The sequence below is a fragment of the Candidatus Acetatifactor stercoripullorum genome, from assembly GCF_944382095.1.
GTDB lineage: Bacteria > Bacillota > Clostridia > Lachnospirales > Lachnospiraceae > Acetatifactor > Acetatifactor stercoripullorum.
Genome location: NZ_CALWMU010000015.1, coordinates 1 through 56,918 on the forward strand (window position 1 = coordinate 1; position 56,918 = coordinate 56,918).

Annotated in this window: 55 protein-coding genes, 1 tRNA gene and 2 pseudogenes (1 of these 58 running past the window's edge); 6 read left to right on the plus strand and 52 right to left on the minus strand. The window is 49.8% G+C overall.

The window, feature by feature from the left end:
* Positions 1-229: 229 nt before the first annotated feature.
* From SHK35_RS06065 to mtaB, 20 genes are all read right to left on the minus strand, one after another.
* Positions 230-1,549: a S41 family peptidase gene (locus SHK35_RS06065; protein WP_318709083.1), complete on the minus strand. Its 1,320-nt coding sequence runs from the start codon at positions 1,547-1,549 to the stop codon at positions 230-232.
* 42 nt (positions 1,550-1,591) lie between these two features.
* On the minus strand, positions 1,592-2,821 hold the full coding sequence (locus tag SHK35_RS06070) for a murein hydrolase activator EnvC family protein (protein ID WP_318709084.1): 1,230 nt from the start codon (positions 2,819-2,821) through the stop codon (positions 1,592-1,594).
* A gap of 16 nt (positions 2,822-2,837) precedes the next feature.
* The gene (gene ftsX, locus SHK35_RS06075) at positions 2,838-3,773 is read right to left on the minus strand and encodes a permease-like cell division protein FtsX (RefSeq protein ID WP_318709085.1); all 936 of its coding nucleotides are present in this window, start codon (positions 3,771-3,773) and stop codon (positions 2,838-2,840) included.
* On the minus strand, positions 3,763-4,449 hold the full coding sequence (gene ftsE, locus SHK35_RS06080; RefSeq protein WP_318702834.1) for a cell division ATP-binding protein FtsE: 687 nt from the start codon (positions 4,447-4,449) through the stop codon (positions 3,763-3,765). Before ftsE ends, ftsX begins: the two co-directional genes overlap by 11 nt.
* A gap of 101 nt (positions 4,450-4,550) precedes the next feature.
* Positions 4,551-5,636: a PucR family transcriptional regulator gene (locus SHK35_RS06085; RefSeq protein WP_318709087.1), complete on the minus strand. Its 1,086-nt coding sequence runs from the start codon at positions 5,634-5,636 to the stop codon at positions 4,551-4,553.
* A gap of 150 nt (positions 5,637-5,786) precedes the next feature.
* A complete protein-coding gene (locus SHK35_RS06090) occupies positions 5,787-5,978 on the minus strand; it encodes a YjfB family protein (RefSeq protein ID WP_318702740.1) in 192 nt (63 codons plus the stop codon).
* Between the two features lie 70 nt (positions 5,979-6,048).
* Positions 6,049-6,885 (minus strand): CvfB family protein, encoded by an 837-nt coding sequence (locus SHK35_RS06095; protein ID WP_318702739.1) that lies wholly within the window; start codon positions 6,883-6,885, stop codon positions 6,049-6,051.
* A complete protein-coding gene (locus tag SHK35_RS06100) occupies positions 6,879-7,607 on the minus strand; it encodes an acyl-[acyl-carrier-protein] thioesterase (protein ID WP_318709089.1) in 729 nt (242 codons plus the stop codon). Before SHK35_RS06100 ends, SHK35_RS06095 begins: the two co-directional genes overlap by 7 nt.
* A 16-nt stretch (positions 7,608-7,623) precedes the next feature.
* Entirely contained in the window at positions 7,624-8,616 is a 993-nt protein-coding gene (locus SHK35_RS06105; protein WP_318702737.1) for a CPBP family intramembrane glutamic endopeptidase, read from the minus strand.
* A 131-nt stretch (positions 8,617-8,747) separates the two neighbouring features.
* A tRNA-Gln gene (locus SHK35_RS06110) sits at positions 8,748-8,819 on the minus strand.
* A 187-nt stretch (positions 8,820-9,006) separates the two neighbouring features.
* Positions 9,007-11,127 (minus strand): glutamine synthetase III family protein, encoded by a 2,121-nt coding sequence (locus tag SHK35_RS06115; protein ID WP_318709091.1) that lies wholly within the window; start codon positions 11,125-11,127, stop codon positions 9,007-9,009.
* Positions 11,128-11,416: 289 nt separating this feature from the next.
* Positions 11,417-12,661: a peptidase U32 family protein gene (locus SHK35_RS06120; protein WP_318702735.1), complete on the minus strand. Its 1,245-nt coding sequence runs from the start codon at positions 12,659-12,661 to the stop codon at positions 11,417-11,419.
* Positions 12,662-12,700: 39 nt separating this feature from the next.
* On the minus strand, positions 12,701-13,342 hold the full coding sequence (locus SHK35_RS06125) for an O-methyltransferase (RefSeq protein WP_318709093.1): 642 nt from the start codon (positions 13,340-13,342) through the stop codon (positions 12,701-12,703).
* Between the two features lie 9 nt (positions 13,343-13,351).
* The gene (locus SHK35_RS06130; protein ID WP_318702733.1) at positions 13,352-13,735 is read right to left on the minus strand and encodes an endolytic transglycosylase MltG; all 384 of its coding nucleotides are present in this window, start codon (positions 13,733-13,735) and stop codon (positions 13,352-13,354) included.
* A gap of 20 nt (positions 13,736-13,755) precedes the next feature.
* Positions 13,756-14,076 (minus strand): YlbF family regulator, encoded by a 321-nt coding sequence (locus tag SHK35_RS06135; RefSeq protein ID WP_318709094.1) that lies wholly within the window; start codon positions 14,074-14,076, stop codon positions 13,756-13,758.
* A 36-nt stretch (positions 14,077-14,112) separates the two neighbouring features.
* Positions 14,113-15,789 carry a ribonuclease J gene (locus tag SHK35_RS06140; protein WP_318702731.1) on the minus strand — a complete coding sequence of 559 codons (1,677 nt, stop codon included), beginning with the start codon at positions 15,787-15,789 and terminating at the stop codon, positions 14,113-14,115.
* Positions 15,790-16,045: 256 nt separating this feature from the next.
* Entirely contained in the window at positions 16,046-16,315 is a 270-nt protein-coding gene (locus tag SHK35_RS06145; protein ID WP_330628646.1) for a DUF1292 domain-containing protein, read from the minus strand.
* 2 nt (positions 16,316-16,317) lie between these two features.
* The gene (ruvX, locus tag SHK35_RS06150; protein ID WP_318702730.1) at positions 16,318-16,773 is read right to left on the minus strand and encodes a Holliday junction resolvase RuvX; all 456 of its coding nucleotides are present in this window, start codon (positions 16,771-16,773) and stop codon (positions 16,318-16,320) included.
* 11 nt (positions 16,774-16,784) lie between these two features.
* On the minus strand, positions 16,785-17,048 hold the full coding sequence (locus tag SHK35_RS06155; protein ID WP_318702729.1) for an IreB family regulatory phosphoprotein: 264 nt from the start codon (positions 17,046-17,048) through the stop codon (positions 16,785-16,787).
* Positions 17,049-17,161: 113 nt separating this feature from the next.
* Entirely contained in the window at positions 17,162-18,550 is a 1,389-nt protein-coding gene (mtaB, locus tag SHK35_RS06160) for a tRNA (N(6)-L-threonylcarbamoyladenosine(37)-C(2))-methylthiotransferase MtaB (RefSeq protein WP_318709096.1), read from the minus strand.
* 102 nt (positions 18,551-18,652) lie between these two features.
* Between mtaB and SHK35_RS06165 the strand changes: the two genes are divergently transcribed.
* Positions 18,653-18,883: an HPr family phosphocarrier protein gene (locus SHK35_RS06165; RefSeq protein ID WP_318702727.1), complete on the plus strand. Its 231-nt coding sequence runs from the start codon at positions 18,653-18,655 to the stop codon at positions 18,881-18,883.
* 344 nt (positions 18,884-19,227) lie between these two features.
* On the opposite strand, the gene thiI is transcribed toward SHK35_RS06165, so the two are convergent.
* The 12 genes from thiI to SHK35_RS06225 all read right to left on the minus strand — a co-directional run bounded on the left by thiI (position 19,228) and on the right by SHK35_RS06225 (position 32,948).
* Positions 19,228-20,406, minus strand: coding sequence for a tRNA uracil 4-sulfurtransferase ThiI (thiI, locus tag SHK35_RS06170; RefSeq protein WP_318709098.1), 1,179 nt, complete (start codon positions 20,404-20,406; stop codon positions 19,228-19,230).
* 44 nt (positions 20,407-20,450) lie between these two features.
* Positions 20,451-21,620, minus strand: a complete 1,170-nt coding sequence (locus tag SHK35_RS06175) for a cysteine desulfurase family protein (protein ID WP_318702725.1) — start codon at positions 21,618-21,620, stop codon at positions 20,451-20,453.
* A 76-nt stretch (positions 21,621-21,696) separates the two neighbouring features.
* Positions 21,697-22,440 carry a 16S rRNA (uracil(1498)-N(3))-methyltransferase gene (locus tag SHK35_RS06180; RefSeq protein ID WP_318709099.1) on the minus strand — a complete coding sequence of 248 codons (744 nt, stop codon included), beginning with the start codon at positions 22,438-22,440 and terminating at the stop codon, positions 21,697-21,699.
* 42 nt (positions 22,441-22,482) lie between these two features.
* On the minus strand, positions 22,483-23,469 hold the full coding sequence (prmA, locus tag SHK35_RS06185; RefSeq protein ID WP_318702723.1) for a 50S ribosomal protein L11 methyltransferase: 987 nt from the start codon (positions 23,467-23,469) through the stop codon (positions 22,483-22,485).
* Complete coding sequence (locus tag SHK35_RS06190; RefSeq protein ID WP_318709101.1) at positions 23,456-24,145, minus strand: hypothetical protein; 690 nt, start codon at positions 24,143-24,145, stop codon at positions 23,456-23,458. The genes prmA and SHK35_RS06190 overlap by 14 nt, the downstream gene beginning before the upstream one ends.
* Positions 24,142-25,608 carry a hypothetical protein gene (locus tag SHK35_RS06195; protein ID WP_318709102.1) on the minus strand — a complete coding sequence of 489 codons (1,467 nt, stop codon included), beginning with the start codon at positions 25,606-25,608 and terminating at the stop codon, positions 24,142-24,144. The genes SHK35_RS06190 and SHK35_RS06195 overlap by 4 nt, the downstream gene beginning before the upstream one ends.
* Before the next feature lie 61 nt (positions 25,609-25,669).
* Positions 25,670-27,154 (minus strand): O-antigen ligase family protein, encoded by a 1,485-nt coding sequence (locus tag SHK35_RS06200; RefSeq protein WP_318709103.1) that lies wholly within the window; start codon positions 27,152-27,154, stop codon positions 25,670-25,672.
* Between the two features lie 55 nt (positions 27,155-27,209).
* Positions 27,210-28,379: a molecular chaperone DnaJ gene (gene dnaJ, locus SHK35_RS06205; protein ID WP_318702719.1), complete on the minus strand. Its 1,170-nt coding sequence runs from the start codon at positions 28,377-28,379 to the stop codon at positions 27,210-27,212.
* Positions 28,380-28,549: 170 nt separating this feature from the next.
* Positions 28,550-30,421: a molecular chaperone DnaK gene (dnaK, locus tag SHK35_RS06210; protein ID WP_318709105.1), complete on the minus strand. Its 1,872-nt coding sequence runs from the start codon at positions 30,419-30,421 to the stop codon at positions 28,550-28,552.
* Between the two features lie 38 nt (positions 30,422-30,459).
* Entirely contained in the window at positions 30,460-31,179 is a 720-nt protein-coding gene (grpE, locus tag SHK35_RS06215) for a nucleotide exchange factor GrpE (protein WP_318709107.1), read from the minus strand.
* 38 nt (positions 31,180-31,217) lie between these two features.
* Positions 31,218-32,243, minus strand: a complete 1,026-nt coding sequence (hrcA, locus tag SHK35_RS06220) for a heat-inducible transcriptional repressor HrcA (protein ID WP_318709108.1) — start codon at positions 32,241-32,243, stop codon at positions 31,218-31,220.
* 252 nt (positions 32,244-32,495) lie between these two features.
* Complete coding sequence (locus SHK35_RS06225) at positions 32,496-32,948, minus strand: DUF6465 family protein (protein ID WP_318709109.1); 453 nt, start codon at positions 32,946-32,948, stop codon at positions 32,496-32,498.
* Between the two features lie 431 nt (positions 32,949-33,379).
* On the opposite strand from SHK35_RS06225, the gene SHK35_RS06230 reads away from it, so the two are divergent.
* Positions 33,380-33,628 carry a hypothetical protein gene (locus SHK35_RS06230; protein ID WP_318702713.1) on the plus strand — a complete coding sequence of 83 codons (249 nt, stop codon included), beginning with the start codon at positions 33,380-33,382 and terminating at the stop codon, positions 33,626-33,628.
* Positions 33,629-33,643: 15 nt separating this feature from the next.
* Complete coding sequence (locus SHK35_RS06235) at positions 33,644-34,450, plus strand: prolipoprotein diacylglyceryl transferase (protein ID WP_318709110.1); 807 nt, start codon at positions 33,644-33,646, stop codon at positions 34,448-34,450.
* Here the strand turns inward: SHK35_RS06235 and SHK35_RS06240 are convergent.
* The 15 genes and pseudogenes from SHK35_RS06240 to SHK35_RS06310 form a co-directional block, all read right to left on the minus strand.
* Positions 34,377-35,231 (minus strand): undecaprenyl-diphosphate phosphatase, encoded by an 855-nt coding sequence (locus SHK35_RS06240; protein ID WP_318709112.1) that lies wholly within the window; start codon positions 35,229-35,231, stop codon positions 34,377-34,379. The two genes, SHK35_RS06235 and SHK35_RS06240, sit on opposite strands and share 74 nt — an antisense overlap.
* A gap of 39 nt (positions 35,232-35,270) precedes the next feature.
* Entirely contained in the window at positions 35,271-36,119 is an 849-nt protein-coding gene (locus SHK35_RS06245; protein ID WP_318702710.1) for a patatin-like phospholipase family protein, read from the minus strand.
* Between the two features lie 17 nt (positions 36,120-36,136).
* Positions 36,137-37,339, minus strand: coding sequence for a pyridoxal phosphate-dependent aminotransferase (locus tag SHK35_RS06250; protein ID WP_318709114.1), 1,203 nt, complete (start codon positions 37,337-37,339; stop codon positions 36,137-36,139).
* Positions 37,340-37,380: 41 nt separating this feature from the next.
* Complete coding sequence (gene glpK, locus SHK35_RS06255; RefSeq protein ID WP_318709116.1) at positions 37,381-38,880, minus strand: glycerol kinase GlpK; 1,500 nt, start codon at positions 38,878-38,880, stop codon at positions 37,381-37,383.
* A gap of 21 nt (positions 38,881-38,901) precedes the next feature.
* Entirely contained in the window at positions 38,902-39,294 is a 393-nt protein-coding gene (locus SHK35_RS06260; RefSeq protein ID WP_318709118.1) for a DUF1667 domain-containing protein, read from the minus strand.
* A 29-nt stretch (positions 39,295-39,323) separates the two neighbouring features.
* Positions 39,324-40,307: pseudogene (locus SHK35_RS06265) on the minus strand (NAD(P)/FAD-dependent oxidoreductase); the annotation flags it as partial.
* Positions 40,304-41,815 carry an NAD(P)/FAD-dependent oxidoreductase gene (locus tag SHK35_RS06270; protein WP_318702706.1) on the minus strand — a complete coding sequence of 504 codons (1,512 nt, stop codon included), beginning with the start codon at positions 41,813-41,815 and terminating at the stop codon, positions 40,304-40,306. The gene SHK35_RS06270 and the pseudogene SHK35_RS06265, both read right to left, overlap by 4 nt.
* Before the next feature lie 102 nt (positions 41,816-41,917).
* Positions 41,918-42,733, minus strand: a complete 816-nt coding sequence (locus SHK35_RS06275; RefSeq protein ID WP_330628644.1) for a polysaccharide deacetylase family protein — start codon at positions 42,731-42,733, stop codon at positions 41,918-41,920.
* A gap of 229 nt (positions 42,734-42,962) precedes the next feature.
* Complete coding sequence (locus SHK35_RS06280; RefSeq protein WP_318709134.1) at positions 42,963-43,343, minus strand: type II toxin-antitoxin system HicB family antitoxin; 381 nt, start codon at positions 43,341-43,343, stop codon at positions 42,963-42,965.
* Positions 43,327-43,512: pseudogene (locus tag SHK35_RS14180) on the minus strand (toxin HicA); the annotation flags it as partial. The pseudogene SHK35_RS14180 and the gene SHK35_RS06280, both read right to left, overlap by 17 nt.
* 467 nt (positions 43,513-43,979) lie before the next feature.
* The gene (locus SHK35_RS06290; protein WP_318702705.1) at positions 43,980-44,810 is read right to left on the minus strand and encodes a MurR/RpiR family transcriptional regulator; all 831 of its coding nucleotides are present in this window, start codon (positions 44,808-44,810) and stop codon (positions 43,980-43,982) included.
* A 46-nt stretch (positions 44,811-44,856) separates the two neighbouring features.
* Positions 44,857-45,726 carry a PHP-associated domain-containing protein gene (locus tag SHK35_RS06295; protein WP_318702704.1) on the minus strand — a complete coding sequence of 290 codons (870 nt, stop codon included), beginning with the start codon at positions 45,724-45,726 and terminating at the stop codon, positions 44,857-44,859.
* A 34-nt stretch (positions 45,727-45,760) separates the two neighbouring features.
* A complete protein-coding gene (locus SHK35_RS06300; RefSeq protein WP_318702703.1) occupies positions 45,761-46,597 on the minus strand; it encodes an energy-coupling factor transporter transmembrane component T family protein in 837 nt (278 codons plus the stop codon).
* A gap of 38 nt (positions 46,598-46,635) precedes the next feature.
* A complete protein-coding gene (locus SHK35_RS06305; protein WP_318709119.1) occupies positions 46,636-48,366 on the minus strand; it encodes an ABC transporter ATP-binding protein in 1,731 nt (576 codons plus the stop codon).
* 4 nt (positions 48,367-48,370) lie between these two features.
* Positions 48,371-49,213 (minus strand): cell division protein FtsQ, encoded by an 843-nt coding sequence (locus SHK35_RS06310; protein ID WP_318702700.1) that lies wholly within the window; start codon positions 49,211-49,213, stop codon positions 48,371-48,373.
* 233 nt (positions 49,214-49,446) lie between these two features.
* On the opposite strand from SHK35_RS06310, the gene hflK reads away from it, so the two are divergent.
* On the plus strand, positions 49,447-50,517 hold the full coding sequence (gene hflK / locus SHK35_RS06315) for an FtsH protease activity modulator HflK (RefSeq protein WP_318702699.1): 1,071 nt from the start codon (positions 49,447-49,449) through the stop codon (positions 50,515-50,517).
* A gap of 16 nt (positions 50,518-50,533) precedes the next feature.
* Positions 50,534-51,412, plus strand: coding sequence for a protease modulator HflC (hflC, locus tag SHK35_RS06320; protein WP_318702698.1), 879 nt, complete (start codon positions 50,534-50,536; stop codon positions 51,410-51,412).
* Positions 51,413-51,415: 3 nt separating this feature from the next.
* On the opposite strand, the gene SHK35_RS06325 is transcribed toward hflC, so the two are convergent.
* From SHK35_RS06325 to SHK35_RS06335, 3 genes are all read right to left on the minus strand, one after another.
* Entirely contained in the window at positions 51,416-52,405 is a 990-nt protein-coding gene (locus tag SHK35_RS06325; RefSeq protein ID WP_318709121.1) for an aldo/keto reductase, read from the minus strand.
* Between the two features lie 34 nt (positions 52,406-52,439).
* A complete protein-coding gene (locus tag SHK35_RS06330; protein WP_318709122.1) occupies positions 52,440-53,828 on the minus strand; it encodes an MATE family efflux transporter in 1,389 nt (462 codons plus the stop codon).
* A gap of 79 nt (positions 53,829-53,907) precedes the next feature.
* Complete coding sequence (locus SHK35_RS06335) at positions 53,908-54,783, minus strand: GNAT family N-acetyltransferase (RefSeq protein WP_318709124.1); 876 nt, start codon at positions 54,781-54,783, stop codon at positions 53,908-53,910.
* A 251-nt stretch (positions 54,784-55,034) separates the two neighbouring features.
* Here SHK35_RS06335 and SHK35_RS06340 point away from each other — a divergent pair, with 251 nt between their 5' ends.
* Positions 55,035-55,562, plus strand: coding sequence for a peptidylprolyl isomerase (locus SHK35_RS06340; protein ID WP_318704960.1), 528 nt, complete (start codon positions 55,035-55,037; stop codon positions 55,560-55,562).
* Positions 55,563-55,761: 199 nt separating this feature from the next.
* On the opposite strand, the gene fba is transcribed toward SHK35_RS06340, so the two are convergent.
* Both fba and SHK35_RS06350 read right to left on the minus strand, forming a co-directional pair.
* The gene (gene fba / locus SHK35_RS06345) at positions 55,762-56,625 is read right to left on the minus strand and encodes a class II fructose-1,6-bisphosphate aldolase (protein WP_318709126.1); all 864 of its coding nucleotides are present in this window, start codon (positions 56,623-56,625) and stop codon (positions 55,762-55,764) included.
* 88 nt (positions 56,626-56,713) lie between these two features.
* Positions 56,714-56,918, minus strand: partial view of a hypothetical protein gene (locus SHK35_RS06350; protein ID WP_318709127.1) — the 3' end only. 239 nt of this gene lie beyond the right edge of the window; only the last 205 of its 444 coding nucleotides appear in the window; the start codon falls outside the window, past its right edge — the gene reads right to left on this strand; the stop codon is at positions 56,714-56,716.

The window sequence follows — 56,918 nt, forward strand, 5'->3', positions numbered from 1 at the left end:
ACTCGCATATTTACTGAAAAAATTGGAGCCTGTATGGCTCCATTTTTCATTTACAAGTGGCAAACTCGGGTTATAGCATATGTCCATAGCTTTTACAAACATTTGTTCTGTTTTCCTGAAAATAGTTTTCCAAAGCCACCCTCCGGGCTTAGAAACGTGCGCCGCCAGGCGCACGCGCAAAAAAGCGGAAAATCTGCCTGTCAGACCTTCCGCTTTTTGTGCCGTCCTGTCATCCTATCTTTTCCTTCAGCACTTCCCTGGCTCTCTCCAGCTGGTTGTCATAGGGATTTTCCGTATTGTAGTAGGCTTCTGCGTCAAATTCGCACTGAATATCCGGTTCAATTCCAATGCCATGGATATTGTTGCCATTTGGTGTAAAATAGCTGCTTATAGTAAGCTTCACCGCAGAGCCGTCGGAAAAAGGAATAATCTGCTGAACGATTCCCTTGCCAAAGGTGGTGGTTCCCACCAGGGTGCCAATGCCATAGTCCTTTATGGCCCCCGCCAGAATCTCTGCCGCGCTGGCAGAATTCATATCCACCAGCACCACAAGAGGAACCTCCAGCTGTCTGGTTCCGTCGCAGGTGTACTCCTCTCTTTCCCCGTATTTATCTTCAGTGTACACAATCAGTCCCTCCGGAAGCAGCATACGCGCCACCTCCACCACAGCGTTGAGGCTCCCCCCCGGATTGGCCCGAAGATCCAAAATCAGTCCCTTCATCCCGGAACCTTTGGCTGTGGCCAAAGCGTCCGCAAACTGGTCTATGGTCACATCGTCAAACTCCACAATCTGAATGTAGGCCGTCTCCTCATCCAGCATCTCAAATTCCACAGTGGGAGATTCCACCCGGCGGCGTGTCACCATAAGCTCCACATAGTCGTCCTCTCCCTCGCGGATAATGGTGAGGGTCACCTGCGTGCCCTCCTCTCCCTTTATCATAGCCACCGCCTCGTCCAGGGACAGCCCATAGGTGGAGACCCCATCCACCTGGTAAATCAGGTCGTTTGCCCGAAGATCAGCCTCCTGGGCAGGGGTTCCCTCAATCACTCCGCTGATCTTCGGCAGAGAGGTGAGTGTGTCCAAAGAAACATAGGCTCCAATGCCATAATAAATTCCTTCCGTCTGCTCCATAATCTGGGCCAGCTCTTCTGCAGAATAATATTCCGAATAAGGGTCGTCCAGCGCTTCCAGCATTCCCCGGTACATCCCTTCCTCCAGGGCATCGTCCTCCACCTCTGACAGATAAAAATACTTCTTCACTGTATCCCCAATGGTCTGCAGCTTGGAGATGGTCTGCTCATCCACAAAGGAGTCTCCGGAAAGGAGCTGTGCCAGCATGGAAGCGCCGTCAGAATCTCTCCCCGCGCCGGCCAGCTGCTGCAGTCTGGTGCCAAGGTAAATTACGCTGAGAATCAAAAGTGCACCAGCCAGTCCTGCAATAACGCCGCTGACAAAAGACCCCTTTTTCCCATTGCCGTCCTCTGGTTTAATACTTCTGTTGTTCATAGAATCCAAGTCATAGTAATTATTGTCTCTGTTATTGTCCATATTTCCGTCGCTTTTTCAGCGCTCCTTCCATACCCGCTTTCTCTACTCACTCAGGTAATTCCACGGCGACACATAGGACCCGTTCAGACGGACGCTGAAATGAAGATGATTGCCCGTAGAACGCCCTGTGCTTCCCACCGCCGCAATGGTTTCCCCTCTCACAACCACATCTCCCTTTGTCACATACAGCGCCGAGGCGTGCATATAAATGGTGTAGAGTCCATCGCCATGGTCTATCATCACATAATTCCCCATGGTGGAGCTGTAGGTAGCTGCCACCACCTGTCCGTCATAAGCTGCATAGATAGCGGTTCCCTTGGGGGACGCAAAATCCACTCCATTATGGAATTGTTCCACGCCCAGCGTAGGGTGGATTCTCATTCCGTAATCGTCCGAAATTCTGGTATAGGAGGCCAGCGGAAACTTAAACATACCGCCGTCATAGCTTAACACAGTGCCGCTGCTTGCCAGAATCTGCTTCTTCTCCTCGGCAATTGCCGCTTCCAGCGCTTCTATTTCCGCATTCTGGGCGGCAAGTTCCGCCTCGTATTCCTTTATGGCCTGCTCCTTATTGGAGATATCGGACTCGTACTCCGTGATGTCCTGATTCTTCTGTGCAATCAGCTCCTCCAGATTAGCCTGTTCCGTCTCCACATTTGTTTTGGCCTGCTCCAGTATCTGCCTATCCAGCTCCAGCTCCTGTTTGCAAAGCTCAATCAGCTGGCGGTTCTCCTTGTACTCCTCCCACATCTGCTTATCATAGGCCACTGTCTTTTCCACATAATCCGCTTTGTTTAAAAAATCTCCAAAGCTCTCTGAGCCGGCCAGAAGCTCCACCACCTGGGGCTGGCCCTTCTCATATATACATCTTATGCGGGCAATCATGGATTCTTTCTGGTTTTCTTCCTTTTCCAGGGCAGCGTCCAGCTCCGCCTGGGTGAGCGTGATCTCCTCCTCCTTGGCGCTGATCTGCTGCCGCAATTCCGTAATGTTATCCTCGATATCGCTTAGGTTTCTGTCCAGTTCCGCCACATAATTTGTCAGATTGGTCTTTTCCGTCTCCAGATTCTCTTTAATCTCCTTCAGGTCACTTAGATTACTCTGAAGGGTTTCCTTTTCCTTCTCAGCCTGCTCAATCTGCTCCTGCTTTTCCTTTATGCTGTCCGAGGTGATGGAGGACATGCTGGTAGCTGATGCCAGCAGCCCGGGCCGGATCGTCAGACCCAAAAGCAATGCAGCCGCCAGACAGAGCAAAATACTTTTTTTCTTCATAGGCGCCTCATATCATTTATACATGAAGATGCTTTCTGACAGTAGTAATACTTCCCAAAAAGCCGATCCCCACGCCCACTCCAAGAGATACCGGCGTCAGAACATGGAAAACCTGCTCCACTGTCAAAAAGTTTAAGAATTGACTCAAAACCGAAAAACGCTCCACCACATAAGACAAGACATAGTTATATAGGCTGTGAATGATCCAAAGAGGCACCGCAGCCCCCACGAGACCAATCAGCATACCCTCCAGCACAAAGGGCGCCCTTACAAAGAAATCCGTAGCCCCGATGTATTTCATAATATTAATCTCCTCCTTGCGGACAGAAATTCCGATGGCTACCGTATTGCTGATCAGGAAAATACTGACTCCCAGCAAAATTATAATAATTCCCACTGACACATAAGCGATCAGCAGATTGACGCCGCTTAGGGTATTGGCGGTGAGCTCGGAATAATTGACCTTTCGTACCTCCGGTATGGATTCCAGCCAGGTCACAAGAGCACTCTGCATGGACACATCACTTAAATACACCTCATAGTTATCCTCACCCTCCAGCGGATTCTCAGGAAAGCCTGCGGAATAATCATCCCCGTAATAATCCGCCGCAAAGGTTTCCCACGCCTCATCGTCGGACACAAACTTTACATCCGACACCTCCATGCGGGCCGCAATCTGCTGCCCGATTTCCTCAATACGCTGATCCGTGGGAAGCTGGTCCTCCGTATGACTTTCGCACTCATCACTCTCGCTGTGGAAAAACACAGTTACGGAAACCCCTTCCTCCGCTGTTCTCAAAATGTTTTGAAAATTTGCCACAATGGCGTAAAACAGGCCAAACAGGAACAGACACGCCGAAATGGTGGCAATGGATGCCAGAGAAAACCATTTGTTTCGGAAAATATTGACAAATCCCTGCTTGATGGTATAAAACAATGTGCTAATCTTCATCAATATAACCGCCCTTCTCCTGATCGCTGACAATAATGCCCTTTTTCATAGTAACCACACGCTTCTGCATGGCATTCACAATCTCTCTGTTGTGGGTGACCACCACCACTGTAGTGCCGCTTTCATTGATTTCCTCCAAAAGCCGCATAATCTCCCAGGAATTTTTAGGGTCCAGATTGCCCGTAGGCTCGTCCGCCAGCAAAATGGAAGGACTGTTCACCAGGGCTCTGGCCAGAGCCACTCTCTGCTGTTCTCCACCGGACAGCTGCCTGGTCTTTGCCTTGTACTTGCCCGCCAGACCTACCGTTGCCAGTATAGCCGGCACATTCCTTCTGATCTCATTCACCGGCGTCTCTATGATTCTCTGTGCAAAGGCCACGTTCTCATAGACGTTTCTGTCGTTTAAAAGACGGAAATCCTGGAACACAATGCCCAGATTCCTTCTGAATTTGGGTATCTGTCTGTGCTTAAGCCTTGCCAGATCATTCCCCATAACATAAACACTGCCGCTGGTTGCAGTAAGCTCCCGCAGCAGAAGTCTGATCAGCGTGGATTTCCCAGAGCCGCTGTCTCCGACTACAAAAACAAACTCTCCCCTTCCAATGCTCAGGGTGATTCCGTTTAACGCCGGGGAGCCCGTAGAATAGGATTTGCTCACATTATCCAAATAAATAATGCCCTTTTCCTCTATCATCTGCTCCCTTTTTCTTCGTAAATATTCCTTATTTGCCATTGGTATGCCGCCTATCTTATGTTTTCTTACAGTATACAACGAAATTAGTATTCAAAGGTTTCCATATATTTCATATATTTTACTACCATCAGGGCGATCTTGAAGGTAATGGCGTCCTCAAACACACGCAGATCCAGGCCGGTGCTTTTCTGCAGCTTATCCAGACGGTACACCAATGTGTTCCGGTGGATGAAAAGCTGTCTGGAGGTCTCCGACACATTCAGGCTGTTTTCAAAAAATTTGTGAATGGTAGTCAGTGTCTCCTCATCAAACTCATCGGGACTCTTCCCCCCGAAAATCTCTCGGATAAACATTTTGCACAGAGGAATGGGAAGCTGGTAAATCAACCGACCGATTCCAAGCTCGCTGTAGGCAATGATGTCCCTCTCATCAAAAAAGATTTTTCCAACGTCCAGCGCCATCTTTGCCTCCTTATAGGAACGGCTTACCTCCTTAATTTCATGAACCACCGTGCCATAGGCGATGCGGATGTCCTTTATGCCCTCCTTCTGCAGGCAGTTTTCCAGCCCTCTGGCCGCTTTTTCAATCTCCCGGCCAAGGTCTCCCTCTGACAGCTCCTTCACCACAATGACATTATTCTCATCCACAGCGGTGACAAAATCTCTGCTGTTTACCCCGAAATAACCCCTGGAAAGCTCCAAAGCATTATTGTCTTTGCCATTTGCAGACTCCACAATCATGACCACCCGGGGAACATCCGCCTGAATGTGCAGCTTCTTAGAACGGCTGTAGATATCCACAAGGAGCAGGTTGTCAAGCAGCAGGTTTTTGATAAAATTATCCTTATCAAAACGCTCCTTATAAGCCACCAGAAGATTCTGTATCTGAAACGCCACCATTTTGCCGATGGTATAAACATCCTCTCCCGTGCCTGCTATCACCAGCACATACTCCAGCTGCTGCTCGTCAAAAATCTTGAAATACTGATATCCCTGTATCTCCTGGGAATCCGCCGGGGATACCGCAAATTCCACCGCAGCCTTGGAGCAGCTGCTCATATCTATGGTAGATGCAACGTCTTTTCCGTCCACATCCATAACGCAAAAATCTACCCGGGCTATGGCCTTGAGTCCGTCGATGGTGTTCTGCAAAATCTGATTTGATATCATAATCCCACTCCTTATTGATTTTGAACGTATAATACAAATGTACAAAAAAATCACCAAAAAAGCAATAGGATTTTATGTAAATTCACAAAAAGGCCAGCCGCATCTGTCTCATGCGGCCAGCCCCTCACAATCATTCCTTTTCGGCAGCGCTCAGATTCTCATGTCTATGTTGGCTCCCAGCTCAGGATACACACTGCGCTCCATTGCTGCAGCGTCAATCATCTCTACAAGCCCGGCGCCCAAAGCCTCGCTGGTATCCATAGCCTTCCCCAGCACCGCCGTACCCACCTTAGCCTGCAGGGAGGTAACTGCCATCTGTGTAGATAAACCTGCAATATCCATACTAACTCCTCACCTTTCCCGCCGTCTGCGGACAATCCGCACAGCAAAACGATTCTGCTCCTTTAGCATATCATATCATAAGAATGGCGTTTTCTGCAATCTCTATTTTTCCCGCCTTCAGCAGATTGCCCACAGCCCGCTTAAACTCGTTTTTGCTCATGCCCGTATTCTGACGGATTATCTCCGGCGAGCTCTTGTCATTGAAGGGAAGCCTTCCTCCCTTTTGCTCCAAAAGGCTTAACAGCTCCTGAGCATCCTTTTCCATTTGAATGTAGGCCTTCTCCCGGATACTCAGCTCCAGCTTGCCATCCTCGTGCACCTTCACCACCCGGGCCTCCACATCCTCGCCCAGCTCCACTCTGCCGTAAAGCTCCTTTTTGGGAATCAGGCCCGAATATTGATTGTCCACCGCCACAAATGCTCCGAAATTGCCGCTGATCTCGTAAACCCGTCCCCTTACTCTGTCATCCTTTTGGTACGGGCTATCCGTGCGCAGATTGGGATATACGTTCATAGTGGCGCAGAGCCGCTTGCTTTTGTCAATATAAAGGGAAACCAGCACCTTATCCCCGGTGTTCACCTTCTTTTTCTGTTCTTTAAAGGGGAGCAGCAGGTCCTTTTCCAATCCCCAGTCCAAAAAGGCGCCTATCCTTCCCGTCTGCACAACCGTAAGCTCCGCCGTCTGCCCCAGCACCAGAGCCGGCTGCCTTGTGGTGGCAATGAGCCTGTCCTGGGAATCCCTGTACAGAAATACCTCAAGGATGTCTCCCACCCTGCTGCCTTCCGGAACCTGCTTTGCAGGCAGAAGCACACGCTCCTCCTGTCCCATTCCTTCTTCGGCCAGATAAACGCCGAAATCCACTTTCTTTACAATCTCAAGCTGCTGCTTTTCTCCCAGTCTCAACATCTGTGTCCCACGGACTCCTTTCTCTGAAACTCCACACAAACATAGGGTCTGTCATCTGCGTCTGCCAGAACCACCACTATTTTGTTCTCTTCACCGGCCACATAGGGATAAAAAATATCGTCTAAAAACGCCTGCTTTTTATATTCTGCCCGAAGCTGGCCCACCGTAAAATCCTCCGGCAGATATTCCATGGCTATGTCCACATACTGCCCGTTGTTCACATGATGATTGGTATCCAGGTTGTGCTTTTTCACCACAATAGGCTCCTTGTGGACGCTCTCCCCCGGAATCTGAATTTTACGGGGCGCATAGTCCATGTCAAGCTTTTCCTCCAAGGCATACGCCTCTATCATTTCCTTAGGCGGCATGGCCGGTTTTTCCGTATCTGTGCACAATAAAGTCCATAGCGAATTGGCACGGGCCAGGTAAGCGCCCTCCGAATCTGTCATGGTAAAATTACGATAGCCCAGAAAACCTTTGAAGGCATAAGGAAAGGTTCCCGTCTGCACCTTCTCACACAATCCCGGATACCGGTCTACCACAATCTGCCAAGAGGACAGCACCCATACCAGATGCCTTTCCCGCAGATAAGATATTCCCATTCCCAGTTCCTCCGACTGAAAGGTGGAACAATCCTGAAAATAGTTTAGGAGGGAAGATAACGTCAGCTTTCCCTCGCTGTCCGTCTCACTGTAGCGGACTCTGCTGTCAAAAGTATACATTTATGCCTCCTGCTTTTTACTGAAACAGCTGCAATAAAATCATGGCAAGCCAGAACAGACAGTAAACTGCCATGCCCGGATTGAGAATCACGGTAGAAAAGCCTTTGCCCCTGGGAATCACCCGTTCATTTCCAGGCAGGGTAAACCGTTTGCGGAACACGATCAGCAAAACCACTCCCGTGATTACGGCGGCAAGAATCAAAATCGCATACACGCCGTAAACCGCCCATCCTGCCAAATGGCTGCTGTAATACTCCATCAGAACCTGGGTGTCCCCGCTTGCAAGCGCCTCCGTAAGTCCCTGCATATCGATGAGCTGCAAGATCAGCACCCCGACGATGCCGCCCAAAAAGTTTATGATCATATGCAGCGCTATGGTAATCTTTAAACTGCCCGTCCTCACATATAAAAACGCCAAAAACAGCCCCAGTCCGAAGGCGTAGACAAATTGATTCAAGTTGCCGTGAAACAGGCCGAACATCAGCCCCGACAACAGAATGGCAACGCCCTGTCCGTACCGCATGGTGCTGTCAATAATCAGCTTGCGGAAAATATATTCCTCAAAAACAGGCGCGCAGATCACCATGTACACAAAGGTAATCACCATATTGCTGGAGGTGGCCACATCCAATATGGTATTCTGCACGGCTCCTCCCTTAAGAAGGCCAATCACCATGGTGACAATATTCCCCAGCAGATTACAGCAAAACATGATAGCATAGCACATGAGAAATGACACCCCAAACTGTCCCGCCGACATGGCGTGGCGCTGAGGAGTCTGCGCCGGAAGCTTCTTTAAAAGCCAGATCAAAAACGGCATTCCCAGCACATACATAGGTATAATTGTCACGAGCAGCGCGATGTCCCCGTTGTTCATCCACTCAGGCTTTACTATTTGAAGGATAAAAGCCGGCAAAAGCTGCACCGCAAAAATTACCAGTGTGCCCAGCATAAAAAATCCTCCAAGCTTTGAAAAGCTTCCCCTGGCCTGCTTAATTGTATCTTCCATAACCCCATTTCTCCCTTCGCATTCTGTCAAATTCACTTTACCAGAACACACTCCCAAGCGCAAGACAATTATGGTTGAAATGCTGCCAGAAATGAAAAACCTCAGCAAGTTTCTCTGCTGAGGTTTTTAAACAGGGCTACAAGGATTCGAACCTTGAAATGACGGAGTCAGAGTCCGTTGCCTTACCGTTTGGCGATAGCCCTATTTTGCGCTACTTGATGTATTATACACGAAGTGTTTTGGTTTTGCAATACCCAATTTAAATTTTTTTAATTTCAGCCATAAGCTGCATAACAAGCAAATCATGCCTGCATGAAGCTGCTTGTTGTGCAGCTTATGAGCAGAGCGTCCTGCAGGCTTCTTTCAGCCTGCAGGACGCTTCCCATAATATTAAACCTCAAAGATCAAATCTCCATAGGTAGGCATGGGCCATACCTTTTTGTCCACCAGCATTTCCAGCTCATCCACGGGTGCCCTCAAGGCGTCCATGGCTGCCCTCACCTGGTCCTTAAAGAAGAACGCAAGCTCCTTCTGGCTCTCAATGCCGCCTGCCGCTGTCACTTTATTCTCCAGCTCCTGCAAAGCCGTCTTAGCCTCTGCCAGCTTCATAGATACCTCGTTTAGCAGCTGTGCCTGAACAGACGCATCCGCTCCCGCCTCCTTTACAGCAATCACAGTATCCGCAAGAGATTTGGTATAACCGATCACCGCAGGAAGAATCTGCTTCTTTGCCATATCGATCATGGTCAGCGCCTCTATGTTTATGGTCTTGGAATAGGTCTCATAGAGCACCTCCTTGCGGGACTCCAGCTCCGCCTTGGTGAAAATGCCGAATTTTTCAAACAGCCTGATGGACTTCTCTGTGGTGAGCGTCTCCACGGCCTCCACCATGGACTTGATGTTGGGGAGTCCTCTTCTCTCTGCTTCCTGCACCCATTCCTCCGAATAGCCGTTGCCGTTGAAAATGATTCTCTGATGCTTGGTCAGATATTCCTTAATCAAGTCATGCACTGCTGCCTCAAAATTTCCAGCCTCCTTGGCAGGCTCCAGAATGTCCGCAGCCTCGCAGAAGGCTTCTGCAACAATAGCGTTCAGTGTAGTGTTTGGACTTGCGATGGAATCCGAGCTTCCCACCATGCGGAATTCGAACTTGTTTCCGGTGAAGGCAAAAGGTGAAGTCCTGTTTCTGTCCGTGGCATCCTTATCCAGATCCGGAAGGGTGGATACACCGGTTGCAAGCTTGCCGCCTTCAATCAAGTGAGCGGCCTCTCCTGTCTCAACCAGCTGCTTCACCACATCCTCAAGCTGTTCTCCCAGAAATACGGAAATGATAGCAGGGGGCGCCTCATTTGCACCCAGTCTGTGGTCATTTCCCACATCCGACGCGCTCTGGCGGAGCAGATCTGCGTGGGTATCCACAGCCTTCAGGATACACGCCAGCACCAGCAGAAACTGAATATTCTCGTTGGGCGTATCACCGGGATCAAGGAGGTTTACCCCATTGTCCGTTCCCAGAGACCAGTTGTTATGTTTTCCTGAGCCGTTCACTCCTGCAAAGGGCTTTTCATTGAGCAGACAGTACATACCATGGCGGCACGCTACTTTTTTCATCGTCTCCATCACCAGCTGATTGTGATCCACCGCAATGTTTGCCGTCTCATAAATGGGAGCAAGCTCATGCTGGGCGGGCGCCACTTCATTGTGCTGGGTCTTGGCGGTAACGCCCAGCTTCCACAGCTCTATGTTTAAATCCTTCATAAAGGAACCGATTCTCTCACGAATGGTGCCGAAATAATGATCCTCCAGCTCCTGTCCCTTTGGCGCCGGAGCTCCAAAAAGCGTGCGGCCTGCAAAAATCAGGTCCTTTCTCTGCAGATATTTCTCTCTGTCCACCAGAAAATACTCCTGCTCAGGTCCTACGCTGGCCGTCACCTTGGTAGCCTGATCATTGCCAAAAAGCCTTACAATACGCACTGCCTGCTGGCTGATGGCCTCCATGGAACGCAGCAGGGGGGTCTTTTTATCCAGGGCCTCTCCCTTATAGGAGCAAAATGCAGTGGGAATACAAAGAATCACGCCAGTAGCGTCTTCCTTCAGAAATGCAGGAGAAGTAATATCCCATGCCGTATAGCCTCTCGCCTCGAAGGTAGCGCGCAGTCCGCCGGAGGGGAAGGAGGAGGCGTCCGGCTCACCCTTGATCAGCTCCTTGCCGGAAAATTCCATAATCATTTTGCCGTCCTCATCGGGATGGGACACAAATGCGTCATGCTTCTCCGCCGTAATGCCGGTTAACGGCTGAAACCAGTGGGTATAATGGGTAGCTCCGTTTTCAACAGCCCAGTCCTTCATGGCCTTAGCCACTACATCGGCGTCCTCCAGGGATAACTCGCCGCCATGCTCCATGACCTTTTTTACCTCTTTGTACACACTCTTGGGAAGTCTCTCCCTCATTTTCCCCAGTGTAAACACTTTGCTGGCAAAAATTTCTTCCACATTTAAAACTTCGCTCATTTTCCCTACTTCCTTTCTCTTTTCATTTCCAATCTCCACCCCCATAGGAAGTCCTGAAGCTGCTCTATACCCGCCTATAAAAAAACGTTCCAAAGTAAACCTGTTACTGTTGGAACATCTTCGTTCTTGGATACCTATGTGTGGAAAGCAAAAGTCAACAGCCTCTGCTTTATTTTTTATTAAGATACCTTAAATTTTAGAAAATTGCAATACCCAAATTTATTTTTCTCACTTTTTGTAAAAAAACAAAGCATTTTTGAGGCTTTGCTGTTCACTTTGTACAATGGGCTTAGCGCAGGCCCTTCTGTACCCGCAGCAGATCAAAGGGCTCCGGCGTATGAGACAGCTTTACCCACAAAAGCTCCCTGGGATGGGGCGCGCTGTCCACCCTTTCTTCCCGGGCGTTGTAAATGGCCTCCACTGTCACAGGCACATTGCTGCCGTCCGGCTTCATAATCTCAATCATATCTCCTGCACAAAACTTATTGCGCTGCTCTATCCTTGCCAGGGAATCCTTCACCTCTTCCACGATCCCAAGATAGGTATATTCGCTCACATAGGTGCTGTTGTCATAAATCTGAGAGGTCTCATCAGGCTTCCCAAAATAAAAGCCCGTGCTGAACTGGCGGTAGGTGCATTTTGCAATTTCCGCCCGGTACCAGTCCATATTTTTTCTGTACTTTTCCTCATCCTCCAGATAATCGTCGATAGCCCTTCTATAGGTTCTTGCCACCACAGCCACATACAAGGCCGTTTTCATGCGTCCCTCAATTTTCAGGCTGTCAATTCCTGCCTCTAAAAGCTCCGGAATATGCTCAATCATGCACAGGTCCTTTGCATTGAACAAAAAGGTGCCCCTCTCATTTTCGTATACAGGCATATACTCTCCGGGCCTTGTCTCCTCCACAACGGCATATTTCCAGCGGCAGGGATGGGTACAGGCGCCCTGATTGGCATCCCTTCCCGTAAAATAATTGCTCAGCAGGCAGCGGCCGGAATAAGAAATGCACATGGCTCCGTGCACAAAGCTCTCAATCTCCATTTCTGCCGGGATATGCTCCCGGATCTCGCGGATTTCCTTCAGAGACAGCTCCCTTGCAGAAACCACCCTTTTTGCTCCCTGGGCCCACCAGAAAAGATAGGTTCCGTAGTTGGTATTATTGGCCTGTGTGGATATATGGATTTCCACCTGGGGCCACACTCTTTTTGCCAGGACAAACATCCCCGGGTCTGAAATAATCAGCGCATCTGCCGGAAACGGCTTCATGTCCCTAAGCTCCCTGAAATATTCCTCTGCAGACTCCAGATCATCATTATGGGCCAGAATATTGGCCGTCACATAAACCTTAACCCTATGTCTGTGGGCAAATGCAATTCCCTCCGCCATATCCTCCATGGAAAAATTCTTTGCCTTTGCCCGCAGTCCAAAAGCCTCTCCACCGATATAGACTGCGTCCGCTCCGAATCTCACCGCTGTTTTCAGCACCTCTAAGCTGCTGGCAGGAACCAGAAGCTCCGGTTTTTTTCTCGTCATTTTTTCCTCATTTCCGCGCCGCCTTGTCTGCGCTCTTTCTTACAATCTGGTGCTTAAGGTCACACCGTCTCCCACCGGAAGGATCACCGTCTCAAGCTGCGGGTGATGCTTAAGCTGATAAAGGTATTCCCGCATCCGGGCATGAATGGTCCGGTTTCGTCTGGTCACTGCAAACCGGGATTCCGCCACATCCCCCTCCTGCAGCACATTGTCTGAAATCAAAAGTCCGCCCGGCTTTAACAGCCGCAAAATCTCCGGCAGAAAATGAATGTATTGTCCCTTTGCCGCGTCCATAAAAATCAGATCAAAGCCTCCCTCCAGGGCAGGCAGAAGCTCCATGGCGTCCCCCTCCAGCAGCTTTATTCGATCCTCCCTGCCGGCCCTTCGAAAATTCTCTCTGGCCACAGGAATCCGTTTCTCATATTTTTCTATGGTGGTTATTGCACAGTCCGAAGGCGCATATTCGCTCATCAAAAGCGCAGAAAAGCCGATGGCTGTCCCGACCTCCAGGATGCTCCTCGGCTTTGCGTACGCGAGAATAAACTTCAAAAGACTCTGCATAGATTTGCGGATGACAGGCACCTGCTCCCTTACAGCATATTTTTCGATCTCATCCAAAAAGGCCGGGTTGCCCCGGTCCAGGGAGTCAATAAAGGCCGTCATTCTTTCATTTACGATCATATCCTCTCCTTATGAGGCGTCCCCTTCCTCCTGGTCAGAGGCCATAACCTCCATCATCTCCTCCGCCGTCATGGAGGTGCTCAGCTCATACTCTCCCGGCTTCACATCCCTGCGAAATTCCGAGAAATAGTATTGGAGCGTAAATAAGGTTGCATCCTCCACCAGTCCCTTGGTCTGAAAGAGCTCTCCTATATCCGCCGGGGACATATCCTCCGTAATGGTCACCGTGACGCTTCTGCCCTCTCCCGAGGAAACGGCCGGCTCCGTAAAAATACGGTAACCGTAGTCATAGCACACCGACGCTCCTCTGTAGATTAGAAAAATCACCACTACAGCCGCCGCTGCCTTTAGAACCGCCCCCATCACCGCCCCAACTAAATTACCTGAGTTCATTCCCATCCCTTTCCTTTTCTCTACTCAAAATGGACTGCTTCCGTAATACGGATGTTGATTCTCTGTATCATTCTGCAGAAAGCCAGCTCCGCAGCCAGAAAGTCCGCAACCAGAGGGATCTCTCTGAAATCCTCATATTCTCTTTCAAACTGGTCTATCATTTCAAACGCAGTGTCTTCCCTTGTCTGCATCAGATAATTGCGGCGCCTGTACTCGTCTATCTGCGCCTTCAGTTCCGGATACTGCTTCACCTTGTTTCGCTGTGCATCGTATTCCTTATACTCATCCGTCTCCATAATCACAGCAATAAAGTCTTCCACTGCGCGGTCAATTTTGCTCATATTGTACTCTTACTCCAGCTAATTTGCAAACCTTTTTCATACTTCCATGATAATAGGCAGTATCATGGGACGTCTCTTCGTCTTTTTCCACACATAATCCCCCAGCACATCCTTGGTTGTGGATTTCAATTTGCCCCAGTCTGTAATGCCCTTGTCAAGACAGCTCTGGATGGCTTCGTCCACCGTATGACGGGCTTCCTCAATCAGTTCATCGGATTCCTTCACATACACAAACCCTCTGGATACGATATCCGGCCCGGCCGCCAAAAGACCACTTACCTTATCAAGGCTCATAACCACAATCATAATGCCGTCCTCTGCAAGATGCTGACGGTCCCGAAGCACCACATTCCCCACATCGCCTACGCCCAGACCGTCCACTAAAATAGCTCCCACAGGAACCTTGCCCGTTACCTTAGCCTGCTCTTTCGTCAACTCGAGCACATCCCCGGATGAGAGGATGAAAATGTGATCCTTCTCTATGCCAAGGCTTGCCGCAATTTTGGCCTGGGCAGTAAGATGCTTGTACTCACCGTGTACGGGGATTGCGTATTTGGGACGAATCAGGGTATAAATCAGCTTGATCTCCTCCTGACAGGCATGTCCCGACACATGGGCGTCCTGGAAAATAACATCAGCCCCCTTGCGCAGCAGCTCGTTTATGATCTTCGTAACAGACTTTTCGTTTCCCGGTATGGGGTTGGAGGAGAAAATCACCGTATCCCCCGCACCGATGGTGATCTTGCGGTGCATATTGTTGGCCATGCGGCTCAGGGCCGCCATGCTCTCCCCCTGGCTTCCGGTAGTGATAATCACCTGCTTTTCACTGGGATAATTCTTCATCTGGTCAATGTCCACCAGCGTATTATCCGGTATGCTGATGCACTCCAGCTTCATGGCCGTGTCTATGATATTCACCATGCTCCGGCCCTCCACAGCTACCTTTCTGCCGAATTTGTACGCCGTATTGATGATCTGCTGCACACGATCCACATTGGAGGCAAAGGTCGCCACAAAAATTCTTGTGTTCTTATGCTCCTCAAACAGGGTGTCAAAGGTTCTGCCCACCGTTTTCTCCGACGGCGTAAAGCCCGGACGTTCTGCGTTTGTGGAGTCGCACATCAGCGCCAGCACACCCTTTTTCCCCAGCTCTGCAAAACGCTGCAGGTCAATAGCGTCGCCAAACACCGGCGTATAATCCACCTTAAAGTCCCCGGTGTGCACTACCACGCCTGCCGGAGAATAGATCGCCAGGGCTGCCGCGTCCACAATGCTGTGGTTGGTCTTGATAAATTCAATGCGGAATTTTCCCAGATTGATGGATTGCCCGAATTTTACCACCTTGCGTTTGGTGCTGCGAAGCAGATTGTGCTCCGTCAGCTTGTTTTCAATGATGCCCATAGTGAGCCTGGTGGCATATACAGGAACATTCAGCTCCCGCAGAACATAGGGAAGAGCCCCGATGTGATCCTCGTGTCCGTGGGTGATCACAAAGCCCTTGACCTTGTCAACGTTGTCCTTCAGATAGGTCACATCCGGAATCACCAGGTCAATCCCCAGCATGTCGTCTGCCGGAAAAGAAAGGCCGCAGTCCACCACAACAATACTGTCCTCATATTCAAAGGCAGTAATGTTCATGCCAATTTGCTCCAGACCTCCCAAAGGGATGATTTTCAGCCCGGAGACAGAATTATTCTCTTTTTTCTTCTTCAATCAAATTTCCTCCATATTCTATACGGCGCTCCGGTTCTGTGACGGACGCTGGAAGCGAAAAGGCATACTCTAATAACAGCGGCGCTGTTGCTTCGTCTCAATCGCTCCCTGTCTCACGGCAGCCGACGCCTCTGTCAAAACATTCCTCTCATTCCACTCCGCCAGTCAGATTCCGGAGCTGTCGCATGATTCTATAAACAGCAGACCGTCCTCTCCCGGACGCTCCGCTTTTACGCACAATAAACAATTTCCAAAATCAGTCCTGCACAAATTCCACGTCATCCAGCATATTCTCAAAAACGCCGGATACCGCTTTCAGCTCCTCATCATCGGAGACAATCGCATAAAGGCTTTCCTCCTCGCCATCCTTTGACAAGTCCTTCAGGATCAAAGCCTCTCCGTCTCCCTCTTCAAAATCCGTCACCAGAATATAGTTAATCCCTCCAATTCTGGTCTGCTCCAAAACAAAAAAATCAACGGGGTCCTCCCCATCCGGATTAAAAGTAATTTTTTCCAGTTTCGCCATTTTTATTCCTGCCCACTCTCACAAGCAGCGCCCTTTTCCAGATTTCTATTGTCCAGATAGCCCTGGAGAATCAACGCCGCTGCAATTTTGTCCACATGCTCCCTGCGGTTTTCTCTTCGAATACCCGCTTCCATCATTGCCTTATCCGCTGCAACTGTGGTAAGACGCTCGTCCCACAGTACCACAGGCAGCCCTGTTCTTCTTTCTAATTTTTCCTGAAACTCTTTGGTCAGCTGCACTCTGGGCCCTTCGGTGGCATTCATATTTCTGGGAAGCCCCAGCACAATTTCCTCCACCTCATACTCCACAATCAGCGCTTCAATCCGTGCCAGCGTCTGGCGCAGCTTATTTTCCTCCTTACGGCGGATAATTTCCAGTCCCTGGGCAGTCAAAAGCAGGCTGTCGCTGACAGCCACGCCTACTGTTTTCGAGCCGAAATCCAATCCCATTATACGCATGGGGGAGCCTCCTATTTCCAATTATTGTTACGAATATACTGCGTTAAAATCTCCTCCACCAGCTCGTCCCGCTCCACCTTCATAATCAGGCTTCTGGCATTCTTATGGCTGGTAATATAAGTGGGGTCGCCGCTCATAATATATCCCACAATCTGGTTTACCGGATTGTAGCCTTTCTCTGTCAATGCCTCATAGACGGTAGCCAGCACCACCTTCACTCCGGTCTCAGGCTCTGTCTCCACCTTGAAGTATTGCGTATTTCCCAAGTCCTGCATAGATCTCCTCATTCCTCTTGTGCCGATTCTCTACTGAATTTTATCTTACCTCATTTACCGGCAAAATTCAACGGTTTCTTTTACCATAGAGTTTCACTCCTTAGAATTTCATTCTATAGAGTTTCACTCCTTAGAATTTCACTCCTTAGAATCTCATCCGTAAGAAACCCCTTGGGCTGGACTGTGCACAAGGTATTTGGCAGGGGAGCCGCATCCTCGGTCCCAAGGGGCACCGCTATCTTTACATAATCCCCGGTATGACCAATGCGGTACAGGCTTCCCTCTATTTTTCTTGTCTCCTCAAACAAAACCTGGGTCTGCCTGCCAAGCAGACGGCTGCGGAAGGCCCTTGACTGCTGTTTCTCCAAAGCAAGCAGCCCATTGCTTCGTGCAGTCATAATCTGAGGCGGCACCTGATCCGGCATATCCGCCGCCCGGGTGCCGGCCCTTTTGGAATACTTAAATATGTGCATCTCATAAAATCCAATCCGCTCCAAAAAAGCCCTGGTCGTCAGAAATTCCTCCTCCGTCTCCCCGGGGAAGCCCACAATCACGTCCGTGGTGATGGCCGGATGGTCAAAAGCCCTCCGCAGCGCCTCCACGCTTTCTGCGTATTCCCGGGTGGTATAATGTCTGTTCATTCGCTTCAGGGTGGCGTCACAGCCGCTTTGCAGGGACAGATGAAAATGTGGGCACAGCTTCGGCAGCGCAGCCAGCCTGCGGGCCGCTTCCTGCGTCACAATCCGCGGCTCCAGGGAACCCAGACGCACCCGTTCAATTCCCTCCACCTGGTGAACCTGCTCCACCAGGTCAATCAGCCTGCTGCTTCCGTTGTAGTCCGCCGCTTTTTTCTGAGCCGTTTTTTCCTGAAAATCAATGCCGTAGGAGCTGATGTGGATGCCGGTGAGCACAACCTCCTTGTATCCGCAGGCCGAAAGACCGCGCACCTCCTCTAAAATATCCTCTTCCCTCCGGCTTCTGACTCTTCCTCTGGCAAAAGGGATGACACAATAGGAGCAGAATTGATTACAGCCGTCCTGAATCTTAATATAGGCCCGGGTATGCTCCGCCGTCCGGCGCAGGGTCATTTCTTCGTACTCATGGGTGTGATTGATATCTATGACAGTAGTGTCATGCAGCGTCTTGTCCCTTTCCTTCTCTGCAAGATATGCCTCCAGAATGTCTACGATATCCTTTTTGCGGTTATTGCCAACAGCCAGGTCTATGCTGTCGTCCATTTCAATCTTTTCTCCTCCGGTCTGCACATAACAGCCCACAGCCACCACAATGGCATGAGGGTTCTTCTGCTTGGCCCGGTGCAGCATCTGTCTGCTCTTCCGGTCGGCAATATTGGTTACTGTACAGGTATTTATGATATAAATGTCCGCAGCCTGATCAAATGGTACAATATTGTAACCCTTTTCTTGTAACATTTGCCGCATTACTTCCATTTCATAGGAATTCACTTTGCAGCCAAGGTTATGCAATGCTACATTTTTCATAGTATTCCTCACTTTTTTTGTACTGTTTTCTCCTTGACTTTTATCTGTCCAGCCGTTAATATGTAGTCAGAAGGTATGTCACACATTAAGGAGGTAACCAAAATGAAAACAGTTCAGATTTCTTTAAATTCCATCGACAAAGTAAAGTCTTTCGTAAATGATATTACCAAGTTTGACTATGATTTCGATTTAGTGTCCGGAAGATACGTAATTGACGCAAAATCCATCATGGGCATCTTCAGCCTGGATTTATCCAAGCCCATCGACTTGAATATCCATGCAGAGGGCGGCGTCGATGAAGTGCTTGAGTGCCTGAAGCCTTACATGGTTTAATTGATCTGTAACACAGAATACTTACGGCAAAATGGAATGTCTCAAAGAGCGCAATCGCTTTGAGACATTCTTTTTTTCGACCCTCTTATTCTTATGATGTTGAGGTCAAAAGGGGGTTCAGTCACAAATTCTCAGAATTGTTTGTCATCTGCAGGAGTCTTAGTTGCTCCTGGAATCGGCAAAGTTGCGTTGTGAGAAAAAAATCCGCTTGTTTGAGCGCAGCGAGTTCGGATTTTTTGGAACGCATTTAGCAAATTTGTCGATTCCTGGCACAACTTGACTCCGAAGCCGCAAACAATTCTGAGAATTTGTGACAAGGAAACCTTTTGACCCTGACATCATTCTTATTCCGCTATAATCAGTTCCTTTGTCTTTAACGCCGTATCCACCAGCTCCTCTATCCGCTCGTCCAGATTGTGCTCATGCCGCCTGATCACATTCAGGTTCGGCTTTGTCACCGGATGCTTGGCCACAAAGATGGTACAGCAGTCCTCAAAGGGCAGGATGGAGGTTTCATAGGTGCCGATTTTCTCGGACAGCTCCACAATCTCCTGTTTATCAAAGCCGATCAGGGGCCTGTACACCGGAAGCTGGCACACCTCGTTTGTGGCAATCAGAGAGCTCATGGTCTGGGAAGCCACCTGCCCGATACTCTCGCCTGTGATCAGCCCCAGGCAGCCCGTCTCCTGGGCGATATGCTCCGCAATCCGCATCATATAGCGGCGCATGATTATGGTCAGCTCTTCATGGGGGCACTTTTCATAAATATAGAGCTGGATATCCGTAAAATTGATTACATGAAGATAAACAGGGCCCGTAAACCTGGCCAAAAGTCTTGCCAGATCCACCACCTTCTGCTTGGCTCTCTCACTGGTATATGGCGGCGCGTGAAAATAAACCGCATCCAGCTTCACGCCGCGCTTTGCGATCATATAACCGGCTGCCGGGGAGTCAATGCCGCCGGACAAAAGCAGCATTGCCTTTCCTCCTGTTCCCACAGGCATTCCCCCCGGTCCCGGAATGGTTTCAGAATAAATATATATTTTTTCCCGCACTTCAATGTTCAACACAATATCAGGGTTGTGTACGTCTACCTTCATCTCCGGATACGCCTCTAAAATGGCCTCTCCCATACGGGCATTGATTTCCATGGAATCCAGAGGATAATTCTTTCTGGCCCGTCTCGCCTGCACCTTAAAGGTTTTGCTGCGCTCGGGATACACCTCCCCAATATACCGGATAATGGTTTCACAAAGCCTGTCAAATCCCTGGTCCTCCACATAAACCACCGGACAAATGCCCGAAATGCCGAAAACCCGCCGCAGGTACCCAACCGTCTCTTCAAAATCAAATTCCGTCTGGGCCTCCACATAAATGCGCCCCTGTGTCTTGTGAATCAAAAACTCACCCTCACATTTTTTTAACGCATATTTTATCTGCCCAATCAGGGCGTCCTCAAACAAAAAACGGTTTTTTCCCTTTATGCCGATCTCAGCGTATTTAATCAAAAAAGCAGTAAACATGCCAACCTCTTTTCTCTTACTCTCCCAAGCCCGCAGGCTTATTCCTATCTGCGGGTATATTTGCGCAACATGGGAATTTTATCATACAATGTCTGTAATGTATAGTCTATTTCTTCTAAAGTGGTGAATACGGAAAAGCTGAAGCGCACAGTGGACTCCAGCAGAGGCTTTTTTACCCCCACAGCCTTTAACGTAGCCGACGGCTGAGGTTTTCTGGCCGAGCAGGCGCTTCCGGCAGAAACATAAATTTCCTTTTCCTCCAGTGCATGAAGCAGCACCTCGCTTCTTACCCCCTCAAAGGAAACACTGACAATATGCGGCGCCGTCCCGGCTCCCAGAGGTTCTCCCGGTAAAAGACCGTTCACATGCACACCATCCAGCTTTCTCACTCCCTGGATAAAATGCTCCTTGCACCGATAAAGCTTTCTTACATCCTCGTCCAGACGACTGTAAAGCATTTCCGCAGCCTTTGCAAGTCCCGCCGCTCCAGGAACATTCTCCGTCCCTGACCGCAGATTCATCTGCTGCCCTCCTCCGTGAAGAATGGGCTGTATCCTCACCTTGTCCGCCGCATACAGCACTCCAACTCCCTTGGGTCCGTGAATCTTATGTCCACTGACAGACATCAGGTCAATCTTCATCTTTTTGGGATAAATAGAAGCCTTTCCAAAGCCTTGTACCGCGTCCACATGAAACAGCGTCTCCGGGTTCATCCGCTTGATCATGGCCCCCGCCTCTTCAATTGGCTGCAGGGAACCGATCTCATTGTTGGTGTGCATGATAGACACCAGTATGGTTTCGGGACACATGGCCCGATGCAGATCCTCCAGACGGATTCTGCCGCTTTCGTCCACCGGCAGATAGGTCACCCGGAATCCCTGTTCCTCCAGATAACGCATTGTCTGCAGAATGGCCGGGTGTTCTATCTGGGTTGTAATCAGATGCCTTCCTCTTCTGTTATTTGCTAAGGCGCATCCTATCAGCGCCAGATTGTCAGACTCCGTTCCCCCGGAGGTGAAAATAATTTCCTTTTCATCTACCTTCAGAATACGGGCCAGGGTTTCCTTTGCGTAACGGACATACTGCTCTGCCCGGATTCCTTTCATATGCAGGCTGGAGGGATTTCCGTAATCTTCACACATAATTTGTTTCATCAACTCCGCTGCCTCGGGAAAAACCCGGGTCGTAGCGGAATTGTCCAAATACACTTCCATCTACAATCTCCTCTTATCTTTTTTTGGTATCCTATTCTTTACTATATGCAAAGACATGCCTCTCTGCCAGCATCCCTCACTGGCATTGGTACATAATCCAGGCCATCACCGCAAGCCCGGCCGTCTCCGTGCGCAGAATCCGCTTCCCCAAAGTCACAGGCACAATGCCCGCCTCTTTCGCAAGCTCCACCTCCTGCTCTTCAAAGCCTCCCTCCGGCCCGATAAAGACTGCCGCGCTCTGGCCGGGCTTCAGGCTTTCTATCAGCTGTCTGGTTTTGTCCATGTCCTGTGCAAGCTCATAAGGAATCAGCTTTACGTCCATGGAGGATGCAAGCTTCACCGCCCCTTCAAAGGACATCACTTCTGATACTGCCGGGATGATTCCCCGCCTGCTCTGCTTTGCCGCCGCCTGGGCAATGCCTTGCCAGCGCAGAACCTTTGCCCTTGCCTTTTTTTCATCCAGCCTGACCACGCAGCGTTTTGCCGCCACCGGTATGACTGCATGCCCCCCCAGTTCCACAGCCTTCTGAATGACAAGCTCCATCTTGTCCCCCTTGGGAAGCCCCTGGAACAAATAGACCTTCACCGGGAGCTCCACGCTGTCCTCCTTGATAAAACGCAGCTGGCAGATAATCCTGTCCTCATGAAGGGACACAATGCCGCAGCGGTACTCCCTTCCATCCTGCCCATTGTTTACAGCAATCTCCTCTCCCACCTTCATGCGCAGCACATTCTTTATATGGTTTACATCCCCGCCCTCAATCACAACACGGCGGTTTTCCACATCAATCTGGCCAGGCTCTACAAAAAACTGGTACATTCTGTCTCTCCTTGTCTATCCCTTGCGAAAGAGCGTTACCCATTATCTTTTTTGGGCCGTGACACTCACCCATTCTCCCTGATAATTCACCTCAAGCACTTCAAGGCCTGCCGCCTTCACCGCATCCGTCACCGTCTGCTCCTTATTGTCGATAATACCCGAGGTAATATAAATACCGCCCTTTTTCAGATGCTTTACAATAACAGGGGTCAGCGGCACCAGCACATCCGCCAGAATATTTGCCACAACAATGTCGTACCTCTCATAGCCCGCCGCATCTCGTATGGCCTTGTCCGTGATCAGATTGCCTATCATCAGCTCAAACTGCCCGGGATCAATTCCGTTTGCCGCACAATTCTGGGCCACAGCCTCCTTTGCACAGATATCCAAATCCGTGCCTACCGCATGCTTTGCCCCAAACATCAAGGCAAGAATCGCCAGAATGCCGCTGCCGGTTCCCACGTCCAGAAGCTCTGTCTGGGGCGTAACATACTTGCGCAGCTGCCTGATGCACAGCTGCGTGGTTTCGTGCATCCCGGTGCCGAAAGCTGTTCCCGGATCAATATGAAGCACCAGCTTTTCCTTATCCTGGGCCTTCATCTCCTCCCAAGAGGGAATCACCAGGATATCGTCTATATAAAACTGATGAAAATACTGCTTCCAGTTATTGATCCAGTCTATGTCCTGGGTTTCCTCCACGGTAATACTTCCTTCTCCGATATCCATAAACTGTGCAAGCTCCGCAAGCTCCTCTTCTACACGGGCGAGAACCGTCCCTTCATCCGTTTTCTCTCCCAAAAGCTCCAGGGAACCATCATCCTTTTTTTCCACGAAAAAATTCAGGTAGGCAACCCCGTCATCCTCCGGCCCGTCCGGGAGAATGTCTACAAACATCTGCTCCTTTTCCAAGGCGGTCAGGGGCACCTTATCCTCAATCTGCGCTCCCTCCAGTCCTATGTCGTAAAGTGCGCTGATAATGATATCTTCGGCCTCCGTAACCGTTTTTAAACGAAACTTAACCCACTTCATGTAATCCGGCCTCCTTTTTTTTGCTTTTGCTGCTCTTTTTTTGTCTGTCCCTTTTCTCTGTTCCTTTTATGCTTCCTGCGGCTTCAAACAGTGTAAAGCCCACAACGCCAAAAAAGGCCCAGAAGGATAATACATTTTTGTAATTCAAAGGCTCCTTCCAATGAAATCTGGTCAGCGCCTCTCCCTCCAGCCCGGCACTGTTCAAGGACAGACCGCAGTTTGGCGCCGCGTGCATCTCCTCTGTCACCGTATATACTCCTTTGGGCAGGTTGTCCTCAATATCTACATTTTTCAGGCTATACCGATAAACTGCATTTTTGTGAAGCCACTTATTCACAGGAACCGTAAAATAGCTGTAATTTGGTATCTGAGAATAGGGAATTTCCTGTTCCAGCAATATCTTTCCGTCTTCGTTCGAAAGCTGAAACAAAAGCCTTCCACTGCGTGGCTTATTTTCGTCAAAGGTCAGCACAAAATCCAGTCCGTCCAAAACACTTTCTTCCGCTCTGAAGGACTGTTCTATAACGCTCCCCTTCCCCAATTCCTCTGTAACCGCATGGTTCAGGTCTCCGGAACGCTGTTCAGCATCCCTCCGTACAAGACAAAAAGGCCAGACTGCCAGCATACATCCGGCCATTACAAGCAGAATTCCCTTTTGCAAAATATTCATCCTCATAACGCCTGGTGCCCCTCCTCTGCTCCTTTGATGTTCAGCCGCAGTAAATCAAAATCTGTGCAGTCATTTATGATCTGGAAACCATAATGCCCCCTATTTTCATAGGTGATGCCGTATACCTCCTGCACCTCCTCCGAGAAAAAATCCGGCTTACATAAAAAGAACCACACTCTTTTGCCAGCCAATACCTGAATATCTGTCAATTCAGGATAATAAATAAAGGTCTGTTCCGGCATATAGCAGCCGTACAAAAGGTCGAAGGCCGGTTCCGAGTTATAGATCACAATATCCCCTGGCTCCATCTGCTCTTCGATAAACGCCTTAGTCTCCTCTATATAGGGTGTTGTAGTGTACTCGTTTGCATAGCATATCCGATAAGAGGACATTGACATAATACCCACAAAAAGCAGCGCACATATGTAAACCGGCGGGTTAATCCGGGAAAGCACAATGGCAATTCCAAGCCACATGAGCGCAAGGCCGTGCATGATATGCCGGGATATAAAAAAGTGACTGGATACAGAAGCCAGTACCGCAGCAATCAGGTATGAGACAAACAGCAAAGAAAGGCAAAGCAGCGCAAAGCTCCTGTCCGCTTTTTCAAAACGATCCCACAAAAGGAAAAGCCCTGCAAAGGCCATTGCCAAAATACCCATTCCCAAAAGTGTGGAATGCTCAATATTGCTTTTAAAAATAAAGGAAAACAGCTCCTGAAAATCAATGGTGCCAAAATCAACCTGGGTTTCCCCCTGCTCTTTCAAATGAAAAAAATCTGAAACCACCAGCCACCAACAAAAAGGAGCTACGGCTGCAATCCCGCACACGAATACCTTCCAGACGCTTCTCCTGTCTCTGTTCCAAAGCGCAAGAAATAAATAAAGATAGAGGAACAGAAAGCAAAAAGCAGTGAAATAATGACAAAAAAGTCCCGAAACCGTAAGCAGAAACAAAATTCCCCAAAGAAGCCTGCGCTTCGGCTCCTTTGCCAGATAATATATTGTGATACCGCAGGCCGTCACAATGAAAACTGTCCAAGAGTACATTCTCACATTAACGCCGATATGAAGGAGCGCCGGAGCCAATCCAGCCGGCACAATAAACAAAAGCGCTGTCCGATAGCCCCATGCCTTTTTTACGGCCGTGGCGCCCAGAAGCAAAGTGGCAAAGCTTCCTGCTACAGAAAACAATTTATAGGCAAACCAGCTTTCCCCAAATATCCATGTCCATACCCGCAGTCCCCAATACCATAGGGGAATGTCTGTGTCGTGGGCCTCCAAAATGTTGTCCATAATGCCCTTCAAATCATTGCCATGAACAGTCCGGTAGCTATACGCCTCGTCCAAATCAATCCCATGGTCAAAGCAAAGGGAAATCAAAATAAACAAAACTGCAAGCACCGTCCCCCATAAAACCAACTCCAAAATCCATCTGCGTTTTTCCCTCATCCCCTGTAATACGTTCATCTGTCCTTTTCTCTCTTTCTTCCTGATTCTATGAGAATTGTAAACCACCCTATTTTTCGTGTCAATGCTTTCCCTTGCGGCGTGCGCTTTCACATATACCTAATACAGCAAAAAACAGGGGAGTGCTGGTTACCTGCTGGAAGCTTATCAAGGAGTACACTCCATACAAAGTCAGAGCAAATATCCCCAGCGCCATCCCTTTGTAACGCCGAAGGCCCATAACGAAAATGCCAAGGTACGCCAAAACTCCAGCCAATCCCAAATTCACCAAGTGATTAAGCCACTCATTATGGGCATTGGCAAAAATAGAATTCGACCAGTGTCCAATGGGAGAAATAATATCGCGAACCGGGAACACGTCATAAATGTACTCCGCAAAGCAGTCCGGCCCCGCTCCCACAAGCTTTTGTCCCAAGTCAGCCCGCAAAAAACCCTCCCAGGCCAGCCGCCACAGACCTCCTCTGCCAGTGCCCCAATCATCCCCCCAGTCCATGGATGCTAAATAGCAAAAGCATGCGAGCAACGCACCGGCCCATATCAGTAACGAGCAGCCCCTTCTGAACAGCCTCTGTGTTTTAGGGGGCATTCTCTTTTGTATGCCGTAAAACAGCAGAAACACTGCCCCTGCAAAAAGCCATCCCCTCCATGTGACCAGCTCATAAACCCGGCTGTCTCCGGGCAGGGACGCCTTGCTTTGGCACAGCCAGATCAAAGCAGCCATCACAGGCATGAGGAAAGCCGTTCCTGCCCCCAGCAAAATACCTTTTTCAAAAATTTCCTCCTTCTTCCAGCCGAGAAGAAAGGTAATCCCCACACAGGCGAAAGCAACAGCAATGCCCCCGGCGCTGCCCTGAATGCACAAAAGCAACAGTGACAGTACACTGACACCGTAGCACAGCAGCAGTTTTCCCTTCCCCTTTCCATACAAGAAGCCTGTTACAGAAAAAGCGAGGGCAACAGCATAATAGCCGCACAGCCAGTTAATATTGCCGATTGTGGACAGCATATGGGTGTATTCCCAGTCTCCCGGCCCAAAGGGAGCCAAAAGCCCCAAGGGGTCTATGTCCAGGCGGTTCAAAAGTCCAAGGAGCGTCACCGCAAAAAGCGCTCCCACCCCGAGATACATCGGATACGCTGCTGCCCGGTAATTTCTGGAAATGAAGAAATACATCCATACAAATAAAAGCTGAGTCAGGGCTCCCATGTACCAGTCCTGGTATCCGCTCCAGGCTGTCTGCCTGTATCGGCTGCACAAAAACGACAGAAAAACTGCCGCTGCGTAAGCCCCCATAAAAATATCCATGGAGCTGATGCTGCAGCCATCCGGAAATTGTCCTTTTCTGCGCACAGCCTTCCAAATACCCGCTGCAATCCCCGATAAAAGCCATACCGCCGCACAAACCAGTGAAATATTTCGAAACAACAGGTACTTATCATCCCCCAGCCGGTAATAGGTTCCTCTTGTATACAAGGGCAGCACTGCCAGTATGGCTGTCACATATAAATTGCACAGCATTTCCAGAAATTCTTGTCTGTTTCTCTCCATGTCTCCCTCGACGCCAAAAGAAGGGACTGCCGGGGCAGTCCCTTCTATGCAAGCCTTATTTCCAGAATTTTCTTCTCTTTCCATCCTTGTTCTCGCTGCCCTGCTCCTGGCCGGATGCGTTTTTTGCAGCGTTCAGGGAATCTCCTGTGACGGCGTCAAACTGCCTCAACAGCTCCTTGGCCTCATGGCTCAGCTTGTCAGGCACCTGTACCACCAGGGTCACATAATGATCGCCCCTCACATCCTTATTTCTCCAGGAGGGAACGCCTTTTCCTCTCAAGCGCACTTTGGTATCTGTCTGAGTGCCCGGCTTCACGTCGTAGATGACCTTGCCGTCCACTGTGTCGATAAGAATCTCGCCGCCCAGTGCAGCCACTGCAAAGGATACCGGCACTGTTGAGTAAATATTGAAGTCCTGACGCTGGAAGATAGGATGCCTTCCCACAATCACCTCCACCAGCACATCCCCTCTGGGGCCGCCGTTGATGCCGGGCTCGCCCAAGCCGGGCATACGGGTGGACTGTCCGTTGTCAATACCTGCGGGAATATCCACCGAGTAGCGCTTGCGCATGGGAATGTATCCGGTACCCCGGCAGTCGGGACATTTTTCCTTAATAACCTTTCCTGTACCCTGACAGTCCGGACAGGTCTGCACATTGCGGACTGTTCCAAAGAAAGACTGCTGGGTAAATACCACCTGGCCCTTGCCGCCGCACTTGGAACAGGTTTCGGGACTGGTTCCCGGCTTTGCACCGCTGCCGTTACAGGTCTTACAGGTTTCCTTCACCGTCAGGTCTATTTCCTTTTTGCATCCAAACACCGCCTCCTCAAAGGTGATGCGGACGCTGGTACGCAGGTTCGCTCCCTTCATAGGGCCGTTGCTGCGCGTTCTGCTGGAACGCCCTCCGCCAAAGAAATCGCCAAAAATATCGCTGAATATATCACTAAAGTCAGTACCGCTGAAATCAAAGCCTCCGGCTCCGCCGGCGCCGCCGTCAAACGCGGCATGGCCAAACTGGTCGTACTGGCGTCTTTTCTCAGGATCACTCAAAACCGCATATGCCTCAGAGGCCTCCTTAAACTTTTTTTCAGCCTCTTTATCTCCAGGATTCATGTCAGGATGATATTTCTTTGCAAGAACACGATATGCTTTTTTTATCGCCGCTTCGTCCGCGTTTTTATCTACGCCCAGAACCTCATAATAATCCCGCTTCTGTTCTGCCATAATCACACCTCATATAAAATGCGGCTTGCACAGGACATCTGCGGTCCTGTGACCGCTATGCCCTGTGCCCGCCAGTTTCAAAACACACTTATATAATTTAACACACTTTATTACGATAATCAAGTCTAGAATCAAGCGCCTTTTTGCGCTGCCGGAGACTTTATGAGGATTTATACCTCTCTGAAATCTCCATCAATTACATCATCCTCAGGAGCGGATGTGCTTTCTGCGCCTGCTGTGCCGCTCATATCCGGTCCTGCTGCGCCGCCCTGAGCCTGCTGCATATTCTCATACATCTTTGTAAACAGGGACTGGGCGCTGTTTGTCAGCTTCTCCTTTGCAGCCTTCAGCTCATCCACATCGCTGTCGCTCATCTCCTGGTCCTTCGTTCTCTCCAGAATAGCCTTAACGGCTTCCAGATCGGCCTGCACCTGGGTCTTATCGCTGTCGTTCAGCTTATCGCCCACCTCGTTTAATGCCTTCTCTGTCTGGAATACGAAGGAGTCCGCTTCATTTCTCGCCTCAACCGCTTCCTTTCTCTTCTTATCCTGTGCCTCAAACTCTGCAGCTTCCTTTACCGCCCTCTCAATATCCGCATCGGACATATTGGAGCCTGCCGTAATGGTAATGTGCTGCTCTTTTCCAGTGCCCAGGTCCTTTGCGGATACGTTCACGATGCCGTTTGCATCGATATCAAAGGTAACCTCGATCTGAGGGATTCCTCTGGGTGCGGGAGGGATGCCGTCCAGACGGAACTGTCCCAGGGACTTATTATCCCTTGCAAACTGTCTCTCACCCTGGACTACATTGATATCCACTGCTGTCTGATTATCTGCCGCCGTGGAGAAAATCTGGCTCTTCTTGGTGGGGATCGTTGTATTTCTCTCGATCAGCCTGGTTGCCACGCCGCCCATGGTCTCGATGGACAGGGACAAAGGAGTAACATCCAAAAGCAGAATATCGCCTGCGCCTGCATCGCCTGCCAGCTTGCCGCCCTGGATGGATGCGCCGATTGCCACGCACTCGTCAGGATTCAAGGACTTGCTGGGTTCTTTGCCGGTCAGCTGTCTTACCTTATCCTGCACTGCAGGGATACGTGTGGAGCCGCCCACCAAAAGCACCTGGCCCAGGTCTGCGTTGGTTAAGCCCGCATCCTTCATAGCATTCTGCACAGGAACCGCCGTCTTATCAACCAGATCTCTGGTCAGCTCATCAAACTGTGCACGGCTCAAATTCATGTCAAAGTGCTTGGGTCCCTCAGCGGTAGCCGTGATGAAGGGCAGGTTAATGTTTGTGGTCATTGCACTGGAAAGCTCTTTCTTCGCCTTTTCGGCAGCTTCCTTCAGTCTCTGCATTGCCATCTTATCGCCGGACAGGTCTACACCCTCAGCCTTCTTAAATTCGGAAATCATCCACTGGATGATCTTGTTGTCAAAATCATCGCCGCCCAGATGGGTATCACCATTGGTAGCCAAAACCTCAATGACGCCGTCGCCGATCTCGATAATGGATACATCAAAGGTACCGCCGCCCAGGTCGTATACCATGATCTTTTGTTCCTTCTCATTGTCCAGGCCGTAAGCCAAGGCAGCTGCCGTAGGCTCGTTGATAATACGCTTTACGTCCAGGCCTGCAATCTTTCCTGCATCCTTGGTAGCCTGACGCTGTGCGTCATTGAAATATGCGGGAACGGTAATAACAGCTTCTGTTACCTTCTCGCCCAGATAGCTCTCAGCATCCGCCTTCAGCTTTTGAAGAATCATTGCGGAAATCTGCTGAGGAGAATATTTCTTACCGTCAATGGTGCGCCCATTGTCAGTACCCATATCTCTCTTGATGGAAGAAATAGTCTTTTCCGCATTGGTCACGGCCTGACGCTTTGCAGGCTCACCTACCAGTCTCTCTCCTGTCTTGGTAAACGCCACTACGGACGGTGTGGTTCTTGCGCCCTCTGCGTTTGCGATAACGGTGGGTTTTCCACCTTCCATAACAGCCACACAGCTGTTGGTCGTTCCTAAGTCAATACCAATAATCTTGCTCATATCTAAGCCCTCCTGCTTATTCTAAATCTAAAATTATATTATTCTACAACTGCAACCATACTATGTCTAACCACCGTATCCCGGTAGGTATAACCCTTTTGAAGCTCCTGTGCGATCACACCGGATTCATACTCCTCACTCTCCACCTGCATCACGGCATTGTGCAGATTGGGGTCAAACTCACACCCCACCGCCTCAATGGGCTTAACGCCCAGATTGTCAAGCTCTGTGAGCAGCTGCTTGTAAACACGGTTCATGCCGTCCACAAAGGGGTCCTCCCTTTTTTCCTCCGGCACCGTCGCCAGGCCTCTCTCAAAATTATCCACAACTGGAAGAATCTTCTCGATGACGCTTTTTGCTCCTGTTTCAAACATAGCCTGCTTCTCTCTTTCGGTCCTCTTGCGGAAATTTTCAAACTCCGCCATCTGACGTTTGACCCGGTCCTCCAGCTGATCTATCTTTTCCTTGTAGGCGTCCGCTTTTTTCTCCTGCTTTGCCTGTTTTTTGGCAGCCTTCTTCTCCGCCCAGGTCATGGAGCCGTCTCCGGCCCGCGAAGCGGTATCCTCTGCCTCCTCTTCCCGATCCGTCTCCTCCTCATCCGGATTGGACTCATGGGAATCATCATCCAGGGAATTTCCTCCCCCGGAATTATCATTCTGAGGAGAATCGTCCTGCACACCATCTGCCGGGTTTGGTTCCCCGCAGACATCTTCAGGCTCTTTTTCCTCCTCCAGCCTTTCCTTTTCCTGCTCTGCCATTTCTACCTATCCTTTCTGCGCTTTATCCCGCATTTTCTCTACTTTTTATATAAGTCATCCAACTGGCTCTGTATGGTTCTGAGTGTGCGGATCACCTTATCGTAATCCATCCGCTTGGGACCTATGATTCCTATGGTTCCCCGCATTCCCTCTCCTATTTCATAGGTTGCGGTGACCACGCTGCAGTCCTTCATGCTCTTTACCGGTGTCTCGTTTCCGATATACACCTGAATGCCTGTGTTTTCCTCATCCGCCAGGGTATCCATAACCAAATTCCCCAGCTGCTTTTTTTCCTCAAAGGTATTAATCAGCTCACTGGCTCTCTCCTGATCAGCCAGCTCCGGGTAACGGAAAATATTATTGGTACCGCTTGTGTAAATCTCCAGGTCTTCCTCCGCTCTGATGGCCTCGGCCACAGCGTCAATCACGCTGCTTACCAGAAAGCTGTGGATTCCCGCCTGCTGCTTCATGTCTGAAATCATTCCCAGATTGATTTCATCTATGGACAACCCATTCAGATGGGTGTTCAGCAAAATATTTAATTTCAGCAGCGTCTCATCGTCCAGCTCCTGATCCACGGAAAGAATATTGTTTTTTATCACATTTCCCTCCACCACGATCACCGCTAGAATATGAGCGGCATCCACCCGGGACAGCTGCACAAATTTCACCTTGTTGCGATGGGTGGAAGGGGCGGATATCATAGTTGCATACTGTGTGTTCTGGGCCAGAACCTTAGCCACCTGCTTAAGCAGGGTTTCCATTTTGTCCTGCCTTTCCACCAGCATATCCTTCATCTCCACCACCTCGCGCTCCTTCTCGGCCATCATGGTATCCACATAAAAACGGTAGCCTTTGTCGGAAGGTATCCTGCCCGCCGAAGTGTGCGGCTGGAGAATATATCCCATTTCCTCCAAATCCGCCATTTCGTTCCGGATGGTTGCGGAGCTTAGATTCAGGTCGGTGTCCTTTGAAATGGTTCTGCTGCCCACCGGTTCTCCTGTCTCAAGATAATTACGGATAATGGCCTGCAGGATTTTTGTCTTTCTCTCATCTAACTGCATTCCTATCCTCCTCGTCCGCTAAAACGGACATCCATTCATTATTTGAAAGGTGCTTTCAAACTTTTTACCAGTTGTTAGCACTCGACAAGGAGGAGTGCTAACATCCTCTTAACCTAAAATATCACTAAGACTATATGTTGTCAACAACTTTTAGCGAAAATAATTATAAAATAAATCTAAAGCATCAAAAAAGCACTGCCTTTCCCCTGCAGGAAAACCAATGCTTTTCTTCCTTTAAAATAAGTATGTAGATTAAATATAGAAGCTTCCCGTATGATCGCCGTTCATTACATAGTAAACCATGCTCTCCTCGGGCTTCACATAAAGCTCTACGCTGGTCAAATCCCCTGCCTTCTGCTTCAGGTCGTATTTCCATACGTCCTTGGCAATCTGGAGCAGATCCTCCTGGGAATAGGACTTACCCTCAAACTGCACATGAACTGCGCTCTTAAGCTCTGCCTTCTTTGCGGGCTCCTTCTTAGCTGCCGTCTTTCTTACTGCAGTCTTTTTTACCGCAGTCTTCTTCACAGGCTCCTTTTTCTCAGGCTCTGCCTTGGCTGCCTCCGTTTTTACTGCTTTCTTTACTGCTTCTGCCTTAACCGCTGTTGATGCTTCCGTCTTTTTTGTTTCTGCCTTAATCTCTTCCGTCTTCGCAGCTGCTTCCTTTGCCGCCGCAGGGGTTACTGTCTTCTTGGTCACTGCCATAGCGATATCTCCCTTCTTTCACAGATAGACAATTGTTTTCAGACTCCTCACAAGTTATTTCAACTTGCCGCAAGATAGGTTTTACTTGCTGTGATTAGTTTATTACTTTCACGAAAAATTGTCAACTGCCTGAATGCGGAAACTACGGTTTTCGGGGCTTTCATGTCTTTATTTCTTCAAAATAGCGCAAAATATCAGAAAATTGTCACTATTTGTCGACGGATTTTCCTTTACAATCCTGTAGCCGCGCAATATCATAGGTCTGTGAAGGGGAATTGTTTCAGACAGCGGCCAGCATGCTATGGCCGCTGTTTTTGCAGCTTCATTACCCATTATTCCTGCAGCCTTACGGCAAGCATTGACAAAATATGCCTCCCTATTATAAAATTTATGCAAATCATCAATTTAACAAGGATAGGGAGGAGAAAGTGATGGGAATCGCTTCATTGGTTTTAGGTATTCTGGCCGTTATAATCGGTCTTTTTTCAGCCGGTTCTCTTGGATGGCTGGGGGCCATCATGGCAATTATCGGCATTATTTTAGGCGCTCTTGGGAAAAAGGATCCTGCTGCCAGCGGTGTTGCCACTGCCGGCCTGGTTCTTTCCATTATCGGCCTGATCTTATGTCTGCTGCTTTACATTGCATGTATTGCCTGCATCGGCGGTCTGGCCGCTCTGTAAAACCGCATTCACACTATGCAGATCTATTTTCACCTGTTTGGACATTCCATTCCCGCCTATGGCCTTTTGATCGTCCTGGGCGTTATCACTGCAAATCTGCTTGGCGCAGTCATTATCCGCAGATACCGTCTGGACTTCAACGACTTTATCATATTGGAGGCCTACGCCTTTCTGGGCGGTTTTCTGGGCGCCAAGGTCTTGTACCTGGCAGTTTCCTTTCAGGACATAGACTGGTCTAGAATCCTTGAGCCCGCTTATTTTAACTCCCTGATGCAGGGAGGCTTTGTCTTTTATGGAGGGCTCATAGGCGGTATCGCTGCAGTGCTGTGCGCCTCCAGGCTTCACAAAATCCCCTGCAGCCCTTATCTTCGCCACTGCATTTTTCTCATCCCCCTGATTCACTGCTTTGGCAGAGTGGGCTGCTTTTTTGCCGGATGCTGCTACGGAATCCCCTGGGACGGCTTGTTTTGTGTTACCTTTCCCCAAGGCTCTCTGGCCCCGGCGGGAGTACCTCTTTTTCCAGTGCAGCTGGCGGAGGCCTTTTGTCTTTTGGCCCTCTCCCTCCTTCTGCGGTATCTGGATACTGTCCTGACACATTTTTACGCAGTGGAAACCTATTTGATTTCCTATGGAATCATACGTTTTGTACTGGAATTTTTCCGGGACGACTCCGCCCGGGGAAAGCTGCTTTTCTTGTCCACCTCCCAGTGGATCAGCCTTCTCTTAACCGGCTGCTGCCTGTACCTGCTTAAGCGCCGCGCAGGCCAAAGTAAAGCAGCACCAAAACCCCCAGCACAATCCGGTACCAGCCAAACACCTTGAAATCATGCCTCTTAATATACCCCATCAGGAATTTAAGCACCGCCAGGGATACCACAAAGGCGGTAAGACACCCAGCAAGCAAAAGTAAAAGCTCCAAGGAGGTAAATGCAAACCCGAATTTTACCACCTTTAAAAGACTGGCCCCAAACATCACAGGGATAGCCAGAAAAAAGGTGTATTCCGCAGCCACGGTTCTGGACACGCCGATCAAAAGGGCGCCCACAATGGTTGCGCCGGAGCGTGAGGTTCCGGGAAACACAGCCGCTATCAGCTGAAAGGCACCGATCAAAAACGCCGTCTGATAAGTAATATCCGCAAGGGCTGTCACCTTGGGGGTTCTGTTTTGATTCCAGCTCTCGATCACAAGAAAGGCAACGCCAAACACAATTAATGCCACAGCCACGCAGAAATAATTATAAAACAACGCGTTGAACACATCGTCGAACAAAAGGCCGATTACCGCAGCCGGGACGCAGGACACCAATATCTTAAGCCACAGGATTACAATGTCCATCTTGAGGAAGGAGAGCGCCCCCCGCTTCCCTTCTCTCTCCTTTCTTGTCAACGCAAAAGGCCATATCTGCTTCCAGAACAAAACCACCACCGCAAAAATGGCCCCCAGCTGTATCACCACATCAAACATATCAAAGAAATTTTCGCTGGTGCCCTGAAAGGGCAGAAACTCCTCCAGCAGAATCAAATGCCCTGTGCTGCTGATGGGAAGCCACTCCGTAATGCCCTCCACAATTCCATAAATAACTGCCTTTAAAATTTCTAACATAGCTTCCTCTCAACCTTCCTGATTTTTCTGAGGGTCTCCTTATGCCTCCAGATACCTCATAAGCGGCTCATAACAGGCCGCCGCATCCTCATAGCCCTCTTTATAGAGCGCACGGAGCTTTTCCTTGTCCTTTTCCACTCTGCCCACATCGCTTTTTTTCCGGGGCTGTATCACAAAAGCCTGCCCGTTTTCTTTCTGCCTTTCAATATATGCAAGGGTCTCGTTATAATTGATATGCCGCGTGGACATCAGCTGGTACACCTTGGGGTACTTCAGATAGCGCAGCTTAATCAGCGCCAGATGTTCCGAGGGCTTTCGCCGATAACCGACCTCCTTTGTCATCACCACCACATTTTTCACATTTCCGTCCAGTATGGATTTCTGCAGAGGAATGGAATCGCTAAGTCCCCCATCCAGATAATAATTTCCATTGATCTTCACATTTCTAGAGACCAGCGGCAGAGAGGCGGAGGCTCTTATCATATCAATATCCCGCTTCATATCCCGGACACGCAGATATTCCGCCTTTCCCGTCTGAATATTGGTGACAACGCTGAATGCCTTTCCCTGGTAAGCGTTAAAGGCCTCATAATCATAGGGCCACAGGTAGTCCGGAATCAGATGATAGCACATCTCCACATTAAACAAATCCCCTGTGGTCAAAAGGCTCTCCATACTGCAGTATCTTCTGGTGTCCAGATAGTCCACCATCACATCAATGGCACGCCCTTTTTGCTTCGACAGAAAGCTGCTCATATTGCAGGCTCCTGCCGATACGCCGTACACACTGGAAAACTCCAGGTTCTTATCCAGAAAAAAGTCCAGAACACCGGAGGTGTAAACCCCCTTCATGCCGCCTCCCTCAAGCACTAAGCCTGCCTGATACATAGGTCTTTTCCTCCTTTTCATCCCCTTTTGGGATATCCGTATTCTTCCGCCGCAAATCTGCGCAGCGCCGGAAGGGAGCGCTGTACCTTTTCCGTTTCCATACAATATGCCATGCGGAAATATCCCGGCGCCCCGAAGGTATCCCCGGGCACAAGAACCAGATCGTACTTTAAAGCCTTTTGGCAGAACGCCCCGGCGTCCTCCTCCAGCGCCTTGGGGAAAATGTAAAAGGTTCCTCCTGGCTTTACACAGGTAAAGCCAATATCTGTCAGCTCCTTGTACAAAATATTCATATTATTTTCATAGACCTTTAAATCCGCCGTCTCTTCCAGCACCTGGGCCACCGCCAGCTGAATGATGGAGGGGGGGCAATTATGCCCGATGCCTCTGGAAATCTGGCCGCACATTTGAATCATAGTCTCCGCATCCCTGCACTTGGGGCTGACGGCCACGTAACCAATGCGCTCCCCAGGCAGTGAAAGAGATTTGGAAAAGGAATAACACATGATCGTATTATCGTAAAACCAGGATACGCAGGGCGCGTCCTCCCCCTCAAACACAATCTCCCGATAGGGCTCGTCGGATATCAGGTAGATCTCATGGCCGTACTCTTTTTGCTTTTTCCTTAAAATATCCGTAAGTCTTTCCAGGGTCGCCGTGGAATATACCACGCCGGAAGGATTGTTGGGGGTGTTGATTAAAATAGCCGCCGTCTTTTCCCCCAAAAGCTCCTCAAAGGCTTCAAAGTTGATCTGAAAACGCTCCGTATCCGGAGGAACCACCCTAAGCACCGCCCCCGTCAAATCCACATAAGGGTGGTATTCGGGAAAAAAGGGGGCAAAGGTAAGAATTTCATCCCCGGGCTGCGCCACCAGCCTGATGGCATGGGCCAAAGCCCCCGCCGCCCCGGAGGTCATGAAAATATGCTCCTTGCGATAGGGAATCCCGAAACGTTTTTCCAGGGATACGGCCACAGCCTCCCTCACCTGTGTAATTCCCAGGCTGGGACTGTAGCCGTGCAGCTCTACCGGCTCCCTGGTGGCCAGCAGATGAATCATTCTGTCCGTGAAGTCCCTGGGCGCGGGCACAGAAGGGTTTCCCAGACTGTAATCAAATACATTTTCATAGCCTATTTCGGCTCCTCTTGCCGCAGCAAACTCCGAAAGCTGCCTGATCACCGATTTCCCTGACAGCATATCCTTATACTTTTGAACTAACATATTGACTCCGTTTCCGCACGGGGCTGCCGTGCAAATTCATTTTAACACTCTTCTTCCGCCCACACAAGAGCACACCTTACGGCCTTTCTCCAGCCCCTTAAAAGCTCCTCCCTTTTCTCCTGTGACATGGCGCGGTCAAAGACGGAGCCCATCTGCCAGTTTTCCCTGATCTCCTTTTGATCCTTCCAGTATCCTGCCGCCAGCCCTGCAAGGTATGCGGCTCCTAAGGCTGTGGTCTCTACGCAGCTTGGCCGCTGTACCTGAATCCCCAAAATATCCGCCTGAAACTGCATGAGGAAATCATTGGCGCTGGCCCCGCCGTCCACCTTCAGGCTTTTTAAGGAAATGCCGCTGTCCTGCTCCATTGCCCGGAGCACATCCGCTGTCTGATAAGCGATGGACTCCAGCGCGGCTCTGATAAAATGCTCCTTGGTACAAGCTCTGGTAATGCCTACAATGGTGCCTCTGGCATATTGATTCCAATAAGGGGCTCCCATTCCGGCAAAGGCCGGAACTATGTAAACTCCCGCCGTGTCTGCTGCCTGCATGGCATATTCCTGGGACTGAGGGGCCGTTTTTATCATACGCATACCATCTCGCAGCCATTGAATGGCCGCTCCTGCCACGAAAACGCTGCCCTCCAGAGCATACTGGGGTTTTTCGCTGCTGCCCGCCGCCATCGTAGTCAAAAGACCCGACTGAGACGCTATGGCCTGCCCTCCAGTGTGCATCAGCATAAAGCAGCCGGTTCCATAGGTATTTTTCACCTCTCCCCGGTCAAAGCAGCACTGTCCGAACAGAGCGGCCTGCTGGTCCCCTGCGGCGCCTGCAATGGGAATGGGGCCGCCCAGAACGGAGGGAGCTGTATACCCGTAAACATAGCTGGAAGGGTGTACCTGCGGCAGAAGGTTTTCGGGGATTCCAAAATAATCCAATATCTCCTGATCCCAGCAAAGCTTATGAATGTCATAGAGCATGGTTCTGGAGGCATTGGTAAAATCCGTCACATGAACGGCACCCTTAGTCAGATTCCAAATCAGCCAGGTGTCAACCGTGCCAAAAAGAAGCTCGCCCCGCTTTGCTCTTTCCCTGACCCCGGGAACCTCCTCCAGAATCCAGGCGATTTTGGAGGCGCTGAAATAGGCGTCTGGAATGAGCCCGGTACGTTCTCTGATCACCTGGTCAAAGCCATCCCGTTTCAGGGCTTCTATTTTGTCCGAGGTACGCCTGCATTGCCAGACAATGGCGTTGTAAACAGGTTCCCCGGTATTCTTGTCCCATAAAATCGTAGTCTCCCTCTGATTGGTGATGCCGATGCCCTCTATCTGTGCCGCAGACACTCCCAGCAGAGCCATACATTCCGTGGCAACTGCAAGCTGGGAGGACCATATCTCCATGGGATTGTGCTCTACCCAGCCCGGCTTGGGATAAATCTGGTTAAATTCCTTCTGAGACATGGAGCACACATTGCCTCTTTTGTTAAATAAGATACAGCGGGAGCTGGTTGTCCCCTGATCCAATGCCATAATATATTTTTCCATATGCAGATACCTCTCTAAATGTTACTCTATGCTCCTTGTGGCCACAATGTTTACGCCGGTACCAGCCACGTTCTCCAGCACCACATCCCCTGTCTTTATGGGCAGTGTAATTGTAACTCCGGACAGCTCCCTGATACATTCCATGATTTTCTCCTTTGGTATCTCCGAAGCCGTCTTTACCGGAACCATCTGACTGCGCCCTCCTGCCGCCCTGACGGTGGAGGTAACGATCCTGGTTGGGTTGGTGACCTCTTTTTCCCCATAGGCAGCTCCTCTTTGGCATCGGTTTCCCGTGACGGTCACCGTTCCTCCTTCCTTTTGGGAAACAGTAAGCTCACACCCTACGGGGCAGCAGATACAGGTAAGCTTTCTGCTCTCCGAAAGGCCTTTTTCCGTCTTGTTCTCCTTTTCCATTCCTTCCCTCATTTCCGCAGATAAGCCTGCTTTACATACTCCGCCGCAGATGCTCCCGCCCGGGCAGCCTCCTTGGACACCTGATCCACCAGCTCATGCACATGAAGCACATTCCCACAGGCAAACACTCCGGCCACACTGCATTCCAGGTCCTGACTCACCACAGGTCCGCCGGTCTTTACATCCATTTTCAGAGAAAGCTTTTCCGAAAGCTCATTTTCAGGAATCAGCCCGCAGGATAAAAGCAGCGTATCGCAGGATACCTCCCATTGTGTGCCTGGCACAGGGTTTCCCTTTTCATCCACCTTAGTCAGGGTCACTCCCTCCACTCTGTTTTTCCCGTGGATATTGCACACAGTGGTGTTCAAATACAAGGGGATTCCAAAATCCTCAAGACACTGCACAATGTTTCGCTTCAGCCCGCCGCTTTTGGAGCGCAGCTCCGCCACACAATGCACCTTTGCCCCCTCCAGCACCATTCTTCTGGCCATAATCAGCCCAATATCCCCGGAGCCCAAAATGACCACCTCTCTGCCGGGGAGCCTGCCTTCTATATTTACATAATACTGAGCCGTACCGGCGCTGTAAATGCCCGCCGGGCGGTATCCGGGGATGTTTAAGGCCCCCCTTGGCCGCTCCCTGCAGCCCATGGCCAAAATCACGCCGTCCGTGATAATTTCCAAAAGACCCTGGGACCGGTTCATAGCGGTCACCCGTTTTCTGCCGTCTGCAAGCAAGGCAATATCTGTCACAATGGTCTGCAGCAGACAGGGAATCCCCTCCTGCTTCACCATCTGGACGTACCTCTCCGCATATTCCGGCCCGGTAAGCTCCTCTTTAAAGGTATGGAGCCCGAAGCCATTGTGAATACACTGGTTCAAAATCCCCCCAAGGTCCCTGTCCCTCTCCAGTAAAAGCACCCGTCTGCAGCCCTTCTGCCATGCGCCTAAGGCTGCCGCAAGCCCGGCCGGTCCTCCGCCGATAATGACCAATTCTTCTGTGCGTCTGATCATGCCATCCCCCCTTTTGCTTCCTCCCAAAAGCTGTCCTTGTTATATCCGATGAGTATCTCGCTGCCCGGCTGCGCCTTTCTGATCAGAGAGGCATCCTCCTTCAGCTCTTCTGTCAGAATCTCCAGCACCTTAGGAGAACAAAAGCCTGACTGGCATCTTCCCATACCGGCCCTTGTACGCCGTTTAACGCCGTCCAGGGTGCGGGCTCCCAGGGGTCTGCGTATGGCATCCCTGATCTCCCCCTCCGTCACCAGCTCGCAGCGGCAGATCACATTGGCATAGGAAGGGTCCCTTTCGATCAACGCCTTTCGTTGGCTGTCAGAAGCCTCCGCCATACTGGGAATCCCCTTTCTGAAAGGATTAAAATTCTTCTTAGGCTTTGCAGGATAGGCTTCCCGGATGAGCTGCGCCACATATTCTCCGATGGCAGGCGCGCAGGAAAGCCCCGGGGACTCAATGCCCGCCACATCGTAAAATCCCGGCGCATCCTGAACCTGGCCGATTACAAAATCGCCTTCCCTGCCGCCTTCCTCCAAATGGGCGCGCAGTCCCGCAAAGGAAGTAATTACCTGTTTTTCATCCAGACTCTCCACACTGGCCTTCCCCTTTTCCAGCACCTGCTTGATTCCAGGGGCCGTAGTGTTGGTGCCTTCCTTGTCGGGAATATCCTCCGCATTGGGACCCACCAGAAGATTTCCGTGAACGGTTGGCGTTACCAGAATCCCCTTGCCCATTTTAGAGGGCAGTTGAAATACGGTGGATTGCACCAGGGAGCCGGATTTTTTATCAAAGAGGCAGTATTCTCCCCTCCTGGGCACGATTTTAAGCTTATATTCACTCACCATGTTGTGAAGAACATCGGCGTAAACTCCTGCTGCATTTACAACCACAGGCGCTGCAAAGGTCCTGCTTCCTGCTGAAATTTCATAGACAAAAGCCTCTGCCGGCTGCTTTGGCCCTAAGTATTGACGTCTGGCGATCCGGGTCACCTCATGAGAAAAATAAAAGTCCACTCCATTTTCCGCTGCATTTTCCGCCAGTGCAATATTCAATCCAAAGGGACACACAATGCCACCTGAGGGGGCATACAGCGCTCCTGCGATTTTCCGGGAAATTCCCGGTTCCCTTTCCCATACCTGAGCCGGAGTCAATATCTGAAGGCCTTTTACGCCGTTTTTCTCTCCCCGCTCTAAAAGCTCTCTAAGTCCCCCCAGCTCCTCCTTATGAAAGCAAAGCACCAGGGAACCGTTTCTTCGAAAGGGAAAATCCAGCTCCTTTGACAGGGCTTCCATTCTTTCGCTGCCCCAGACATTAAGCCTCGCCTTAAGGGTGCCGCTTGGGGCGTCAAAGCCGGCATGGACAATGCCGCTGTTTGCCTTGGATGTTCCCTCGCATACATCCGAAGCCCGTTCCAGCACGGCAATCCGCCTATTGTCCCTGGAAAGCTCCCTGGCAGCCGCGCAGCCGCTGACTCCCGCTCCAATGATAATAATGTCATACCGCTCCATAGAAATGCTCCTATACACAAAAGCGCCTGCCCTCACTTTGTTTATCGGTCTGCGGCAGACGCCTGTAAAATTCTCTATTTGATTTTTCCAAGTTTCCGGTTCCTAAATACTGCTTAAATCCGTCAGACTGCCTCCCTTAAGCTCCACGCAGGCTTTATCATTGACCTGAATCCATACGCTGAGAGCACCGGGGTTGTATACCAGTCCATAGTCCGCCGAAAATTTCAGATTCGCAGCCGCCTCCATATAGTCTATAATTTCTATATTTGTGGCATACCAGATATCGTCCCTTCCGCCCATATACCGGCAGAATCCCTCTATCACGTCCCAGTTATTTCTGTCGTCAAACTCATAGCTGTGTCCCCACACATACATCAGCTTCAAATACTGTCTCTTCTGAAAGCCCGCAAAGAATTCCGCAAGCTCCATCAGCTTTGGATCATCGTGATGACAGGTGGGATGCCACTCCATAGGATCCGAAGGCAGCGCAAAATCAGGAACGCTTTCCACCACTCTGGCATAGGCGATGCCCAGCTGGCGAAACAGCTGCTTGATCTGCTCATTATAGGAGCCGTTAGGGTAAGCATGTCCTCTGACCAGCTTTCCCGTGAGCTTTTCAAGCCCCTTTCTGTCCTCCAAAATCTCCTCTGCGGCCTCTGTAAGAGGACAGCGGGCAATGGTAGGATGGGTCATGGTGTGGGTGGCCACTTCATGTCCCTCATAAAGCTTTGCAATCCTGTCCGCCGGAATCCGGGGAGGATTCTCCATCAGTCCATAATTCAAGTTGAAGGTTCCCTTGATGCCATATTGGTTAAAAATACCCACAAGCCTCTCGTCCTGAACCTTGCCGTCATCATAGCTCATAGTGAGCGCCTTGGTCTTTCCCTGGGGAAAACAGGTGTAGATTTTCATAGCCATTACTGCCGCCTTTCTTTCGTATGTCTGATATGTTAGTTTTATTATACTGCCGGCAGTCCTGGGATGCAAGGGACAGTTCCGGACACGATAATAACTATTTAACTGCAGCAAAATCATTTTGTTATGAAATCTTGATAACAAATGCGTCATAAACCATATGCCGTCACCCTTGCAGGGGATGGACTTCATGAACTATGAAAGGAAAGGTTATCAGCCGGTATATGGTTGTTCAACTCTTATGCAGCCGCTGTTTTGAATAGACTGCGTCATTTTTAGAAAGAAGATATACACAATATTGGTTCATGCTGATACCTTCTCTCTTAGAATGCTCTGCAAGAGAACGATGCAGACTGCGAGGCATCCTTATCTTAAACTGACCGGAATACTCTTCCAAACTGTCCGGCTCATGTATTTCGATTCCTTCCTCAACTGCTGCTTCTAACCATGCTTTCTTAGCATCCATAGCATTTGAAATTGCTGATTCCATAGTTTCACCACAAGTAATACATCCCGGAAGTTCTGGAAAAGAAACTACAAATCCACCCTCGTCTTTATCTTCTACAATTTCCATACGATACTTCATTGCCATATAATCATTCAACGTTTTCATCATTGTTCGCCTCACTTTCCACAATCTGCTTTAACATTTCGACATATACCTTTTTGATTGGTTCGTGCTTAGGTATTGTAATCGGCTGGCAACCTGATTTTCTGAATGTATAAGGACTGCTTCCACCTTTTGGAGCATTCATTTTATATCCATAGCTTTCCAGCACCTCTGGTACGAGTTTTATAATTAGACCAATTTTCCATCTTCTTATAACCAAATATTTCCCGGTGCCTGACACCCATGTGGATTATCACATTCTGTTGCATTTCCTGTACTTCAATCGCTCCACCATATCTACTTTATTTTGTGTTATACTATTTTATAAGATGTTGCGGTCAAAAGGGGGTTCAGTCACAAATCGCCAGAATTGTTTGTCATCTGCAGGAGTCTTAGTTGCTCCTGGAATCGGCAAAGTTGCGTTGTGAGAAAAAAATCCGCTTGTTTGAGCGCAGCGAGTTCGGATTTTTTGGAACGCATCTAGCAAATTTGTCGATTCCTGGCGCAACTTGACTCCGAAGCCGCAAACAATGCTGACGATTTGCGACAGGGAGACCTTTTGACCATGACATCATCTTTTATAAGTTTTGAAAAAAAGCAGATTATCTTACGATAAGTGGAAATGTATAAAGTCCAAGATTAGGTAAAATTCGAATATTTCTTTTTTATCTCATGAATGCGTTTTAGGCACCTGGCTCCCTCTCCCCCAAGCTGCTCCGACACTGCTACCACAAGGGCATCCACTACAGCAGTGGCGGCAGTCATGGAATGATATTCCTTCTGAGGGCCCCGGTAGACATACAGGTTAATATCCGCCTGCTCCTCCAAAGGAGCATGGAGCCTGCCTGTAAACGCCAGGGTATCATATCCCGTCTCCTTGGCGCAGTCCAAAATGACCCGTCCCTCCCTGGAAAGCTTGGAGAAGGAAAATAGAATCACCAGATCGCCTTTTTTTGCCCGGGCAAGTCCCTCCGCAATCTCAGACCCGCCGGAGGGCAGCAGGGACACATCAAGTCCAAGGCGGCGCAGACGGAAAAAAAGCAGACCGGCAACAAAGGAGGAAGCGCTTTTTCCATGCACAAAAATGCGGTCTGCCTCCATGATTTTTGCCGCCGCCTTGCGAAATTCCTCTTCTGTAAGATGCTCCGCCGTCTTTTCCAGATATTGCTGCTGCCTGAAAAGATACCCTGACAGAGAAAAGCCCTCCTCCTGCAGAAGCGTACCCGCCAGCTTGGCTGCCGGTCCCTCCCCATGATTCTGGCTGATTACAAGGGATTTCAGGGCCTTAAAGTCCCCGCAGCCGGTATGTCTGGCAAATCTGGAAATGGTGGCCTGGGATACTCCCAGCTGCTCCGAAAGCTGTCCGATGGTCATAAAAAGAAATTCTTCCCGGTGGCTCTCTATAAATTCCAGAATCTTCTGTTCTGCCGCTGTAGGATTCTCTATAGGACAGGGAAACTGAATACACATAACGTCAGGCTCCTTTTCTTCTGTTTCATGCAAAGACTTTATTACATCATACCACACTCTGCATGGAAAGTTCCACCTCTATGGAGGTCTGTCCCCCCGTTTCCCCAAAAAAACTTTTGCGCTCTTCACTTCTCCTCCCAAGAAGCACCGACACATAATCCCCTCCCAGCCTGTGTATTTCCTTTAAGGAGCGCTTTAAAAGCTCCGCCGTCTTTACCTGAAAGGCCGCAGAATCCGAGACCTGGATGGAATAGCTGCCTTTCTTCATTTCTTCATAAAGCTCCTGTACCGTGACACAGGTCTTTGCAAATTCTGTTTTAATACACCCGTATTGTACCGCCTGATGGGTATCGCTCCCCCCTGCCACAGGCTTGCCCAGTGCCTTAGCCAGTCCATAGGTCAGCCTTTCGGTTTTCTCCCTGTCCAAGGCCACATCCTTGCCGTTCAGATCAAAGAAGTGAAAGCGTTCCAGCTGCTTTGCAGGAAGCTCGGGGATATGTCCCCCTGGCCGAAAAGGATGGGCTCCCCCCACCAGCACCGGATATTTTTCAAAAAGATTCATCAGCTTTTCAAAAGGCAGAAAGCTCCCCCTTTCCTTGTGGGGAGAAAGCCGCCTGTTCAACTCCAATATGGCCTCCAGGGGACCTATGGAAAGTATGTGTCCTCCCTCCGCTATATCCGTCTCCATGCCGGGAAAAACACGCAGCCCTTCAAACAAAAGAGTCTCTCCCTCCCTGACGGAGTTTTCACCAATATAGCGGTATACCTGCTCAAAGCCGTCGGTATTAAAATGCTCCGTGAGGCAAAGGGCATCCAGCCCGGCCTGCTTTGCCTCGGAAAACAGCCAATGGGTATACTCCTTGGAAAAGGGCAGCTTTTTTGCAAGCTTTCCGTGTGTGTGAAAATCAATATACAATGAAATCTCCTTTCCGCCGCAGCCATACAGTCTCTTAAATCAGCGCGGACACAAACAAAACCACAGCCACCCACAAAAAGGAAGCCGCCAGAAAGATTAAGTCCTCCCAGGTAACCTTAAGTGAGGCAAGCTTCATCCTGCGCACCTCCTTGTTTACCGCCGCATAGCGGTAGCCCCTAAGCTCCAATGCCTCCACGGTGGTCCGGGAACGCTTGGCCGTGTTGAGCATCAGGGGATAAAAGGCGTGGATCACGATTTTTACCTGATAAATCAAATACTTTATTTTCCCAGGAAGGGTATCGTGGGCCGGAGGCAGGCCGCGCAGCCTGTAAGAAAGCAGCACGTTCTGAAATTCTTCCATCAGCATGGGAAGCATTCTGTACGCATAGGAAATAGAAAAAGAAAGCCGTTCCGGGCATCCATACCACATAAGTCCGTTGGAAAGCCTGTCAGGGTCCAGACCGGAAAAAACGGTGACAGAAGCAAGGGAAACAGTAGCCACCTTAAGGGTCAATATCAGTAAAGGCGCCACAGCTGAGGCGTCCCCTCCGAAAATCCATGTGACAATCAGAAGATATCCGGTCTGAGAAAACACTCCCAGCCCAAAGAGAAAGAGCACCAGCCCCGCCACTCTGGCCAGAGCCGTGGATACCGCCACCAGCAAAAAGCAGCCCAGCAAAAAGGGCACGTCGTTCACAAACCACGGCACCAGGCCGAAAAACAGATACCACGCCAGCAGGATTCTCGGGTCCAAAGCCGCGATCACCGTATCGTCATTTCCATAAGCATTTTTCAGCACCTGATTGCGCAGAAAATCCATAGAAAATTTATCCAATATATTTTCCGATAATTTATTCATTAATTTTTCCATTTTAACTCCAATCCAAAAGCCTGTGCCAAAAATCTAAGCTACAAGGTAAAGGCCTCCACAAATTCATCCACCGTGTAGCACAAGGCTCTTTCGTCAAGTGCCTGGCCCATGGTAAATATCTCCGGCGGACGTATTCCCACCCGCTCTGTGATCTCTTTGTTTCCAAACACTTCATTTCGCGAACCGTCCGCTGCAACCTCTCCCTGAGAAAGCACCACAATCCGCTCAGCCCATTCGCTGACCAGCTGCATATCATGGGTGGCAATCATAACCGTGCTGGTAATGCCCTTTATTTCCGCAAGCATCCGCATGATTTCTTTTCTAGTGGCAATATCCAGGTTTGCCGTAGGTTCATCCAAAAGAAGAATTTCCGGCTGCAGTGCAATGCCGATGGCAAGACTGGCGCGCCGCATCTGCCCCCCGGACAGAAGCCTCCCGTCCCGGCCTGCAAGATCGGTCAGCCGGAAACGCTCCAAAAGAGCCTGAGTCCTTTCTTCCCAATCCTTGACGCCGCGCACCTGCATGGCATAGGCGATATCACTTTCAATGGAATCCTTGATAAACATTTCTTCCGGATTTTGATAGACCAGCGAAATCTGCCCGGAAAGCTGTTCCGGTTTGATCTCTTTGTGCAAAACCCCGTTTATCGCCACGCTGCCCGAGGATGGCTTTATAAGGCCCGTCATCAGCTTCATCAGCGTGGATTTTCCCGCGCCGTTGGAACCGATCAGGGCAATTTTTTCCCCGGGATACACCGTAAGGTTTAAAAAATCAAAAACCTTGCGGGGCTCTCCCTTCACGGACCGGTAAAACACGCTCACATCCTGGAAGCGCACAGCAGGCGTTTCCCGGCTTTTTTTGTTTTCCTCCCTAGTCTTTTCCGCACCGTCCTTCTCTCCCCGAGCCTCCTCTTTTGACATGGACCTAAGCTGCAGGCCGCCGAAGGTCTTTTTCCCCTCCTCCACTGTCACAGGAAGCGGTCCGCCAGAGGATATTACTCCCTCCTGGCGCAGTCTGTGTGCCGCGATGGTAACCTGGGGCGGGAAAATATTGCACGCCTGGAGCTCTTCTACTCTCCCCAGCGCCTCTTTTGCAGGCAGCTTCCAGGCAGCCCTGCCGTCCTTTAACAGCAGAACATTCTTACAATAATCCGCTATGTATTCTGTGTGATGTTCTATGACAATGATTGTTTTCCCATAACTTTGATTCAGCTCCTTCAGCACCTCATAAATGCAGTCCGCATGGGCCGGATCCAGCTGTGCGATAGGCTCATCCAAAATCAAAATCTCCGGTTCCAGGGCAAGGGCTCCAGCCAGCGCCAGAAGATGCGTCTGTCCGCCGGAGAGCTGCCAGATATAATCCTTCTCCCGTCCCTTCAATCCGCATCTTTCCAGTGCCCTCCTTCCTCTCTCTTCATAATCCGCCATGCCGTAATTCATACAGGCATAGGATGCGTCGTCCAAAGCCGTAGGCCGCACGATCTGATTTTCAAAATCCTGATATACATACCCAACCTTACGGGCCAGGGTTCCCACATCGGCATCCAGCGTATTTTCTCCGTCGATCATAACGCTTCCCGAAAAGTCTCCTGTGATAAAATGGGGAATCAGGCCGTTTAACACCTTGCACAAAGTAGACTTCCCGCAGCCGTTGTTTCCAACAACTGCGAGAAAATCTCCTTTTTCAATGGAGAGATTTATATGGGAGAGCACTGGTTTGTCCTCCCCCGGATAGGTATAGGTCAACTCCTTGATTTCTACTATGTTCATCTTCTCAAACTGCCTTACTCTTCATCTCGCCTTTTTTTCTCAGCACCAAAAGCGCTCCAAGAAGCACTGCTGCCGCTGCAATCATAGCCGCTGCAAAGGCTGTGCCGCTCTCTGCCCAGCCGGCCTCCCAGTCAATGAGCTCAAAACCGCTTGTGGCAAGCATTTCCGCTGCGATGGCACACACAAAGAACACCACACACAAAACCACCGCCTTAGGAGAGATTCCTGCCGCCGTATCTTTCGTCCGAGGTTTTGCGCCCAAAAGAGGCTCTATCTTACCGTAAAGCTTGGGTACAAGATAAAGTGTGGGCAGCAGACAGAACAGAATTCCCGAAAACAGGAAGTCGTTTAAGAAAGCAAAGCCCTCCGTGGCAAATACGCTCTCCGGCAGTCCTGCCACTGCTTCAAAATCCTCTACAGCAAACTGCACCTTTAAGATATCCACCACAGTGCCCATCAGAAGCTGCGCTCCCGTCCCCACCATGGCTGCAATACCCACCATGGTTCTGTTTTTGGGATTTTTCACCAGACATCCGGCAATATATACGCCGATGGTCACCGTTATAAACTTTTCCAGCTCACCCAGGCCGCCAAACTGCCCCAGCATGATCTCACTGAATACCAGCTCTCCCGTAGCCGCTCCCAGCGCCGCCGAAAGCGGGTCAAAAAGCATTGCCAGGGTAAGAGGGATAAAAAGGAAAAACTCAACGGAAAATTCTACAATCCCCACCTGAAATTTGGGGATAAGCTCGGTAAATAAGGTGGCAAGTCCATACAGGGACATGGACAGCACGAATACCATCAGTTTCTGCGACTGCGAAGCAGCCTGTTTCTGTGTTGTTGTCATTTTCTTTCCTCCATACAAATCCATACTTTTTATTGCATAAATCTATCATACTGCCTCACTTGTAAATTTTTCTATCATCTAATCGTAAAATGAAAGTAAAGTTTCATTTTACTGCAGGCACGATAAAATTAGTATCGTGCAGTTTCTGCTGTTGCACTTTCCCCAGCTTTCAGATAATATTGTGATAAGCGCTAAAAATGGAAGAAGCACCAATGACAGAAGGGAGTATTTTTATGTTTACAGATTCATTCCGCAATCGGAAAAATGGATTTGAAACCATGGGAAGCAGCACAGACGGGGGAAAGAATAGCCGTTCTTCAGGAAACGGCGCCGCCTTTAAAATTGCAGCGCTCATCATAGGCGTAATCATTATCGCTTTCCTGGCATTCAATTCCGCTTATCAAATCAGAGAGCAGGAGGAGGCCGTGCTGATCACGCTGGGCAAGGCCCAGGCAGTGACGGATCCGGGACTGCACTTTAAGATACCCTTTATTCAGCAGGTAAGAAAGGTAAACACCACCATACAGGGATTTGCCATCGGCTACTCCACCGACTCCAACGAGACGCAGGAGGCGGAATCCCTCATGATTACCTCAGATTATAATTTTGTGAACGTGGATTTCTTTGTAGAATACCGTTTCAGCGATCCCGTAAAGGCCGTATTTGCCTCCAGAGACCCGGTAGATATCCTTAGAAATATCAGCCAGAGCTGTATCCGGACGGTAATCGGCAGCTATCCTGTGGATGACGTGCTCACCACGGGAAAAAATGAGATACAGTCCGCTATCAAGGAAATGATTATTGAACGTCTTGAGGAGCAGGATATCGGCATCCAGCTGGTAAACATTACCATTCAGGATTCCGAGCCGCCCACCGCAGAGGTGATGGAAGCCTTCAAGGCCGTGGAAACGGCCAAGCAGGGAAAGGAAACAGCTCTGAACAACGCAAACAAGTACCGCAATGAGCAGATTCCCCAGGCACAGGCCAGAGCGGACGGCATTATCAAGGATGCGGAAGCGCAAAAAACGGAACGCATCAACGAAGCCGCCGCTCAGGTAGCCCGCTTCAATGCCATGTATGAAGAATACATTAAAAATCCTGCCGTGACAAAGCAGCGTATGTTTTATGAGACCATGGAGGAGGTGCTGCCTGATCTGAAGGTGATTATCGAAAGCCCAAACGGCGATCTGCAGACCATCTATCCGCTGGAGTCCTTTGCCTCTTTTAGCGCGGACACCCAGACAGACCAGACCCAGAGCTCTTCCCAGACTGCAGCCCAGTCAGCGGGCAGCACAAATGAATAGGAGGTTTTGACAGCGTATGAAAACCATGAAAAAAATATTGCTGGCGGTAATTCTGCTTGCCGCTCTTGCGGCCGGCGCTTCCAGCATTGTAATCACAAATGAAAATGAGTACAGTCTAGTGCGCCAATTCGGCAAGGTAGATCATGTGGTGGACCAAGCCGGGGTAAGCTTCAAAATCCCTTTCGTTCAGAGTGTGGATAAGCTGCCCAAGGAGACGCTTCTTTATGACCTGCCCTCCTCGGACGTGATCACAAGCGATAAAAAGACCATGATCTGTGACAGCTATATCCTATGGCACATCACAGACCCTTTAAAGTTTGCCCAGACCTTAAATTCCTCCATCACCAATGCGGAGAACAGGCTGGACACCATTGTATACAACTCCACCAAAAACGTAATCAGCAGCAACACCCAGGACGACGTGATCTCTGGACGTGACGGAGAGCTCTCTGCCGCCATTGTGGAAAATATCGGGGACACCTTGGATCAATACGGCATAGAGCTTTTATCCTTCGAGACCAAGCAGCTTGATCTGCCCAGCGACAATAAGGCCGCAGTCTACGAACGTATGATATCCGAGCGGGACAATATTGCCGCCACCTATACCGCGGAGGGAAGCTCCGAGGCGCAGATCATCCGCAACACCACGGACAGAGAGGTTTCCGTAATGCTTTCCGAGGCAGAAAAAAATGCAGAAATCCTGATTGCCGAGGGAGAGGCGGAATACATGCGCATTCTGTCCGAGGCCTATTCCGATGTTTCCAAGCAGGATTTCTACTCCTTTGTGCGAAGTCTGGACGCCTTAAAGGTTTCCATGGAGGGAGGAAACAAGACGGTAATCCTCTCGCCCGACTCGCCCATCGCCCAGATTTTTTACGGAAGCGCAACGCCTTAGTCTTTATTTCAGGATTTCGTCGATCCTTCTTCGCTCCTCCTCAGAGAAGTTCGCAGCATGGACAATCCCGATATTGTCCATGATCTGCGATACCTTGGAGGCGCCGATCAGCACACTGGTAATGTCCCCGTCCCGCAATATCCAGGACAGCGCCATCTGAGCCAGAGTCTGGCCTCTCTGCCCAGCAATCTCATTCAAAGCCCGTATCTTTTCTAAGGTCTCCGGATTGACTGCACTTTCCTTTAAAAAGCGCCCATCCCTCCGAATGCGGCTGTCCTGTGGTATGCCGTGCAGATATCGGTCCGTCAAAAGTCCCTGGGCCAGAGGGCTGAAGGTAATGATGCCGATGCCGTTCTTTGCCGCATAATCCTTCAGTCCGTCCTTTTCGATGTCTCTTACAAACATGGAATATTTTCTCTGGTTTATGATAAAGGGCGTCCCCAGCTCCTTAAAAATGCCCAAGATCGCTATGGTCTGTTCCTTATTGTAATTGGAGATTCCAATATACAGGGCCTTTCCCTGTCGCACAATGCCGTCCAAGGCTCTTGCGGTCTCCTCCAGGGGCGTGTCCGGGTCAGGTCTGTGGTGATAGAAAATGTCCACATATTCCAGTCCCATACGCTTAAGACTCTGATCCAGGCTGGCAACCAGGTATTTTTTGCTTCCCCAGTTGCCATAAGGGCCCGGCCACATCTCATAGCCCGCCTTTGTGGCGATCACAAGCTCGTCTCTGTAGGCTCCCAGCCCTCTTTTCAAAATACGTCCGAAATTTTCTTCTGCAGCTCCCGGCTGGGGTCCGTAGTTATTGGCCAGATCAAAATGGGTAATGCCGTTGTCAAAGGCCGCCCGGCACATTTCCTCCATGGTGTCAAAATTGCCATTGGAGCCGAAATTATGCCAAAGCCCCAGAGAAACCGCCGGCAGCAAAAGTCCGCTTGCCCCGCAGCGGTTATACTTCATCTGATCATAACGTTGTTCCTTCGCAATATACATATGAACTCCTTTCTGAAGCGCCGCCATTTTACATTCAGGCCACGCTTTTTTTCCTTCCAGCCCTCACCCGCAGCTTGCTGAACAGCAGATAATACACAGCAAAGAGAATGCTGGTCACTGTCCAGGTAAGGGGATAGCTGAACATAATATTATAAATATCCCGGCGCAGAGGAACCACTGCCACAATCCACAAAATCCGCAGCACACATACGCCCAGACAGGACAGCAGCATGGGAATCCAGCAGTCGCTGACTCCCCGCAAGGCTCCCGACAATATTTCTATGGCCACATAGGTTACATAAAAGGGCACCAGATACCGAAGCATTTCCACACCGATCCTGGTCACCTCCGGGTCCGTGGTAAAAAGGCTGTAAAAATAAACGCCAACATAATACAGCAAGACCGAGAGCACCACTGTACTGCCAAAGCTCATGCCCAGACACACTCTGACACCCTTCCGCACCCGGTCATTTTTACCTGCGCCGTAATTCTGCCCCGCAAAGGTGGTGACCGCTATGCCGAAGGCATTGATAATCATCCAGTATACGCTGTCAATCTTGCTGTAGGCAGTCCATGCCGCCACCGTGTCCGTGCCCAGAGAGTTTACACTGGCCTGAATGATCAGGTTCGACACACTATACATAATGGACTGCAGGCCTGCCGGAAAGCCAATACGGATAATCCGCACAAACATTCTGCCGTCAAACCGGATTTTTTTCAGCTCCAGCCGGTACATGTCCCGGGTTCTCATGAGCACCGCAATCACAAGCACCGCACTCAAAGCCTGGGAGATAATGGTGGCAAGAGCCGCTCCCGCCACTCCCATGTGAAAGCCCACCACAAAAAGAAGGTCCAGCACAATGTTTGTCATGCAGCTTGCAATGAGAAAGTACAAAGGCCGCTTGGAGTCCCCCACGGCGCGCAGAATCCCCGCTCCCATATTATAAATCAGATTGCCGGTAAGCCCTGCAAAATAGATGCTGATATAGGTTATGGAGGGAGCCATCACATCCGCCGGCGTGTCCATGGCCCTAAGAACCGACGGCGCCGCCGCAATCCCCACCACCGTCATCACCACTCCCGCCGCCAGGCTGAAGGCAATGGCGGTGTGCACCGCATAGCTTACCATCTCTTCTCTTTTTGCGCCGTAATACTGGGAAATCACCACCGTAGCGCCGCTTGAAAGCCCCACAAAAAAGCCCACCAGCACCTGTATAATAGTGCCGGTGCCGCCGCCTACTGCGGAAAGGGCCTCCTTTCCCACAAACCGGCCCACAATCATGGCGTCCGCCGCATTATAGAGCTGCTGAAAAAATGTACCGAATAAAATAGGGAAAAAGAAGAGGAGCAACTGTTTCCAGATAACTCCTTCCGTGATCTTGTTTTCGCTTCTGCCGGTAAATTTATTTTCTTCTGTATTCATGAAACACAAACCCTTCCATGCTTTACTTTCATCTCTGTCAGCATTGTAGCATTTCCCGTCTGCTTTTACAAGTACGCTTTTATAAGTATGTTTTTTCCATCCGAAGATAGCGCTGCCCGTCCAGCTCCACAGTCTCCATCTCCCGAAAGCCAAGACGGCTGCAGAGCCTTCTGGAGGCGTTGTTTTCCGGACAGACCATGGCGTTCACCTTCTGAAAGCCCAGCCGTTCCCTCCCATATCTCAACACAGCCTGACAGACCTCAAAGGCAATGCCCTTTCGCTGCCAGGGCACGCCAATCACAAAGCCAAGCTCCGGTTGTGCAAAGCCCGCCCGGTAAGAAAAGCCTGCCCGGCCAATCACATCCCCCGTTTCCCGCTCTGTCACAGTCCACACTCCAAAGTCATAAAAGGCATAGACCTTTTGGGCGTACTCTCTCACATACTGCTTTTCCTGCTCCACCTGGGGATACAGACCCTCCGTATACTTTGTAATGGAAGGATGGCTGTAAATCTCATAGAAGGCATCCACATCCTCCGGCGTTGTCTCTCGAATCAGGCATCTTTCCGTGGTCAGAATTTCCCAGGGAAGCCCCACAAGCCTCCGATAGACTCTCTCAAAATACTGTACATCCATCTCCTGGGGCTCTTCCATGGCATACTTAAGGCCGGAGAAATCCTCCCCGCCGTTTTTTTCATGAAAATAGGCCAAAACCGGAAGCCCCAGGGAGGAAAGCTTTCCTGCAGCAGCTCCGCTGTCCGTAATCCACAGCATTCCTGACACATCCTTAGGTTCAAAGACTTCTGCCCTTTGACCGGCCTGTCCCTCCTTTTGGGGCCTAATACACTCTGCCGTAAGCTCTATACCCGCTTCCTGCAGCTTCCCTTTCAGTGTGAAAAGCTTGTCTTCACAGGTCTTTTCCTGCAATAAGACCCGTATTTTCTGTAAATAATTCATATGAACGGCTTTCTCCTCTTTACGTTCCCGCCAGTTTCGGTTACAATACCCTGTGGAATTGTATCATTTTATCTAATTGCTAAGTAATTGCGAAACTTACTTCTTGGTATCAGAAACTGGGCGTAATAACCAAAATAAGGGTGACTAGCCACTGCTTCGGAACCCGTTTTTGGTTATTATGACCAGGTTCGTGAGTTTGCCAGCGAGTTTCGCAATTACCTATATCTAATTACATGAGAAAGGAAACGATTATGGCAAAAAATCCTGTTGTCACCATCACAATGAGAGGCGGAGATGTGATCAAGCTGGAGCTTTATCCGGAAATTGCTCCCATCTCCGTAAACAATTTTTTAAGTCTGGTTCAGAAAAAGTTTTATGACGGCCTTATTTTCCACCGGGTCATCCGTGGCTTTATGATCCAGGGTGGCTGTCCTGAGGGCACCGGAATGGGCGGTCCCGGCTACTGCATCAAGGGGGAATTTGCGCAAAACGGCGTGGAAAACTCCTTAAAGCATACTGCCGGCGTTTTGTCCATGGCAAGAGCCATGGCTCCCGACTCCGCAGGCTCCCAGTTTTTCATCATGCATCAGGACGCTCCCTACTTAGACGGCAGCTATGCAGCCTTTGGCAAGGTGATCCAGGGAATGGATGTGGTGAACAAAATTGCGGAAACAAGCACGGATTACTCCGACAGACCTTTAGAGGAACAGGTCATGGAGACCGTTACGGCGGAAACCTTCGGCGAGACCTATCCCGAACCGGAAAAGCTGCCCCGATAGGCGTTCATATTTTGTTTACAATTCATTCAAGATTTTTTTAATTCCCCATCATGCTTTAGACATTTCTATCTCCTATACTATAACCATAAGATAAAGATATCACAAACGCCTATCACAGTTAATTGTTTATCAAAATAACTTTTTCATAATAAATGCCAGGGAAAGCAGTTCCCTGGCATCCTCCCTTTTCAGGGGAAATTTATGCTTTTCCAACAGAACCAAACAGCTCCATTTTCTCCTTTACAGTAGCCTTGATGGCTTCTGCACCCGGCGCAAGAAGCTTTCTGGGATCATATCCCTTACCCTGTTTGTCCTTGCCCTCCTCAATATACTTGCGGGTAGCCTCCGCAAAGGAAAGCTGGCATTCAGTGTTTACATTGATTTTTGCAACACCCAGGCTGATGGCCTTTTTAATCATATCCTCAGGAATTCCCGTTCCGCCGTGAAGCACCAGGGGAAGCTCTCCCGTAAGCTGCTGCACTGCATCCAGCGTCTCAAAGCTTAAGCCTTTCCAGTTTTCCGGATATTTTCCATGAATGTTTCCAATGCCTGCAGCCAGAAAATCTACGCCCAGATCAGCAATGGCCTTGCACTCATTGGGGTCTGCGCACTCGCCCATGCCTACTACGCCGTCCTCTTCGCCGCCGATGGAGCCCACCTCTGCCTCGATGGAAACTCCTTTGCCGTGGGCAGCCGCCACAAGCTCCTTGGTTTTCTCCACATTCTCCTCAATGGGATAGTGGGAGCCGTCAAACATAATGGATGAAAATCCGGCCTCAATACATTTATAGCAGCCCTCAAAGCTGCCGTGATCCAGATGAAGCGCCACGGGCACATCAATATCCAGGTCCTTAAGCATACCGTTTACCATGCCTACTACCACATGATAGCCGCCCATGTACTTTCCCGCCCCCTCGGACACACCGAGAATCACAGGGGATCTGCATTCCTTTGCAGTCAGCAGAATGGACTTTGTCCACTCCAGGTTGTTGATGTTGAACTGGCCTACGGCGTAATGTCCCGCCTTTGCCTTCTTCAGCATTTCTGTTGCAGATACTAACATATTCATACCTCCATACTGATTCATAATGTGAAAATAGCTTGTCTTTCGTTTTCAATATAACACAAAACGAAGCAAAAGGAAAGAAATTCTAGCTTTCAAAGTCTTGATTTGCTCCCACAAAGGAATTTCCCTCCCCTGCTGCGCTGGAAAGCTCTCCAAACTGCACCAGCTCCTCCCCGCAAAACACCAGCTCCCCAATATCTCCTTCCTTCACCCTGTCATACACAGACCGGGAGGTCACAAGCTCATATTTCTGCCCTTTTTTCTCTTCATTTTCCAAAAGCAGCTTGTAC

Excerpts from the sequence above, each read along its gene's own strand:
- SHK35_RS06065 (WP_318709083.1), bottom strand. The coding sequence starts at position 1,549 with ATGGACAATAACAGAGACAATAATTACTATGACTTGGATTCTATGAAC.
- SHK35_RS06070 (WP_318709084.1), bottom strand. The coding sequence starts at position 2,821 with ATGAAGAAAAAAAGTATTTTGCTCTGTCTGGCGGCTGCATTGCTTTTG.
- ftsX (WP_318709085.1), bottom strand. The coding sequence starts at position 3,773 with ATGAAGATTAGCACATTGTTTTATACCATCAAGCAGGGATTTGTCAAT.
- SHK35_RS06085 (WP_318709087.1), bottom strand. The coding sequence starts at position 5,636 with ATGATATCAAATCAGATTTTGCAGAACACCATCGACGGACTCAAGGCC.
- SHK35_RS06090 (WP_318702740.1), bottom strand. The coding sequence starts at position 5,978 with ATGGATATTGCAGGTTTATCTACACAGATGGCAGTTACCTCCCTGCAG.
- SHK35_RS06095 (WP_318702739.1), bottom strand. The coding sequence starts at position 6,885 with ATGTTGAGACTGGGAGAAAAGCAGCAGCTTGAGATTGTAAAGAAAGTG.
- SHK35_RS06100 (WP_318709089.1), bottom strand. The coding sequence starts at position 7,607 with ATGTATACTTTTGACAGCAGAGTCCGCTACAGTGAGACGGACAGCGAG.
- SHK35_RS06105 (WP_318702737.1), bottom strand. The coding sequence starts at position 8,616 with ATGGAAGATACAATTAAGCAGGCCAGGGGAAGCTTTTCAAAGCTTGGA.
- SHK35_RS06115 (WP_318709091.1), bottom strand. The coding sequence starts at position 11,127 with ATGAGCGAAGTTTTAAATGTGGAAGAAATTTTTGCCAGCAAAGTGTTT.
- SHK35_RS06120 (WP_318702735.1), bottom strand. The coding sequence starts at position 12,661 with ATGACGAGAAAAAAACCGGAGCTTCTGGTTCCTGCCAGCAGCTTAGAG.
- SHK35_RS06125 (WP_318709093.1), bottom strand. The coding sequence starts at position 13,342 with ATGATCGTAAATGAAAGAATGACGGCCTTTATTGACTCCCTGGACCGG.
- SHK35_RS06130 (WP_318702733.1), bottom strand. The coding sequence starts at position 13,735 with ATGAACTCAGGTAATTTAGTTGGGGCGGTGATGGGGGCGGTTCTAAAG.
- SHK35_RS06135 (WP_318709094.1), bottom strand. The coding sequence starts at position 14,076 with ATGAGCAAAATTGACCGCGCAGTGGAAGACTTTATTGCTGTGATTATG.
- SHK35_RS06145 (WP_330628646.1), bottom strand. The coding sequence starts at position 16,315 with ATGGCGAAACTGGAAAAAATTACTTTTAATCCGGATGGGGAGGACCCC.
- ruvX (WP_318702730.1), bottom strand. The coding sequence starts at position 16,773 with ATGCGTATAATGGGATTGGATTTCGGCTCGAAAACAGTAGGCGTGGCT.
- SHK35_RS06155 (WP_318702729.1), bottom strand. The coding sequence starts at position 17,048 with ATGCAGGACTTGGGAAATACGCAATACTTCAAGGTGGAGACAGAGCCT.
- mtaB (WP_318709096.1), bottom strand. The coding sequence starts at position 18,550 with ATGAAAAATGTAGCATTGCATAACCTTGGCTGCAAAGTGAATTCCTAT.
- SHK35_RS06165 (WP_318702727.1), top strand. The coding sequence starts at position 18,653 with ATGAAAACAGTTCAGATTTCTTTAAATTCCATCGACAAAGTAAAGTCT.
- thiI (WP_318709098.1), bottom strand. The coding sequence starts at position 20,406 with ATGTTTACTGCTTTTTTGATTAAATACGCTGAGATCGGCATAAAGGGA.
- SHK35_RS06175 (WP_318702725.1), bottom strand. The coding sequence starts at position 21,620 with ATGGAAGTGTATTTGGACAATTCCGCTACGACCCGGGTTTTTCCCGAG.
- SHK35_RS06180 (WP_318709099.1), bottom strand. The coding sequence starts at position 22,440 with ATGTACCAGTTTTTTGTAGAGCCTGGCCAGATTGATGTGGAAAACCGC.
- prmA (WP_318702723.1), bottom strand. The coding sequence starts at position 23,469 with ATGAAGTGGGTTAAGTTTCGTTTAAAAACGGTTACGGAGGCCGAAGAT.
- SHK35_RS06190 (WP_318709101.1), bottom strand. The coding sequence starts at position 24,145 with ATGAGGATGAATATTTTGCAAAAGGGAATTCTGCTTGTAATGGCCGGA.
- SHK35_RS06195 (WP_318709102.1), bottom strand. The coding sequence starts at position 25,608 with ATGAACGTATTACAGGGGATGAGGGAAAAACGCAGATGGATTTTGGAG.
- SHK35_RS06200 (WP_318709103.1), bottom strand. The coding sequence starts at position 27,154 with ATGGAGAGAAACAGACAAGAATTTCTGGAAATGCTGTGCAATTTATAT.
- dnaJ (WP_318702719.1), bottom strand. The coding sequence starts at position 28,379 with ATGGCAGAACAGAAGCGGGATTATTATGAGGTTCTGGGCGTAGATAAA.
- dnaK (WP_318709105.1), bottom strand. The coding sequence starts at position 30,421 with ATGAGCAAGATTATTGGTATTGACTTAGGAACGACCAACAGCTGTGTG.
- grpE (WP_318709107.1), bottom strand. The coding sequence starts at position 31,179 with ATGGCAGAGCAGGAAAAGGAAAGGCTGGAGGAGGAAAAAGAGCCTGAA.
- hrcA (WP_318709108.1), bottom strand. The coding sequence starts at position 32,243 with ATGCAGTTAGATGAGAGAAAGACAAAAATCCTGCAGGCCATTATCCGT.
- SHK35_RS06225 (WP_318709109.1), bottom strand. The coding sequence starts at position 32,948 with ATGGCAGTGACCAAGAAGACAGTAACCCCTGCGGCGGCAAAGGAAGCA.
- SHK35_RS06230 (WP_318702713.1), top strand. The coding sequence starts at position 33,380 with ATGGGAATCGCTTCATTGGTTTTAGGTATTCTGGCCGTTATAATCGGT.
- SHK35_RS06235 (WP_318709110.1), top strand. The coding sequence starts at position 33,644 with ATGCAGATCTATTTTCACCTGTTTGGACATTCCATTCCCGCCTATGGC.
- SHK35_RS06240 (WP_318709112.1), bottom strand. The coding sequence starts at position 35,231 with ATGTTAGAAATTTTAAAGGCAGTTATTTATGGAATTGTGGAGGGCATT.
- SHK35_RS06245 (WP_318702710.1), bottom strand. The coding sequence starts at position 36,119 with ATGTATCAGGCAGGCTTAGTGCTTGAGGGAGGCGGCATGAAGGGGGTT.
- SHK35_RS06250 (WP_318709114.1), bottom strand. The coding sequence starts at position 37,339 with ATGTTAGTTCAAAAGTATAAGGATATGCTGTCAGGGAAATCGGTGATC.
- glpK (WP_318709116.1), bottom strand. The coding sequence starts at position 38,880 with ATGGAAAAATATATTATGGCATTGGATCAGGGGACAACCAGCTCCCGC.
- SHK35_RS06260 (WP_318709118.1), bottom strand. The coding sequence starts at position 39,294 with ATGGAAAAGGAGAACAAGACGGAAAAAGGCCTTTCGGAGAGCAGAAAG.
- SHK35_RS06270 (WP_318702706.1), bottom strand. The coding sequence starts at position 41,815 with ATGGAGCGGTATGACATTATTATCATTGGAGCGGGAGTCAGCGGCTGC.
- SHK35_RS06275 (WP_330628644.1), bottom strand. The coding sequence starts at position 42,733 with ATGGCTATGAAAATCTACACCTGTTTTCCCCAGGGAAAGACCAAGGCG.
- SHK35_RS06280 (WP_318709134.1), bottom strand. The coding sequence starts at position 43,343 with ATGAAAACGTTGAATGATTATATGGCAATGAAGTATCGTATGGAAATT.
- SHK35_RS06290 (WP_318702705.1), bottom strand. The coding sequence starts at position 44,810 with ATGTGTATTCAGTTTCCCTGTCCTATAGAGAATCCTACAGCGGCAGAA.
- SHK35_RS06300 (WP_318702703.1), bottom strand. The coding sequence starts at position 46,597 with ATGGAAAAATTAATGAATAAATTATCGGAAAATATATTGGATAAATTT.
- SHK35_RS06305 (WP_318709119.1), bottom strand. The coding sequence starts at position 48,366 with ATGAACATAGTAGAAATCAAGGAGTTGACCTATACCTATCCGGGGGAG.
- SHK35_RS06310 (WP_318702700.1), bottom strand. The coding sequence starts at position 49,213 with ATGACAACAACACAGAAACAGGCTGCTTCGCAGTCGCAGAAACTGATG.
- hflK (WP_318702699.1), top strand. The coding sequence starts at position 49,447 with ATGTTTACAGATTCATTCCGCAATCGGAAAAATGGATTTGAAACCATG.
- hflC (WP_318702698.1), top strand. The coding sequence starts at position 50,534 with ATGAAAACCATGAAAAAAATATTGCTGGCGGTAATTCTGCTTGCCGCT.
- SHK35_RS06325 (WP_318709121.1), bottom strand. The coding sequence starts at position 52,405 with ATGTATATTGCGAAGGAACAACGTTATGATCAGATGAAGTATAACCGC.
- SHK35_RS06330 (WP_318709122.1), bottom strand. The coding sequence starts at position 53,828 with ATGAATACAGAAGAAAATAAATTTACCGGCAGAAGCGAAAACAAGATC.
- SHK35_RS06335 (WP_318709124.1), bottom strand. The coding sequence starts at position 54,783 with ATGAATTATTTACAGAAAATACGGGTCTTATTGCAGGAAAAGACCTGT.
- SHK35_RS06340 (WP_318704960.1), top strand. The coding sequence starts at position 55,035 with ATGGCAAAAAATCCTGTTGTCACCATCACAATGAGAGGCGGAGATGTG.
- fba (WP_318709126.1), bottom strand. The coding sequence starts at position 56,625 with ATGTTAGTATCTGCAACAGAAATGCTGAAGAAGGCAAAGGCGGGACAT.